The sequence below is a fragment of the Marinitoga piezophila KA3 genome (genome assembly GCF_000255135.1).
Lineage (GTDB): Bacteria > Thermotogota > Thermotogae > Petrotogales > Petrotogaceae > Marinitoga > Marinitoga piezophila.
The window spans coordinates 1,499,458-1,557,128 of the sequence record NC_016751.1 but is presented as its reverse complement, the minus strand read 5'-3'; the positions used below and the strand labels follow the sequence as shown (position 1 = coordinate 1,557,128).

At 30.4% G+C, this 57,671-nt stretch carries 51 protein-coding genes (1 of these 51 running past the window's edge); 17 read left to right on the top strand and 34 right to left on the bottom strand.

Annotation, left to right across the window (positions count from 1 at the left end; translation table 11 throughout):
• On the top strand, positions 1–1,249 hold the end of the coding sequence (locus MARPI_RS07330; protein ID WP_014296956.1) for a glucodextranase DOMON-like domain-containing protein. The gene continues 2,522 nt to the left of window position 1, outside the view; the window shows 1,249 of its 3,771 coding nt (coding positions 2,523–3,771); its start codon lies beyond the left edge, outside the window; the stop codon is at positions 1,247–1,249.
• A 65-nt stretch (positions 1,250–1,314) separates the two neighbouring features.
• Here MARPI_RS07330 and MARPI_RS07325 read toward each other — a convergent pair whose 3' ends face one another.
• The 5 genes from MARPI_RS07325 to MARPI_RS07305 all read right to left on the bottom strand — a co-directional run bounded on the left by MARPI_RS07325 (position 1,315) and on the right by MARPI_RS07305 (position 8,051).
• On the bottom strand, positions 1,315–2,991 hold the full coding sequence (locus MARPI_RS07325; RefSeq protein ID WP_014296955.1) for an ABC transporter permease: 1,677 nt from the start codon (positions 2,989–2,991) through the stop codon (positions 1,315–1,317).
• A gap of 13 nt (positions 2,992–3,004) precedes the next feature.
• Entirely contained in the window at positions 3,005–3,982 is a 978-nt protein-coding gene (locus tag MARPI_RS07320) for an ABC transporter permease (RefSeq protein WP_014296954.1), read from the bottom strand.
• 117 nt (positions 3,983–4,099) lie between these two features.
• Positions 4,100–5,842, bottom strand: coding sequence for an ABC transporter substrate-binding protein (locus tag MARPI_RS07315; protein ID WP_014296953.1), 1,743 nt, complete (start codon positions 5,840–5,842; stop codon positions 4,100–4,102).
• A 20-nt stretch (positions 5,843–5,862) separates the two neighbouring features.
• Positions 5,863–7,026, bottom strand: a complete 1,164-nt coding sequence (locus MARPI_RS07310; protein WP_014296952.1) for an ABC transporter ATP-binding protein — start codon at positions 7,024–7,026, stop codon at positions 5,863–5,865.
• Positions 7,026–8,051 carry an ABC transporter ATP-binding protein gene (locus tag MARPI_RS07305; RefSeq protein ID WP_014296951.1) on the bottom strand — a complete coding sequence of 342 codons (1,026 nt, stop codon included), beginning with the start codon at positions 8,049–8,051 and terminating at the stop codon, positions 7,026–7,028. The genes MARPI_RS07310 and MARPI_RS07305 overlap by 1 nt, the downstream gene beginning before the upstream one ends.
• 126 nt (positions 8,052–8,177) lie before the next feature.
• On the opposite strand from MARPI_RS07305, the gene MARPI_RS07300 reads away from it, so the two are divergent.
• Positions 8,178–8,414, top strand: a complete 237-nt coding sequence (locus MARPI_RS07300) for a S4 domain-containing protein (protein WP_014296950.1) — start codon at positions 8,178–8,180, stop codon at positions 8,412–8,414.
• On the opposite strand, the gene MARPI_RS07295 is transcribed toward MARPI_RS07300, so the two are convergent.
• Positions 8,411–9,637, bottom strand: a complete 1,227-nt coding sequence (locus MARPI_RS07295) for a replication-associated recombination protein A (RefSeq protein WP_014296949.1) — start codon at positions 9,635–9,637, stop codon at positions 8,411–8,413. The genes MARPI_RS07300 and MARPI_RS07295 overlap by 4 nt on opposite strands.
• Before the next feature lie 17 nt (positions 9,638–9,654).
• The gene (locus tag MARPI_RS07290) at positions 9,655–10,533 is read right to left on the bottom strand and encodes a DegV family protein (RefSeq protein WP_014296948.1); all 879 of its coding nucleotides are present in this window, start codon (positions 10,531–10,533) and stop codon (positions 9,655–9,657) included.
• A 113-nt stretch (positions 10,534–10,646) separates the two neighbouring features.
• Between MARPI_RS07290 and MARPI_RS07285 the strand changes: the two genes are divergently transcribed.
• From MARPI_RS07285 to MARPI_RS07260, 6 genes are all read left to right on the top strand, one after another.
• Positions 10,647–11,255 (top strand): CBS domain-containing protein, encoded by a 609-nt coding sequence (locus MARPI_RS07285; protein WP_014296947.1) that lies wholly within the window; start codon positions 10,647–10,649, stop codon positions 11,253–11,255.
• A 19-nt stretch (positions 11,256–11,274) separates the two neighbouring features.
• The gene (locus MARPI_RS07280) at positions 11,275–11,889 is read left to right on the top strand and encodes an MBL fold metallo-hydrolase (RefSeq protein ID WP_014296946.1); all 615 of its coding nucleotides are present in this window, start codon (positions 11,275–11,277) and stop codon (positions 11,887–11,889) included.
• A gap of 31 nt (positions 11,890–11,920) precedes the next feature.
• Positions 11,921–13,378 (top strand): glycogen synthase, encoded by a 1,458-nt coding sequence (locus MARPI_RS07275; RefSeq protein ID WP_014296945.1) that lies wholly within the window; start codon positions 11,921–11,923, stop codon positions 13,376–13,378.
• Positions 13,379–13,392: 14 nt separating this feature from the next.
• On the top strand, positions 13,393–14,397 hold the full coding sequence (gene galT, locus MARPI_RS07270; RefSeq protein ID WP_014296944.1) for a galactose-1-phosphate uridylyltransferase: 1,005 nt from the start codon (positions 13,393–13,395) through the stop codon (positions 14,395–14,397).
• Positions 14,398–14,402: 5 nt separating this feature from the next.
• The gene (locus tag MARPI_RS07265; protein ID WP_014296943.1) at positions 14,403–15,602 is read left to right on the top strand and encodes a hypothetical protein; all 1,200 of its coding nucleotides are present in this window, start codon (positions 14,403–14,405) and stop codon (positions 15,600–15,602) included.
• A gap of 68 nt (positions 15,603–15,670) precedes the next feature.
• Positions 15,671–16,837 (top strand): MalY/PatB family protein, encoded by a 1,167-nt coding sequence (locus MARPI_RS07260; protein ID WP_014296942.1) that lies wholly within the window; start codon positions 15,671–15,673, stop codon positions 16,835–16,837.
• Between the two features lie 20 nt (positions 16,838–16,857).
• Here MARPI_RS07260 and MARPI_RS07255 read toward each other — a convergent pair whose 3' ends face one another.
• The 9 genes from MARPI_RS07255 to MARPI_RS07215 form a co-directional block, all read right to left on the bottom strand.
• Entirely contained in the window at positions 16,858–18,132 is a 1,275-nt protein-coding gene (locus MARPI_RS07255; RefSeq protein WP_014296941.1) for an ArsB/NhaD family transporter, read from the bottom strand.
• A gap of 153 nt (positions 18,133–18,285) precedes the next feature.
• On the bottom strand, positions 18,286–18,786 hold the full coding sequence (locus tag MARPI_RS07250; protein WP_014296940.1) for a biotin transporter BioY: 501 nt from the start codon (positions 18,784–18,786) through the stop codon (positions 18,286–18,288).
• A gap of 30 nt (positions 18,787–18,816) precedes the next feature.
• A complete protein-coding gene (locus MARPI_RS07245; RefSeq protein ID WP_014296939.1) occupies positions 18,817–19,740 on the bottom strand; it encodes an ABC transporter permease in 924 nt (307 codons plus the stop codon).
• A complete protein-coding gene (locus tag MARPI_RS07240) occupies positions 19,737–20,882 on the bottom strand; it encodes an ABC transporter permease (protein ID WP_198029609.1) in 1,146 nt (381 codons plus the stop codon). The genes MARPI_RS07245 and MARPI_RS07240 overlap by 4 nt, the downstream gene beginning before the upstream one ends.
• Before the next feature lie 5 nt (positions 20,883–20,887).
• On the bottom strand, positions 20,888–22,438 hold the full coding sequence (locus MARPI_RS07235) for an ABC transporter ATP-binding protein (protein ID WP_014296937.1): 1,551 nt from the start codon (positions 22,436–22,438) through the stop codon (positions 20,888–20,890).
• 93 nt (positions 22,439–22,531) lie between these two features.
• Positions 22,532–23,611, bottom strand: coding sequence for a BMP family ABC transporter substrate-binding protein (locus MARPI_RS07230; protein WP_014296936.1), 1,080 nt, complete (start codon positions 23,609–23,611; stop codon positions 22,532–22,534).
• 72 nt (positions 23,612–23,683) lie between these two features.
• A complete protein-coding gene (ade, locus tag MARPI_RS07225) occupies positions 23,684–25,405 on the bottom strand; it encodes an adenine deaminase (protein WP_014296935.1) in 1,722 nt (573 codons plus the stop codon).
• 23 nt (positions 25,406–25,428) lie between these two features.
• Positions 25,429–27,372 carry an ABC transporter permease subunit gene (locus tag MARPI_RS07220; RefSeq protein WP_014296934.1) on the bottom strand — a complete coding sequence of 648 codons (1,944 nt, stop codon included), beginning with the start codon at positions 27,370–27,372 and terminating at the stop codon, positions 25,429–25,431.
• Positions 27,362–28,579, bottom strand: coding sequence for a sugar ABC transporter substrate-binding protein (locus MARPI_RS07215; protein ID WP_014296933.1), 1,218 nt, complete (start codon positions 28,577–28,579; stop codon positions 27,362–27,364). Before MARPI_RS07215 ends, MARPI_RS07220 begins: the two co-directional genes overlap by 11 nt.
• 66 nt (positions 28,580–28,645) lie before the next feature.
• Between MARPI_RS07215 and MARPI_RS07210 the strand changes: the two genes are divergently transcribed.
• Positions 28,646–29,203, top strand: a complete 558-nt coding sequence (locus MARPI_RS07210) for a nucleotidyltransferase family protein (protein WP_014296932.1) — start codon at positions 28,646–28,648, stop codon at positions 29,201–29,203.
• A 106-nt stretch (positions 29,204–29,309) separates the two neighbouring features.
• Complete coding sequence (gene hpf, locus MARPI_RS07205) at positions 29,310–29,855, top strand: ribosome hibernation-promoting factor, HPF/YfiA family (RefSeq protein ID WP_014296931.1); 546 nt, start codon at positions 29,310–29,312, stop codon at positions 29,853–29,855.
• A gap of 51 nt (positions 29,856–29,906) precedes the next feature.
• Here the strand turns inward: hpf and MARPI_RS07200 are convergent, their stop codons facing one another.
• The 5 genes from MARPI_RS07200 to MARPI_RS07185 all read right to left on the bottom strand — a co-directional run bounded on the left by MARPI_RS07200 (position 29,907) and on the right by MARPI_RS07185 (position 34,458).
• The gene (locus MARPI_RS07200; protein ID WP_014296930.1) at positions 29,907–30,980 is read right to left on the bottom strand and encodes a Gfo/Idh/MocA family protein; all 1,074 of its coding nucleotides are present in this window, start codon (positions 30,978–30,980) and stop codon (positions 29,907–29,909) included.
• Positions 30,977–32,281: a nucleotide sugar dehydrogenase gene (locus MARPI_RS07195; RefSeq protein ID WP_014296929.1), complete on the bottom strand. Its 1,305-nt coding sequence runs from the start codon at positions 32,279–32,281 to the stop codon at positions 30,977–30,979. The genes MARPI_RS07200 and MARPI_RS07195 overlap by 4 nt, the downstream gene beginning before the upstream one ends.
• Positions 32,282–32,411: 130 nt before the next feature.
• A complete protein-coding gene (locus MARPI_RS11130; RefSeq protein WP_014296928.1) occupies positions 32,412–32,588 on the bottom strand; it encodes a hypothetical protein in 177 nt (58 codons plus the stop codon).
• Positions 32,589–32,667: 79 nt separating this feature from the next.
• Positions 32,668–33,804, bottom strand: a complete 1,137-nt coding sequence (locus MARPI_RS07190; protein WP_014296927.1) for a DegT/DnrJ/EryC1/StrS family aminotransferase — start codon at positions 33,802–33,804, stop codon at positions 32,668–32,670.
• A gap of 3 nt (positions 33,805–33,807) precedes the next feature.
• Positions 33,808–34,458 carry a MarR family winged helix-turn-helix transcriptional regulator gene (locus MARPI_RS07185; protein ID WP_014296926.1) on the bottom strand — a complete coding sequence of 217 codons (651 nt, stop codon included), beginning with the start codon at positions 34,456–34,458 and terminating at the stop codon, positions 33,808–33,810.
• 131 nt (positions 34,459–34,589) lie between these two features.
• On the opposite strand from MARPI_RS07185, the gene MARPI_RS07180 reads away from it, so the two are divergent.
• Complete coding sequence (locus MARPI_RS07180; RefSeq protein ID WP_014296925.1) at positions 34,590–35,336, top strand: hypothetical protein; 747 nt, start codon at positions 34,590–34,592, stop codon at positions 35,334–35,336.
• Between the two features lie 19 nt (positions 35,337–35,355).
• Positions 35,356–36,414: a hypothetical protein gene (locus MARPI_RS07175; protein ID WP_014296924.1), complete on the top strand. Its 1,059-nt coding sequence runs from the start codon at positions 35,356–35,358 to the stop codon at positions 36,412–36,414.
• On the opposite strand, the gene MARPI_RS07170 is transcribed toward MARPI_RS07175, so the two are convergent.
• The 6 genes from MARPI_RS07170 to MARPI_RS10780 all read right to left on the bottom strand — a co-directional run bounded on the left by MARPI_RS07170 (position 36,411) and on the right by MARPI_RS10780 (position 45,352).
• Positions 36,411–37,499 (bottom strand): HD-GYP domain-containing protein, encoded by a 1,089-nt coding sequence (locus tag MARPI_RS07170; RefSeq protein WP_014296923.1) that lies wholly within the window; start codon positions 37,497–37,499, stop codon positions 36,411–36,413. The genes MARPI_RS07175 and MARPI_RS07170 overlap by 4 nt on opposite strands.
• An 11-nt stretch (positions 37,500–37,510) precedes the next feature.
• The gene (locus tag MARPI_RS07165) at positions 37,511–38,584 is read right to left on the bottom strand and encodes an HD-GYP domain-containing protein (protein WP_014296922.1); all 1,074 of its coding nucleotides are present in this window, start codon (positions 38,582–38,584) and stop codon (positions 37,511–37,513) included.
• Positions 38,581–39,600, bottom strand: a complete 1,020-nt coding sequence (locus tag MARPI_RS07160; RefSeq protein WP_041638557.1) for an HD-GYP domain-containing protein — start codon at positions 39,598–39,600, stop codon at positions 38,581–38,583. Before MARPI_RS07160 ends, MARPI_RS07165 begins: the two co-directional genes overlap by 4 nt.
• A 32-nt stretch (positions 39,601–39,632) precedes the next feature.
• Positions 39,633–40,856 carry a M16 family metallopeptidase gene (locus MARPI_RS07155; RefSeq protein ID WP_014296920.1) on the bottom strand — a complete coding sequence of 408 codons (1,224 nt, stop codon included), beginning with the start codon at positions 40,854–40,856 and terminating at the stop codon, positions 39,633–39,635.
• The gene (gene pnp, locus MARPI_RS07150; RefSeq protein ID WP_014296919.1) at positions 40,849–43,011 is read right to left on the bottom strand and encodes a polyribonucleotide nucleotidyltransferase; all 2,163 of its coding nucleotides are present in this window, start codon (positions 43,009–43,011) and stop codon (positions 40,849–40,851) included. Before pnp ends, MARPI_RS07155 begins: the two co-directional genes overlap by 8 nt.
• A gap of 154 nt (positions 43,012–43,165) precedes the next feature.
• On the bottom strand, positions 43,166–45,352 hold the full coding sequence (locus MARPI_RS10780) for a methyl-accepting chemotaxis protein (protein WP_014296918.1): 2,187 nt from the start codon (positions 45,350–45,352) through the stop codon (positions 43,166–43,168).
• A 174-nt stretch (positions 45,353–45,526) separates the two neighbouring features.
• Here MARPI_RS10780 and MARPI_RS07140 point away from each other — a divergent pair, with 174 nt between their 5' ends.
• Together MARPI_RS07140 and MARPI_RS07135 are read left to right on the top strand one after the other, a co-directional pair.
• The gene (locus MARPI_RS07140; protein ID WP_014296917.1) at positions 45,527–46,684 is read left to right on the top strand and encodes a potassium channel family protein; all 1,158 of its coding nucleotides are present in this window, start codon (positions 45,527–45,529) and stop codon (positions 46,682–46,684) included.
• Between the two features lie 8 nt (positions 46,685–46,692).
• Complete coding sequence (locus MARPI_RS07135) at positions 46,693–47,205, top strand: cyclic nucleotide-binding domain-containing protein (RefSeq protein WP_014296916.1); 513 nt, start codon at positions 46,693–46,695, stop codon at positions 47,203–47,205.
• A gap of 28 nt (positions 47,206–47,233) precedes the next feature.
• Here MARPI_RS07135 and udk read toward each other — a convergent pair whose 3' ends face one another.
• Both udk and MARPI_RS07125 read right to left on the bottom strand, forming a co-directional pair.
• On the bottom strand, positions 47,234–47,839 hold the full coding sequence (udk, locus tag MARPI_RS07130; protein ID WP_014296915.1) for a uridine kinase: 606 nt from the start codon (positions 47,837–47,839) through the stop codon (positions 47,234–47,236).
• Positions 47,840–47,844: 5 nt separating this feature from the next.
• Positions 47,845–48,564: a hypothetical protein gene (locus MARPI_RS07125; protein ID WP_014296914.1), complete on the bottom strand. Its 720-nt coding sequence runs from the start codon at positions 48,562–48,564 to the stop codon at positions 47,845–47,847.
• Between the two features lie 850 nt (positions 48,565–49,414).
• Between MARPI_RS07125 and MARPI_RS10775 the strand changes: the two genes are divergently transcribed.
• Together MARPI_RS10775 and MARPI_RS07115 are read left to right on the top strand one after the other, a co-directional pair.
• The gene (locus tag MARPI_RS10775) at positions 49,415–50,716 is read left to right on the top strand and encodes an IS110 family RNA-guided transposase (protein ID WP_014296913.1); all 1,302 of its coding nucleotides are present in this window, start codon (positions 49,415–49,417) and stop codon (positions 50,714–50,716) included.
• Positions 50,717–51,221: 505 nt separating this feature from the next.
• Positions 51,222–51,677: an Hsp20/alpha crystallin family protein gene (locus tag MARPI_RS07115; RefSeq protein WP_014296912.1), complete on the top strand. Its 456-nt coding sequence runs from the start codon at positions 51,222–51,224 to the stop codon at positions 51,675–51,677.
• A gap of 62 nt (positions 51,678–51,739) precedes the next feature.
• Here the strand turns inward: MARPI_RS07115 and yfcE are convergent, their stop codons facing one another.
• On the bottom strand, positions 51,740–52,288 hold the full coding sequence (gene yfcE, locus MARPI_RS07110; protein WP_014296911.1) for a phosphodiesterase: 549 nt from the start codon (positions 52,286–52,288) through the stop codon (positions 51,740–51,742).
• 116 nt (positions 52,289–52,404) lie between these two features.
• Here yfcE and MARPI_RS07105 point away from each other — a divergent pair, with 116 nt between their 5' ends.
• A complete protein-coding gene (locus tag MARPI_RS07105; RefSeq protein WP_014296910.1) occupies positions 52,405–53,229 on the top strand; it encodes an MBL fold metallo-hydrolase in 825 nt (274 codons plus the stop codon).
• 40 nt (positions 53,230–53,269) lie between these two features.
• On the opposite strand, the gene malE is transcribed toward MARPI_RS07105, so the two are convergent.
• From malE to MARPI_RS07085, 4 genes are all read right to left on the bottom strand, one after another.
• On the bottom strand, positions 53,270–54,475 hold the full coding sequence (gene malE, locus MARPI_RS07100) for a maltose/maltodextrin ABC transporter substrate-binding protein MalE (RefSeq protein WP_014296909.1): 1,206 nt from the start codon (positions 54,473–54,475) through the stop codon (positions 53,270–53,272).
• Between the two features lie 154 nt (positions 54,476–54,629).
• The gene (locus tag MARPI_RS07095; protein ID WP_014296908.1) at positions 54,630–55,712 is read right to left on the bottom strand and encodes a hypothetical protein; all 1,083 of its coding nucleotides are present in this window, start codon (positions 55,710–55,712) and stop codon (positions 54,630–54,632) included.
• 5 nt (positions 55,713–55,717) lie between these two features.
• Positions 55,718–56,698, bottom strand: coding sequence for a DNA-processing protein DprA (gene dprA / locus MARPI_RS07090; RefSeq protein WP_014296907.1), 981 nt, complete (start codon positions 56,696–56,698; stop codon positions 55,718–55,720).
• Entirely contained in the window at positions 56,685–57,044 is a 360-nt protein-coding gene (locus MARPI_RS07085; RefSeq protein ID WP_014296906.1) for a DUF1622 domain-containing protein, read from the bottom strand. The genes dprA and MARPI_RS07085 overlap by 14 nt, the downstream gene beginning before the upstream one ends.
• Between the last annotated feature and the right edge of the window lie 627 nt (positions 57,045–57,671).

Sequence of the window (57,671 nt, the reverse complement as noted above, 5' to 3'; positions counted from 1 at the left end):
ATCCGCATATTACCTTGATGATGATTCTGGCGTAATGTATAAAGAAGGAGATTTAATTTCAGGAATTTATGTGGGAAGAGATAATGCTAATTTATATGTAGCTGTAGAATTGAAAAAATCCATTGAAGATTTAAAAGGTAAACCTTATAAATTAGAAATCTACACAGATAAACCAGGAGCACAAAAATTAAATACAAGGACTGCATATTCCGGAGTAGGAGAAAAAGTAACCGATCTCGGTTTCGCACTGGCAAAGAGATTTTCTTTCAATTTACAAAAATATCCTAAATTATCAGATTTATATTATTATAATGCAAGCGGAACAGAAAGATGGATGATTGGTGGAAAGAAAAAGGATCTAATCGCAGTAAAAGGAAACATTGTTGAATTTAAAATTCCTTACGATTTAATTGGTGTAAAAAGCGGTGATGAATTTAATCTTGCAGTTGTTATGGCATATACTGAAAAAGGCAATTCAAAAGATGTTGATTTCGCACCAAATAGTGGTCCTGTACATGTAATGATTCCAAAAGAAATTGGTGGAAAATTAGTAAAAGAATTTAAAGATCCTATAGGAGACGAAGATGGTCCTGGAGGATATACATATCCAAAAGACGGTGCTTTTGAACCATTTAAAGGATTATGGGATATTGAATGGGTAAAGGTTTATGATGCAGATGATTCAATTGTATTTAAATTCAAATTTGGTGAAATTACAAATCCATGGGGAGCTCCAAAAGGTTTTTCACATCAGCTTATAAATATTTATCTCGATACCAAAGATGGTGGAAAAGTTTCTACTTATAAAGAAGGTGCAAGGGTTCAATTTGATACTGCACATCCATGGGATTATTTCATAAAAATTGCCGGTTGGCCTTCATATGGACAATTGCTTGCTGATTCAAATGATCAGGAATTTCCAGAAGGTGTTCAGGTAGAATGTGATCCTGGAGAAAAAATTATTTCAGTTATAGTAATGAAAAAATATTTAAAAATGGATTCAAATAAAATATTTGCATACTTTATGGTTGGTTCTCAGGATGGATATGGTGCAGATCACTTCAGAGCAGTAACTCCTGAATCAGGACAATGGACACTTGGAGGATATCCATCAGATGCTGGTGATTTTGGACCATTTGTTCTTGATATTATCGTTCCAGAAGGTTATGATCAGCATAAAGTATTATCTTCATATGATGCTTCAAAAGAAAAATATGCAACATTAATACCTGTAGAAATAGATTTTTAATATTAAAATATTAAACAAATCAGCCCTCTCAAAAATGAGAGGGCTGATATTTATATAACTAAATATTAATGTCCTAATGCTCTTGGATCAAGTGCGTCTCTTATAGCATCACCAAAGAGGTTAAATGCAAGAACTGTTATAAAGATAAATAAACCTGGCAATAACAACCATGGATAATTAGTTAATGCTGTAATATTTTGTGCCTGAGCTAACATTAATCCCCAACTTGCAGAGGGTTCCCTGATACCCAAACCAAGGAAACTAAGACCTGCTTCACCAAGAATATAACCTGGTATGGATAATGTAGCTGAAACTATAACATATGTAGCAGTATTTGGCAATAAATGTTTCCAGATAATTCTACCTGATGGATATCCCAATGCTACAGCTGCCTGAATAAATTCTGTTTCTTTTAAACCAAGAGTCATACCTCTGATAACCCTTGTCATTCCTGGCCAACCTATAAATGAAAGTATTACTATAATAAGAATATACTTTATAGCTGGTGAAAGTTCTGATGGCAATATTGCACTCAATGAAACAAGCAAATAGAAACTTGGAATTGACATAAGTATTTCTGTAAATCTCATTAACACTTCATCAATCCATCCACCAAAGTAACCTGCAACACCACCAAGGAATAACCCTATAGTAAATGTAATAGCAATACCTAAAAGACCTATTGTTAATGAAACCCTACTTCCAAATACCAATCTACTAATCATATCTCTTCCAAATTTATCTGCACCCCAGAGATAAATAATTCCATCTTTTGTTGCATAATCTTCTGCAAAATATGGTAATTTACTTTTTTCAACTCCAAATAAATGAAGATCCATTGGAATTAAACCAAGCCATTTATATTCCCAACCATGTGTAAAGAATTTAATGTTAAATGTTTTTAATTTTACTTTTTCTAAGTTTTCTGGATAATATTCATAAAAATCTTCTTCTGTTTCAACTGAGATTGTATCAAGTAAAACATATTTTTTAAATTCTGTAATATCTTCTTTCTTTAAATTATATCTATCAAGATTTCTTTTTGTTTTTGGGTTTTCTTCAAAATAAAATACCTTACTGAGATTACTGTTTTCTTCACTTAAAAGAACCTTATCTCCTTTTAATAACGGAATTTGATCTGTAGAAATATATCCATTTTCATCTGCTTCAACAGTTTTTCCTGCAATTCCTAATTCTTCAAAGGTTACTAAAGGTTCTTCTTTTATTTGAGAATCAATTTTGTATTCTTTTCCATTTTTATCAACAGCATATGTTTCATATTTTAAAACGAAAAGATAATTTGTTACTGTTGATTCGAAATCTGGATTATATTCCTGAAGGCTTAATTCTGTTTCCTTTTCTGTATCAAAATTTAAATCATCATATGCAACAAATCTATCAAAATATGTTGCTGGATTATATGTACTCTGAAATGTAACTGGATCCTTTACCCTTTTATATAAATATACATGAGGTCCTGTAGATTTTCCTGTTACATCCTTCCAGAATACCTTCATTGGAGGAGCAAACTTATATTGTATATGCTGTACCCTATAATCCATTGGAGATAAGAAATCTGCAAACAATGCAAAAATATAGAATATAATCAAAATCCACATTGAAACCATACCAAATTTATGTCTTTTTAAAGCTCTCCATATTAACTGAGGGGTGGACAAAAATTGTTTCTCAAAAACGTCCTGATTTTCCTGATTGTTTTTTATTTCTTTATTTTCAGCCATTATCTTCCCTCCGTTATCCTAATCTTAATCTTACTCTTGGGTCAACAGCAGCGAGTAAGATATCAGCAATTAAGTTACCTATAACCAACAATACAGAAGCTAACATAATATCAGCCATAATAACAAACATATCCTGTTGCATGAGAGCTTCAATAATTAATTGCCCCATACCTGGCCATCCAAATACGTTTTCTGTTAAAACAGCTCCACCTAAAAGACCGGAAATTGCAAAACCCAATGATGTAACTATTGGATTTATAGCATTTCTCAAAGCATGTTTATAAATAACAACCTTTTCTGGCATACCTTTTGCTCTTGCAAATTCAACATAATCCTGTTTTAATTCATCAAGCAACTGACCTCTCATAACCCTCATTGTACCAGCTAAACCTGAAGTACCAAGAGTAATCATAGGTCCTAATACGTGCCATACATGGTCTAAAAATTTCTTCCATGCTGGGAATGTATCGTAATCTAATGAGATATATCCACCAACAGGGAATATCTTTCCACCTGTCTTTGCTGCAAAATAGAGGAACAATAATGCAAAGAAGAAGTTAGGTATAGATAATCCTATGAAACCTATAACCCCTATAATCTGGTCACCAATACTATACTGGTGTAACGCCGCATATATACCCAGCGGGATACCTATCCCCCAGGTAAAAATGAATGTAGTGATACTGAGTAATAATGTTGCTCCTGCTCTTCTCCAGATTAAATCCCAAACAGGAACCTGATAGGTAAATGAATCTCCCCATTCACCTTGAAGAATATTCTTCAACCATAATAGGTATTGTACAACAGGGGATTTATCAAGACCAAATTTTCTTTCAAGGTTCTTTACCTGTTCAGGGTTAACTGCCGGATTCATTCTATAAGAATCCAAAAAGTCACCTGGAGCAAGTGAAATAATCATAAAAGAAAAAATGGAAACTCCAAGAAGTACAGGAATGGCTAATATAAGCCTCCTTAAAATATACTTTAACATTAAAACTGACCTCCTTATGGAATGAATTTAAAAGGGAGTGGAGAAATCTCCACATTCCCCCACTCCCAATTGAAATTAAAAAGATAATAATAAATTAATTAAACATAAAATTATGTATTATTGATCTTTCCAGATGTTCCATGCTGACCATAATACACCAGCTGCTGGATTTGGTTCTGGATTGTAGATATGAACTGTGTTCTTGTATGCTACTAAGTAGTTCTGTGCAACTGTGTATACTAAAATCTGATGTTCTGCTACTAACATCTGGAATTCGTTGAATAAGTCTCTAAGTTCTTTTTCATCAACTGCTCCAACCTGAGCTCTCATAATTTCGTCAATTCTCTTTTCGTAATCTGGTACCCAGTAATCTGCTTTTAATTCTTCGTCAAACATATCTGGTTTTACTTCTGGTGAGTAGTTCCAGAAATGTAATCCACCATCTAATTTCCATACGTTCCATCCTGATGCTGGATCTACAGAACCTGTTAAACCAATAATAATTGCTTCCCAATCTCCTGTTGATACCAATTTACCAACAAGTGCATTGAATTGCATTGGTGCAAAGTTAACTTCAATTCCTAATTTCTTTAAGTTTTCTGCTAAGATGTTTCCAATTTCTTCACGAACGTTGTTACCTGCGTTTGTTGTTAATTCAAATTTAACTGGATTTCCATCTGCATCGTATAATTTTCCGCCTTTTAATACAAATCCGCCTTTTTTAAGTTCTCTCTTAGCTCTTGCTAATGAGTATCTGTATCCTAATTCTTCAACTTCTGGATTATAGTATCCTGATGATGGTGATACAGGACCGTATAATGCAGCACCTAATCCATTGTAAAGAACATCGATTAATGTTTGTTTATCAATTGCGTATGCAATAGCTTTTCTGAAGTGGTCATTTCTGAACCATTTTCTCTTAACTGGATCTTTTGCATTGAAGTTGAATGTTACAAAGTTTGAACCTAAGTTTGGTCCACCCTGTCTTACTATCCAACCTTTTTCGTCAGCCATTGCCCTGATTTCTGGGAATTCTTCTGCTGTTGGTGAATAGATATCTGTTTCTCCAGCTTCGAACTTAAGTCTTGCTGTGTTTAAGTCTTTAACAACAATATAAATGATTTTATCTAAATATGGTAATTGTACACCATTTTTATCTTTTCTATAGTAATATGGGTTCTTTTCTAATACAACTCTAACGCCTTCTTTGTATTCTTTTAATACAAATGGACCAGAACCTACAACTTTATCTATTTCTTTTAATGACCATGCTTCTGAGAATTTACCTGCTTTGTAATATGGTTCTAATACGTGTTTTGGTAAGATTTCTGCCCATCCTATTGATTGATGACCTCTTCTGAATTTTGAGTTGTAAATGAATTTTACTGTGTAGTCATCAACTTTTTTAATAGTTGGTAATTCATCATTAGCATCAAGGTATCCACCATTTCCGTTTGCTGTCATGTTTGGATCGAACCAAATTTTTTCAAATGACCAGATAACATCGTCAATTGTTAATGGTTCGCCATCTGACCATTTTAAACCTTTTCTCAATACGTAAGTATATACTGTTTTTCCGTCTGCTGTAACTTCAGCTGAAAATTCCTTTGCTAAACCTGGTAATTCTGGCAAACCTTTGTTTGAAGAATGTACCAATGTGTCTAATACCCATCCAATAATTTCTGTTGAAGATGTTTCCTGTGCCCATGCTGGGTTCATAGTTTTTGGACCTGATGTTGTACTTAAGAAAAGTGTTCCCCCTGGTTTTCCAGCAACATCTTCAATAGCCCAATCTACTTCATCTGCAAACACAGCTAATGCTGTAACAAGAACAAACAACAATACTAATAACTTCTTCATGCTACTCCCTCCCTTGATTTTCATGATTTTGCTTCATACTTATAACAACTTACAAAATGATTATTACCTACTTTATAATAAGGTGGATATTTCTTTGAACATGGTTCAAATGCATATTTACATCTTGGTGAGAAGAAACATCCGCTTGGTCTATTAATTGGAGATGGAACCTGTCCCTGTATAATAAATTGTTTTCTGTCTCTTCTCTTTTTAGGATCCGGTACAGGAGCTGCATTTAATAAAGCTTCTGTATATGGATGTTTATAATGGTCAAATATTTCATCAGAATCGCCATATTCAACCATTCTTCCAAGATACATAATACCAACATAATTTGAAATGAATCTTACAACACCTAAGTCGTGTGAAATGAAGAGATATCCAGCTTCTAATTCCTTCTGTAAATCTTTTAATAATTTGATTATCTGTGCCTGAACAGAAACGTCAAGAGCTGAAGTTGGCTCGTCAAGAATGATTAAATCTGGTTTTAAAATAGCTGCCCTTGCAACAGCAATTCTCTGTCTTTGTCCTCCAGAGAACTGATGTGGATATCTATCAACATGGTATTTTTTTAATCCAACGTTTACAAGTATTTCTCTAACTATATCATACGCTTCATTTTTGTTTTTTGCAATACCATGGAATAAAAGCGGTTCAGCAAGTATCTGTCCAACAGCCATTCTTGGGTTCAATGAGGATGTTGGATCCTGGAAAACAATCTGTACCTTTCTTCTAAAATGCATTCTTTTTTGCTTTAAATCTGAAAGCATGTAATTTATAAATCTTGCTTCACCATTTTTTATAATGTATTCAAAATACTTTCTTTTATAATCTGGAATTGATTTTAAGAATTCTGATTCTGATTTTTCCTTTATTCCTTCATGTAATACATCTATATAATGTTTTTGAAGATACTTTCTTGCTTCTGATCTTTTCATGAAGAAATAACTTGTATCTTCGTCATCAATAAAGATTTCACCATCTGTTTGATTATATAATCTTAAAATTGTTTTACCGATAGTTGTCTTACCACAACCAGATTCTCCAACAAGACCATATGTTTCATTTTTATCAAGAGTAAATGAAACATCATCAACTGCTTTTACATATCCTACAGTTTTTTCAACAATAAATCCGTGTTTTATAGGGAAATATTTTTTTAAATTATTAACTCTTAAAAGCATTATTTATCTCCTCCCATTTTTGCGTCCAATACAGGATTCCAACATCTTACAAAATGTCCTGGTTCAAGTTCGTTTAAATCTGGTTTTGCTTTTCTACATTTTTCCGTTGCCATTGGACATCTTGGCAAGAATGGACACAAATCTGGAGGATCGAGCATTATTGGCGGTTGCCCAGGAATTGGTTCCAATTCATCTTTTTTTGCGTCGTGTCTTGGAATACAATTAAGCAACATATTTGTATATGGATGTGTTGGCTTTTCAAAGATTGTATTTACATCGGCAACCTCCATCTGGTTACCACCATACATAACCATAACCTTATCTGCTATTTCAGCTACAACAGATAAGTCATGTGTAATATATATCATTGCTGTGTTAAATTCATTTTGAAGATCTTTCATTAACTCAAGTATTTGAGCCTGAATTGTAACATCAAGTGCTGTTGTAGGTTCATCTGCAATCAATAATTCGGGATTACATGATAAACCTATAGCAATAACGATTCTCTGTCTTTGCCCTCCAGAGAATTGAAATGGATAATCATCTATTCTTTTGTCTGCATTTGGAATTCCAACTTTTCTTAATAATTCTACAGCTCTTTTTCTTGCCTCTAATTCAGAAACATTCTGATGATACATAATAGTTTCGATCATTTGATCAGCAACAGTATACATCGGATTTAAGGATGTCATTGGATCCTGGAAGATCATAGCAATATGTCTTCCTCTAATGCGTGTAAATTGCTGTGGGGTAAGTTTGGTTAAATCAACATACTCTTTTTTACCGTCTTTACTGAATTCATCAGTTAAGAATAAAATTCTACCTTCTGGAATATAGCCTGGTTTTTTTATAAGTCCCATAATGGTCTTCATTGTAACACTTTTTCCTGAACCTGTTTCCCCAACAACTCCTAATGATTCGTTGGGATTTAAAGTAAAGGATACGCCGTTTACTGCTTTAACTGTTCCTTCAGCTATGTCGAAATATGTTTTTAAGTTTTCGACTATAAGAACTGGCTCTGACAACTCTATCACCTCATAATATATATTTTAAAATATTTTAATTATTTTTACACGCTAAATATATTATAATTATTTTAGTCTTTTATGTCAAGGAATTTTTTCAATTAATATATTTTTGGGGGTGTTTTTATGAGATTGGATAAATTTTTAAAGGTAAATAGAATTATCAAAAGAAGAACTGTAGCCAATGAATTGGCAAAGGCTGGTAAAATATTAAAAAATGAAAAAACATTAAAACCTTCGTACGAAGTAAAACCTGGTGACATAATCAGCATAATATTATACAACAAAAAAATAATTTTTAAAGTAACAGATAACTATAAAATCGAAATTATAAATGAAATTTTTAACGATAATAAAGATTAATAGTCTTTAATACCTTTCCATAACTTTTTTAATCTTTGAGCTATTTTCCCTTCAAAACCAATTTCTCTGGGATTAAAGAATTGTTTATTTTCCAATTTATCAGGAAGATACGTATCTTTTATAAAACCGCCAAAATCATGAGGATATTTATATTCTTTGCCATACCCTTTATTTTTCATAAATTTAGTTACTGGATTTCTCAATTTCAAAGGAATTTCAAATTTTTCATTTATTGCATTTTTAGCATTAAAATATGTCTTCATTACAGTATTGGATTTTGGCGCTGATGATAAATATAACGTTGCTTCTGTTAAAGGATATAAACATTCAGGATAGCCAATTTCTTTTGTAGCAATAAATGCTGAAACTGCTATATTTAATGCCATCGGATCCGCAAGTCCTATATCCTCACCTGCAAGAATCATTAATCTTCTTGCTATATATACAGGGTCCTCTCCATTTTCGAGCATATATGCAAGATAAAAAACCGCCGCATCAGGATCACTTCCACGAATGCTCTTTATAAAAGCTGAAATAGCATCATATTTATTTTCTTTTGAAAATCCCCTGTACGAAGAGTTTATTTTACTTAACGTTTCAGGGGTTATATTTTTTTCTCCTATGTCAATTAAAGCTTCTAATATATTTATCATTTGTCTTATATCATGACCAAATATCTCTTTAAGAATTTCTGGCAATTGTTCCGAATAGGTCATATTATATTTCTTCTTTATTTTTTCCAAAATATTTTTTATTTCTCCTGTATCTAACGGTTTTATTTCAAATAACAATACCCTCGAACGCAAAGCAGGATTTAAGGAAAAAGAAGGATTTTCTGTTGTAGAGCCTATTAAAACCACGTCTCCATTTTCCACATGCAATAATAATACATCCTGTTCTGCCTTATTTAAGCGATGAATTTCATCAACAAATAATACAATTTGTTTCTGGAAAAGGGGATTTTTTGTATTAATTATATTTTTTAATGTTTTTGCTCCTTCTAATGCTCCAGAAATTTTATGGATTTCGTATTTATTTTTATCCAGTTCATTTAAAAACGCAGAAACCACCGTGGTTTTCCCGCACCCCGGTGGTCCATATATAACAAACGACTTTAATTTATTTGTTTTTATCCATCTTTTTAAAATCTTTTTTAATTCATCATTTCCCTCTATCTCTTCCAGATTTTTTGGTCTTAATTCTTCGTATAAAGGCCTATTCACATTAAACCCCTTTCAAATTATTCAAGAACTAATGCAGCTATTCCAAACATATCCGGTCCAGAATGAACACCAATAGTGCTTGAAACTTTACCAACAAGAACTTCTATATTATTTTCCAAAGATTCAATCTTTTTTACAAAATCTTTTTGTAATTTTTCCAATTCTTTTGATGTTCCACTTATATAAACTGCCGCCATATGTTTTCTTCCATCTACAAATTTTAAAAATTCCTGATAAACTTTATCATATGAACGTTTTAATCCGCGAACCTTTGTAACAGTATAATATATTCCTTCATCACTATTGGAAATAATGGGTTTTATGTTTAACATTTCACCTATTTTGGCTGAAACCTTACCTATTCTTCCGCCTTTGGCAAGATATTTCAATGTTGGAATAACGAAGAATATCTTTGACTTAAATCTATACTCATCAGCCCACTTTGCAACTTCTTCAAATGATTTTCCTTCCTCAAATATCATTTGCGCCGCTCTATATGCAACCAAACCTCCACCAATAGAAATGTTTAATGTATCAATATTTACTATCTCCACATCTTCGTATTTTTGCATAATTTCATTTGAAACTAATCTAAATATATTAAACGTTCCACTCATACTCCCTGATAGATTAAATGTAATTATTCTTTTTTTACCGTTTCTTATTAATTCTTCAAATGTATTCCTTATAATATCAGGATTCGGAAGAGATGTTTTCACATCCCCATTATCCATTCTTTCGTATAAAAATTCCTGAGAAAATTCACCTTCATTATATTCCTTACCATCGATGATAGTTCTTAAAGGAATGATTTTTACATCGTATTTCTCAACAATGTCTTTTGGAATACCGCAACCAGAATCAGCAACAATAGCTATTTTTTCTTTTTCACTCATTTTTAATTTCCTCCTTAAAATTACTGTATAAAAGTCGGCAATATCATTATAACATAAAAAACATATATTTTGGTGTATAATTATAATAAAAGAGTATTAAGGAGGATATAAGAATGTATGTCAAATTATGGATGAGGAATGATTTTAAAACATTAAATATTGATGATACCATTGATGATGCAATAAAACTTTTTTTCGAAAAAGATATTGATATAATACTTATTTTAAGAAAAAACGGGACTCTTTTTTCTTCAATTAGAAAGGAAGATATTGCTATTTTAAGAGAATATGATAGCGATGAATTTCTAATTAATGTTTTTGATCCTATTGAAGATTTTTTATATGAAGATGACTTAGTTGAAGACGTACTTCTTACAATGATGGAAACTAAATTCAAAGTTTTACCCGTTGTAGATTATGATATGAATCCTGTGGGATTATTTGGATTTGATGAGATAATCAGTGCAATGGTGAATATTACAGCATTAAATGAAGCTGGAACAAAAGTTATACTTACTCTCGACGATAAACCTGGACAATTAAAAAAAATAGTTGAAACTTTCAGCAATAATAATTTAAATATACTTTCCATGACTACATGTAAAATAAATAAAACCAGACGTATGATTTCTGTAAAACTATCTCTAAAGGATGTTAATGCTGTTTCTAATATACTTGATGATAATGATATAGAATATGATGGAATTTACGAAGAGGCTTAATATTTAAAGGAGGGAAAATATGAAATTCAGGATTATACTCGATGGTGGCTTGTTAACTATTACTGGAAGGGTACATGGAACATTTTCTTCTGTATTTTTACTCGAAGATGAAAATAGAAAGGTTTTAATAGACCCCGGCCATATCCATACAATCCAGGATATAGAAGAAAATTTAGATATTCCTCCAGAAGAAATTACTGATATAGTACTTACACATGTTCATCTTGATCATGCATACAATTCAATATTTTTCCCTAATGCAACAATAAGAATTCATGAAAATTATAAAGGAAAAAATTATCGAAACTTCGGTCCTTTAATTGGTCAGGCTTATCAACAAATGGTTGATTCCTGGGAAGGTCGCGTGGAAACTTTTAAAGGTGGCGAAAAACTTTTTAATGCCATTACCGTAATTTATACTCCTTACCACTCAAAAGAACATGTATCTTTATTTATAGAAAGTGAAAATTTCGGAAATCTCTTTTTGCCTGGAGATATATGTATGACAAAAATAGATTTTTATGATATTATGAGAAATTTGAGAACAGATAAAGTTGCAGAAATAGTAAAAGAATGGACGGAAAAGTCTGATTACGTAATATTCACTCATGATACACCATATAAGGTTAAATAATCTTTTTATTATTATATAAGGGGTGGGATATATGAATATTTCTTTTGTTTCATATGAGGTTGATCCTTTCGCGAAGGTTGGCGGACTTGCTGATGTTGCGGGAACATTGCCAAAATATATTAAGAAATATACAGACCAACTTAATATTATTATGCCATTTCATAAAGTTGCAGAAAAAAATATAAAAAGCAAAGGGTACCTTTTAGAAAAGGTTGCGGAAAATCTTTATCCTTTCAGTCATTCCTTTAAATATTCATTTTCTGTATTTAAATCCTTTCTTCCAGATACAGATATTCCTGTATATCTGATAAAAAATGAAGAATTATTTTCAACAGATGACGTATATGAATATCCTCATAAAGAACATCAAACAACGTATTTTTCTGACGCAGTAATTTCATTTATAAAAAATTATTTGCCAGAAACAAATCTACTTCATTTGAATGATTGGCAAACAGCGTTAATTCCTGTTTATTTAAAAACCAATTACCGCGATGATGATGTATTATCAAAAATAGCCACTGTTTTTACTATTCATAATTTAGGCTATCAGGGAATCTTTCCACCTGATATATTAAGTATTGCAGGTTTACCGGGCTATTTATACAATATCGATGCACTTGAATTTTTTGGTCAAATTAATTTTCTAAAGGGTGGAATACTTTTCAGCGATATAATTAATACAGTAAGTAAAACATATGCAGAAGAAATACAAACAGAAGAATACGGGTATAAATTAGATGGTGTATTAAAGGTTAGAAATAATGATTTGTACGGAATAATAAATGGTGTTGATTATGAAAAAATAAACCCTGAAACAGATAAAAATATTCCATATAATTTCAGTAAAGAAAATCTTGAAAATAAATACAAAAATAAATTATCACTTCAAAAGGAATTGGGATTACCAGAAAATAAAAATATTCCTGTAATAAGTTTTATAGGCCGTATAGTAGAACAAAAAGGCATAGATTTAATCGCCGACATACTCGATTATTTAACTCTTTTAGATGTTCAGGTAATAATTCTTGGAACAGGAGAAGAACGTTTTGAAAAACAATTAAAGGAATTTCAGAACAAATATAATAATAGATTGTCAATAAATATACGATTTGATATTAAATTAGCTCAATTAATATACGCTGGAAGCGATATGTTTTTAATGCCTTCAAGATATGAACCATGTGGCCTTGGACAGATGTACTCCATGAGATATGGTACAATACCCATTGTAAGATATACAGGTGGTCTGGCTGATACAGTAAAAGAATTTAATTGTGAAAAAAATATAGGCAACGGTTTTGGATTTTATAATTACCATTCTTCAGATTTATTGGTTGCAATTTTAAAAGCACTTAATATATATTATAGAAAACCTGAATGTTGGAAAAATGTTGTTTTAAACGCTATGAATAGTAACTTTTCATGGGATAAATCTGCTGAAGAATACATACATTTGTATAAAAGAGCTTTGGCTAAAAAAGTCTAGGGCAGGGAGGTTTTATGCCAGAATATAGAAAAGATCCTATAACAAACAGATGGGTGATAATATCTTCAGAACGTTCAAATCGCCCTATTCAAAAAATTGAAAGAAAAGAAATATCCGAAGAAATATTTTGCCCTTTTGATAAGGGAAATGAACATTTAACTCCACCAGAAATACTGGCATTTAAACCTGAAAATTCAAAACCCAATGATGAAAACTGGTGGATAAGAGTAGTTCCAAATAAATTCCCTGCTGTAATACCTGATATATCACCAAAATTCAAAAAAAATGGCATATATTATTCATTAGATGGATATGGTTATCATGAAGTAATAATTGAATCACAAAAACACCATCATAAAATATATAATATGTCCGAAAAAGAAGTTGAAGAAATTATATGGGCATATTTAATACGGTTCAACGAAATAAAAAAAGATAAAAAAATAAAATACATACAGATATTTAAAAATTATGGAAGCGATGCCGGAGCATCTTTAGAACATCCACATTCCCAATTAATTGCAACTCCTATAATTCCTATATACATAGAAGAAGAATTAAAAGGTGCAAAAAATTTTTACTCTTTAAAGAAAAAATGTATTTTTTGTTCTATAATTGAACAGGAAAAAATAGATAATATCAGAATAATCGAAGAAAACGAACACTTTATTGCATTTGAACCTTTTGCCCCACGATTTCCATATGAAACATGGATAATTCCCAAAGAACATTCATCTGATTTTGGAATTTTAAGAAAGTTCCCTGAAAAAGTTAAAAGCTTTGCTGAAATCTTGCAGCATACTGTTTATAATCTTTATTCTTTATTGGGAGACATTCCATATAATTATATGATACACACCTCTCCCTTTGATAATTTAAATAATAACTTTTATCACTGGCATCTTGAATTAATTCCACGCCTAACACATGCTGCAGGATTTGAATGGGGATCAGGTTTCTTTATAAACTCAATATCTCCTGAAGTTGCAGCAAAAAATCTAAAAAAACAGAGGAGGTAGATATCATGAAAAAACTTATATCTATTATATTGATCGGCATTTTAGCAACTTTATCCTTTGGGGAATTTTATGTTCAACCATATTTCAACACAGTATCTGAAAACGGACAGGATTATCTTTTATATTCTATTAATGGTGTTTTCGAAAATGATTCTTTTGGGCTTGGGTTGGGTCTTAATGCATATCAAAAAGAAATTGGTGGTTCATTATATTATGGAACTCCAAATATGGAAGAAACAGATAATATTTTATCAGGATTAACAATAAATTTATTAAAATTAAGAATTGGACCTTTATATTTCAGATATGGAATTTCATATCCTAAAACTGCAGGATTGGGTATATTAATGTATAATTATACTAATAACTTCAAAAATGCTTTAGACTTAGGTTTTATAAATGAAGATATAAAAGCAGAAGTTCATATGCCTTATTCATTGGATTCAATTATTCCTGTAAATTATAGTCAGAGCGGTTATTTATACTATGGAATATTAAAAACACATGTTGGCTTTATAAACCTTGAATTTTTTGGCGGTAAAACCATGGAAAAAGAAGATATAAAACCTTTAAGAGATGATGTCCTCGGTAGTGTAAGTGCATATCTCGGAGAAGGTATTTTAAAAATTGGTGGGGAAGCTGGTTATATCTCTTCTACAATTGACTCAACAACAGTTAATGGTTATGGCGCTGGTGCAGGAGGAATTTTAAATTTAGGTATAATAACATTAAAATCACTTCCTGTAGTTATACAGATGCCTTATTATAAATTGGGATTTGTAAATGTTGAATATGAAAATAACCTTGAAAATCCTGATACAGCTTACGACATTTTAAATTATGATACCATTAGATTTGGTGGAATTAATGAAATTGATATTCATCTTGGAAATATTATAAATGCAAATGGAAGATTACATTATGATTTAACAAAAACTTTTGAGGTTCAAAATCCTGAAATTACCGGCTCATTATATGCACAAATACCTTCTGAAGAATTTCCTCTAATTATTATTGGAAAATACTATAGACCTATGGAATCATTAGAAGATATTAATAATTGGTTAGATAAAAATACATCAGCCGAAATTTCTGTAGGTTATCCTGTATCAAACAATTTATTTATGTTATATACAAAATATTATGATTCATTTAATGACGAATTTAAAGATAAAATAGAATTTAGTGTAATAAATGAATTTTAATACTTTTATTTTACCGGGCAGAAAGCCCGGTAAAATCTTTTAATTTATAAAAAAATGGGGGGAAGAAAATGGAATTTGTTGAAAGAAAAAACACAAACTCTATTAAATGGGATTGGAAAGATTGGAAAACAGATTTATTCTTTGATAATGAAGTAATACCCATGTGGGTAGCGGACATGGATTTTAAAGCACCTGAAGAAGTAATAAAAGCTTTACAAAAAAGAATAGACCATGGCGTTTTTGGTTATACTTATGAACCAAAAAGTTTAAAAGAAAATATTATAAACTGGCTTGAATATAAACATTCCTGGAAAGTAAAAAAAGATTGGATTTTATCAGAACATGGCGTAATACCCTCTTTAAACTTTTCAATAATGTTATTCACCAAACCAAAAGATAATATATTAATTCAAACACCTGTATATCCACCTTTTATGAGTTCTGTAAAAAATAATAACAGAAATCTTTTAATAAATGAATTAGTATTGAAAAATAATAAATATGAAATAGACTTTGAAGATTTAGAAGAAAAACTTAAAAATTCAAAAATGTTTATTTTATGCAGTCCTCATAACCCCGTTGGTAGAGTATGGACAAAAGAAGAATTGGAAAAAATTGGAGAATTATGTATAAAACATGACGTATTAATAGTTTCCGATGAAATTCATGCTGATCTTGTATTTAAAAATTCAAAACATATACCAATTGCTTCACTTTCTGATGAAATTGCAGAAAGAACTATAACTTTAATGGCTCCAAGCAAAACATTTAATATTGCTGGTTTTCATTATTCTTTTGCAATTATAAAAAATGAAAAATTAAGAAACACATTTGAAGCATGGATTCAAAAAGCTGGTTTATATTTACAAAATATCTCAAGTCTCGTCGCAGCAGAAGCTGCATATAAACACGGAAAAGATTGGTTAAATGAAGTTATGGAATATATAGAAGAAAATTATAAATTTGTAAAGTCATACTTTGAAAAAAATATTCCACAGGTAAAAGTGATTGATTCTGATGGCACCTTCCTGGTTTGGCTGGATTTCAGAGAATTAAATATGAAACAGGATGATTTAAAAAGATTCCTGGAAAGAAAAGCGAAGGTAGGTTTTAATTCTGGCGATACCTTTGGTCCTGGTGGAGAAGGTTTTATGAGAATGAATATCGCAACATCCAGAGAAATTGTAGAAAGAGCCTGTAAGCAAATTGAATACGCCATTAATAAATTGAACTGAGGCCTCTAATGGCCTCAGTTTTACATATATAATAAATATCCTACATATATTAATCCAATTACCAGAGATATTAAAACTGGTATTATCTTCCATCGCATATATTCAATAAATCCAAACTTTCTTCCTAAATTCTTTTCAAGATAATTAACTGCAACCAGGTTTTGAACAGCTCCCAATGGGGTTAAACTGGTAGCAAAATTTGCTCCTATTGCAAAAGCCCACCATAACACAGGTGTAATACCCTGATTTACAAGTATTCTTATAACAGGTGCCAGAATTAATGCCGATGGTACATTATTTAAAATTGGAATTGTAATAACAGCTATTAAATAAAAAACACCTATAAGCAGTAATTGATTGGATTCAAGTGGAATAAACATATTCGCAATCTTTTCCGTAAATCCTATTTCTTCCAATGCATATGAAGTCATATACAAACCTGCAAAAAAGAATAGCATATCCCAATCTATATCCTTTGCAACATCTTCATATCCATTTGCAAATTTAAATACTAAAATAGAACCACCCAAAAGTGCTATAACAGCTAATTCTAAATGCAAAGTAGAATGCAAAATAAATAATATAATTACTATTATAAAATCTATTAATGAATAAATCATCATTTTTTTGTCAGTAATAGCTTTTCTTTCATCGATTTCATTTAATTTAGCTATATTTTTTAATGTTTTTTCGTCTACTCTCAAATGCTTTTTAAAATAAAACAATACTCCTATGAAAGCCAGAATAGATACAGGACCCATTTTTACAATAAAATCATTAAATGAATATCCACTAATTGAACCTATAACAAGGTTTAAAGGACTACCTATTAATGTTGCAGCTCCTCCAATATTATCCATTAAAATAGTTAGCATTATCAATGGTATAGGACTAATTTCAAGCATATCTGCTATTAAAAAAATCATAGGCGCCATAACAAGAATAGTAACTACATTATCTAAAAATGCTGATGTTAACGCTACTATTATCATCAACATTGTAATTGTTAAAAAGAATCGTTTTCCCCCAAGCTTTATAATCTTAATAGAAAAAAACTCAAAAAAACCAGACTTACTTAAAAAAGCTACTATCATCATCATACCTGTTAATAATCCCAATGTATCAATATCCACAACATGACTGAAGTTTTCTGCATCTAACCCTTCTACCAATCTTAATCCAGAAATCAATAAAGCCAGACTAAAAACTACCACAGGTTTGTTCTTTTTTCCAAAAATAATATACAGATACGCCAATCCAACTATTACCAGAACTAAAATACCGTTTATAGTCATTTTATCCCCCTTTCTTTAATAAAAGGCAAAAAACATTTATATCTTATTCCTCTAATATAATGAAAATCTTTCGAAAAGATTTAAATAAAAAGAAAAAAGTATTACAAATTAAAAATAGCCTCTTCTTTAATAGAAGAGGCTATTATACAAAGATTATTTTACAATTTCTATATTATATTTTTTTGTAAGTACATATGTATAATATCCAAGTACAACCTTGATAACATCAAAAACAATAAATGGTAAAACACCTATTTGAATTGCTTTAATTAAATTTATATCCAACCTCATTATTAATCCTAATACGCCTGATACATAAATTATTATCAAGGCTAAAATTCCTCTTAATATCCCTTCAAAAGGCAAAAATGCAACAACAGTAGCCAATAAGAATCCTATTATATATCCACCAGTTGGACCTAAGATTGTTGCTATCCCAGCATTAAATCCTGCAAATACAGGAAGCCCAAGCATACCAAGCATTACATAAATCAAAACAACCTTCCATGCATCTTTTTTTAAGAAATAAATAGAAAGTATAATTCCAAATACCTGCAGGGTAAACGGCACACCAAATGGCGTTGGAATTTTTATCCACGCAGTAACAATTAAAAATGCGGTAAATAATCCTAACAAAGAAAGTTTTTTACTCACCCCGAAAACCTCCTTTAATCTTTAATTAAATTAAAAGATTTTTTCCTTACTTTCTCTAACCTTATTCCATGCATAAAACGCCAATGCGCCAACAGTAATTAAAAATGGCATTGATTGCGTTACTTCATATGGAATATTTAAGAATTGCAAAGAGAATGAAAGAGCTTCTGAAAAACCAAACAATAATGAACCTAACGCTACACCATATGCAGAAGTTCCACCTAACGCCTGAGCAGCAAGGGCTATAAACCCTCTACCTGCTGTCATATCCCTTGCAAACCATGAAACATAACCCATGGATAAAAACACACCTGCTAAACTTGCTAATAAACCACTAATTACAAGGGCTGTATATTGTGTTTTAAATACAGAAATCCCAACAGAACGTGCAGCATCAGGTGATTCACCAACTGATCTAATCCTCAAACCAAGAGGTGTTTTATATAACATATACTGAACAAGGAATATCATTAATACCGCAACATACGTAAGTACATGATGCCCACTTAAAATATTTCCCAAAATAGGTATATCCTTTATTATAGGTATATCTATATTTGGTAAAACAAGCGATTTAACAGAAGCTGATGAACCCTTATCGCCTGTTAATAAATACAGTGCATACACAGTTCCACCACTTGCAAAAATATTTAAAGCAATTGCTGCCATTATTATATCTGTTTTTAATTTTAAAGAAAAATACGCAAGTATTGATGACATTACCCAACCTGTTATTAATGCACCTATTATAGATAACCATATATTCTGTGTAAATCCGCTGATTATTACTCCAACAAAAGCAGAAAATAGCATTGTACCTTCAAGAGCTATATTAGGCGTTCCTGCAAGCTCAGCTACTAATGCACCAAGAGCTGCCAATAATATCGGCGTTGTTACCCTGATTCCAGCTGATAAAAAATCCCACGATAATATAGAACTTAAAACTCCATTCATGCTGTTTCACCACCATTCGCAATGGCATTTTCTGATTTTTTTGCTTCTTTTTCTATAGCTTTTTGTCTCATTCCTGAAAGGAATGCCTCAGCAGTTACAAGTAAGATTATAGTTGCCTGTAAAATCGATACCATTTCCGGTGGTATATTTGTATATCTTCCCATTGTTTTTGCTCCTACCCTGATATAAGAAAGGAATAAAGCGGCTAGTGGTACATATAACGGGTTATTTCTTGCCAATGTGGCAATAATTATACCGTCCCATCCATATCCTGGAGAAAACAACCATAAAAATCTACCGTGATATCCAATTAACTCAATAATACCTGCTGTTCCTGCAATTGCACCACTTACAACATGAGCCTGGAACAATGTCTTTTGTGTGTCTATTCCTGAATAATATGCAAAGTTCTTATTGTTACCGATTAATCTTACCTTATAACCCCATGTTGTTTTTTTCATAATAAACCAGAAAAGTAAACTCATTGCAAGAGCTATTAATATACCTATATGCCATCTATATCTTGAATTTAAAAGGTATAACATAGCTGTTTCTTTAAATTTATAAGATACCAATTGACCTGCATTGGGATCTCTTAAAAATACTTTGATTATAAATAATCCCATATATAATGCAACATAATTAAGCATTAATGAAGTTACTATTTCAGATGCATTCCACTTTGCCTTTAAATAACCAGGTATTGCTGACCATCCAGCTCCTACCAATGAAGCAACAAGAATAACAACAATAGGATGTAGAATTGGTATCGCCGGAAAGTATATTGCTGCAAAACTTGCTATGGCAGCACCAAGGAATAATTGTCCCTCAGCACCTATATTAAATTGTTTCGCTGTAAATATCAACGAAACAGCAAGACCTGTAATCATTATAGGAACACTTTCATTAATCCATTGAATGAAACCTCTAAGATTAAATTGCCAGTGTCCTCTTCTCTGCCTTGCAACAGGAAGTGTCAAAAACTTTACAAATGCATCATTTGCATCTGTAATAGCAACCTTTAATTTCTCTGAAAATGCCATGTCTCCTTTTGGTATAGCAGAAAGAAGTATTAATACATACCCTAAAGCAAGAGCTATGAGTATTGCTATAATAGTTCTATAAACTTCATATCTTTTCATACCCTTCATGATTTATCACCCATTTCTTCTGCTGACATCTTTTTTATACCAAGCATATACTCACCAAGTATTGTTTCTGTAAGTTGTGATACATCATCAAATTTTGCCACTATTTCACCATGATACATAACCACTATTCTATCCGAAGTTTCAAGTAATTCTGTTAAATCTGCGGAAACAAGAAGAACACCCACACCGTTATCTCTTTCTTTTACAAGTCGTCTTCTTATAAAGTCTGCAGCTGCTATATCAATACCCCTTGTAGGTTGATCAGCTATAATAATCTTTGAATTTGCAGTAAATTCCCTTGCTACAACAACTTTCTGGATATTTCCTCCTGAAAGCATTTTTACAGCAGTTTTAGGGCCGTCTGTTCTAATATCAAACTCCTTTATCATTTTTTTTGCATTTTCTGTTATTGCTTTATACGATAATACTCCTCGTTTGGAAAATGGTTCTTTATAGAATCTGTCGCTTATAAGATTTTCCTCTATTGTATCCTCTTTTGAAGCTCCCCAAATCATTCTGTCTGCAGGTATAAAACTCATACCAGCTTTTCTAAATTCATGTGGATTATCGCTATCTTTCATATTTTTTCCGAAGACGAAGATTTCTCCATCTTCAGGTTTTTCCATACCGGTGATTATATCAACTAATTCTGTTTGACCGTTTCCTTCTACACCGGCTATACCAAGAATTTCACCTTCACGCAAAGCGAGAGATACACCTTTTAACATCTTTACTCCGTCATTTCTTGTAAAGTGAAGATTTTTCACTTCTAAAACAACATTTCCTGGTTGTGCAGGTTTCTTTTCTATATTCAAATCCACATCTCTACCAACCATCATTCTTGACATATCTTTTTCGGTTATATTCTTTACTTCTGCCTCTCCTACTGTTTTACCTCTTCTTAAAACAGTAATTCTATCAGCAATTTCCTTAACTTCATTTAATTTATGAGTAATGAAAATTACAGTTTTCCCGGCAGCAGTAAGATTCTTCAACGCTTTAAATAATTCCACAGTTTCCTGTGGAGTTAATACAGCTGTTGGCTCGTCAAGAATAATTAAATCTGCTCCACGAACGAGAGTTTTTATAATTTCAACCCTTTGTTTCATACCTACACTGATATCCTTTACCTTTTCATGCAAAGGTACAGGTAATCCATATTTGTTCATTTCCTTTTCAACAAATTCTGTAGCTTTTTTTAAATCTATTGAAAAACCTTTTGTGGGTTCCATTCCAAGAACTACATTTTCCACAACTGTCAAAGAAGGAACAAGCATAAAATGCTGATGAACCATACCAATTCCCAATTCAATGGCTTTATCTGCGGTATGATTCTCCAATTTTTCACCATTATAATATATTTCGCCTTCTGTAGCTCTTTCAAAACCAAATAATATCTTCATTAATGTACTTTTTCCTGCTCCATTTTCACCAAGCAATGCGTGAATTTCGCCTTTTTTAACCTTTAAATCTACTCCTTTATTTGCAGTAACTCCATTGGGATATACCTTCCATATATTTCTCATTTCAAGGACATATTCACTCATACCTCTCACCTTTCCTAAATGAAATTAAAAATTTAATAAAAGTGGGGCTACGCGTAGCCCCAGATTATAATTTATTATATGTCTTTTATGTTATTATGGTCTTACAGAATTTCTAATTTTGTTTAACTCTTCATTGCTCATTCCATATGCAGTTGGAACCTTTATATCTCCTCTGATAATTCCAAGTTCAATGTCCTTTAATTTTATTAATATCCATGGATCTACAGACATAACCTGCTGGAAATACTTGTTATCGGCAAGTCCTACACCTTTTTCCTTTAATCCCCATGCTTCAGCCTTTCCGAAAGGTAATTTCCCTTCTATGAACATTTCTATTGATTTATATAAAGAATAATCTACGTTTTTAAGCATTGATGTTATTGTATGTTTTACTATATCCATATCTTTTTCTTCATATAATAATTGCATATCTGAGTCAACTCCAATTGCCCATCTGTCCATATCCTTTGCTGCTGCCAAAACGCCATTTCCTGTTTCACCTGCTACTGCAAATACAACATCTGCCCCCTGCCTGTACATGGACAATGTAAATTCTTTACCTTTTGCCGGATCATTCCATACACCTACATATGAAATTAATACTTTCATATCTGGATCAATATATTTTGCACCTTCAATATAACCTACTAAAAAGTCATTAATAACAGGTATATCCATACCGCCAAGAAAACCTATTATCTTTTTATCTGGTAATGAATATTTAAATTTATCTGATTTTGAAACCATTGCAGCCATTGCACCAGCTAAAAATGAACCTTCGTTCTGTTTATATGTGATGGAATATACATTATCAAGATTTCCCTGTGAATAATCTACTGCATCATCATAAATTATATATTTTTGATCAGGATACATTGGAGCTATTCTCTGTAATAATTCAACCATTTGCCATGTTCCAACAATAATTAAATCATATTCTCCAAGATCAGAAATATCTTCCAATGTAGGTTCCCATTCTGTTGGATTATAACTCATTTCAATAATCTTTGCTTCTACACCTAATTTTTCTTCTGCCCATTTTACTCCTCTTGCTGCTGAGTCAAAGAATGATTTGTCTCCAAGAGTACCATTAATTAACAACGCAACCTTTACCTTACCAAATAAGGTAATACCAAGCAATACAACCATTAAAATAACCAATAACTTTTTCATATATATCCCTCCCTTTCGGATTCTAAATTTAATTAAATTATATCATAAAGACTATTCACGGTAAAATTCAATTTAAACAAATAATTCCACGAACTTCTGTTTATTCACATCTACAAGACCTCTATCAGTAATTTTTAATTCTGGAATAACTGCTAATTGTATAAAGGATAATGTCATAAACACCTCTTTTATTCCTCCAAGTTTCTTTAATTGCTCTTCCTGATATTCCAATTCCTCAACAACTTCAAACAATTCTTTATCTGCCATAAGACCTGCTATTGGCAACGGAACACGAGATAATACCTTTCCATCTTTTACAACAACCATACCACCATTCATTCTTTCTATCTCTTTAGCTGCAATATACATATCCTCATCGTTCGTACCAATTATTCCAATATTATGAGAATCATGACCTACACTGGTTCCAACTGCACCGCTTTTTAATTTGAATCCTTTAACAAACCCTTTTGAAAATCCTGAACCTGTATGTCTTTCAAAAATAGCTATCTTAATTATATCTCTTTCAATATCAGAAACTACTACACCATTTTCTACCTTTGGTTCTACTATTAACTCTTTGGTTAAAAGCGAACCTTCAAACACTTCTATTACTCTCATTTTATTGCTTTCAGGTTTTACTTTCAAATCTTCCACTGAAAATTCTGGCAATATAACCTTTCCAAAACGTTTTGGAAGGTCATCATATAGCCCTTTCATTTCATCTACTAATTCTCCATCTTTCACAACCACTTTAGAATCCTTTATAACCATTCTAATATTGAGGTTTTCTAAATCATCAACAACTATCATATCAGCCTTATATCCCGGTGCTATTGCACCCATGCTTCTAAGATTAAAATATCTTGCTGTATTTATTGTTGCCATTCTTATTGCTATTATAGGATCTACACCCTTTTGAATACTTCTTCTTACAAGATAATCTATATCGCCTTCATGTAAAATATCCAACGGTTCCCTATCGTCTGTACAGAAGGAAAAATTGTGGTGATTCATAATATTTACAGCACCAATCAAATCATCGAGATTCTTTGCTGCTGTTCCTTCTCTTATAAACACATGCATGCCTTTACTTATCTTTTCCAAAGCTTCTGGCTCTGTAGAACACTCATGATCAGATCTAATAAATGCATCTATATACGCATTTAATGCTTTTCCTGTTACTCCTGGTGCATGCCCATCTATCTTTTTATATTTATGTCTTAAGATTTCTATCTTTGTCAATAATTCAGGATCTCTATTTAGCACACCAGGAAAGTTCATAACCTCACCAAGGGCAATTATTCTATTGGGATATGTATCCACAAATCCCACCATATCTTCTGGTCCTAATCTGGCTCCTGTTGTTTCCATATTGGTCGCCGGAACAGCAGAAGGTATTGCTATATAAACATTTAAAGGAATTCCTTCTGTGGATTTTATCATATATTCAAGACCATCTAATCCTAATACATTTGATATTTCATGCGGATCTGCTATTACCGTTGTTGTTCCTCTTAACAATACTGCTTTAGCAAATTGTCTTGGGGCTAACATTGAACTTTCAATGTGCAAATGAGCATTAATAAACCCTGGAAGTATATATTTTCCTTTAAGATCTATTATTTCCTTACCCTCATTATAATCCCCTATACCTGCTATTCTTTTTCTAAATAATGCAATGTTAGTTTCCTCTATTTCCCCCGTAAATACATTTACCAATTTCGCATTTTTTATCAATACATCTGGCATTTCCTCTCCCAATGCCACAGGAATAATATCCTTTATTTTCATCTATTTTCCCCCCTATATTTCAATTAATATCTTTCTTTCAACACCCCATTCATTAATGGTTTTCTAATGGCTATAAATATCATTGCAAGGAATATCATATTAAGCACCGATGATGCAGCAAATAAATCCCAACGCGGATATGAAGTTCCCGGTTCTCCTATAAAGGAATATAGTTTAACAGATATTGGATATAAATTGTCTTTTGTTAATAACATCAATGATGGTATAAACCCATTCCAGCTTTTCATAAACCCTATCAATGAAGACACCAGTATTGATGGAATAGACAATGGAAATAATATATAAAAATATGATTTTATTCTTGATGTATCCATTATGGCTGTTTCTTCTATTTCCTTTGGAATCTTATCGAGATATCCTTTTATGAGGAATGTGGCCATTGGCAATGTATGTGTTGTATACACCAATGAAAGCCCAAATAATGAATTCAATAATTTTAATTTCTTAAAGACCATAAATAAAGCTATAATAGAATGCACTCCTCCAAGAAAATCCATAAATATAAGTATAGGCAATATCCATCCCATTCTATTTTTTGATATAAACAATGCTAAAGGATACGCAGTTAATGGTACTAATATTGCTGTTAGTGTGGATAAAATAAATGTATTTTTTAAGTTTAAATCTATATTTGCTTCTGTGAATATCCTTTTGTAATTTTCAAATGTTGCATTTTTCGGTAAAAGGTTCATTGTTATATCGTTATTTCCGGAAAGAGATATATTTATTATGCTCCATAATGGTAATAATATACTTAAAATTAATATTCCCAATACAATATATCTCATATAATTTGTCATGTTAAATCTAATTTGTGGCAATACAGGCGTTTTTTCTTTAAAAATCAGCCACATTAATCCTATTATAGGAACAAAATCAAATCCTTTCCAGAATCCATAATGATTTATGCTTAGCATCATTATTGCAAAATCTACAAATACTATTATTCCAAATAATTTTCTGTTTTTTAGCAACAAAAGATACATTGCCGCAGATAGCAATAATACTATATTATGATTAAACATATAGGTAAGAACCTTTATGGCTATAACAAAGGTTATAAATTTATTTAAAGATATAGTTCTTCTGGTAAGAAAGATAAAAGCTATAAGCATTACAAAAAACGCTGAAATAACGCTATAAGCTGATATTATTCCAAAATCATAATACGTATTTGAAACAAAATAATTGAATATTCCCATAGTTGTTGTAATACCAACAATACTATGACTACCTATTCCGTCCAATAATGGTGGTCCTCCTGCTGTTAAAAGAAATGGAACAGTAAAGTCCTTAAAATGCGCAGCAAATATTATCAGAAACCATGCAATAATCGTTGGCTTTATATATGGAATAGTAATATTAATAAGAGTATTCAATGAGTTGGCACCATCTATCTCTGCTGCAAAATATAATTCCTTTGGAACTTCCTGATATGCAGAAATTAAAACCATTATTACTATCGGTAATTCAAGCCAGATACTTACAAAAACCCCCCATCCAAATCCAGATAATACATCTGTAAATATATTTGTATTAATATGAAAAATATTTTTTATAATAGAATCTGTTCCATATCCATATATTAAAGCTCTCCATATCAATACACCTATATAAGACGGTACTATCCATGGAAGCATCGTTAAAAAGAAAACCAATTTTTTATTTCTAAATTTTTCCTCTATCAAATATGCTATTAAAATACCTATTATCATCACTATTGAAGAAATAATAGCAGACCATATGAAACTAATCTTTACAGCTATAGACATTCCAGAGTCTTTTAAAACCTCTATATAATTCTTAATACCAACAAAACCCCCATTCTCACCAAACGGTGAGGTATATAATGATGTTTTCAAGATCGAAAACATTGGTATTATTAAAATAAAGGTTATTAAAAATACCGCTGGTAATAAAAGAATATACTTACTTTTATTTTTCATCCATAAACCTCTGTGTTTTTTCTATAATAGAATCATCCATTTCATCTTTTTGCTTAAGAATTAATGTCATCATCGTTCGTATTCCCTGCCAGTATTTTGATTTAAAATATGCGGAATTTGGCAAAACCTTTCCTCTTTCCGCAGACATATAGGCAACCTTAAAATATTCATCCTTTTCTTTCAATTCATCAAAAGCACTTTTGGAAGAAGGAAATTTGTATAAGTCCTTACAAAATGTAATCTGAGATTCTTTCTTTGAAATATACTCAAGAAATTTCTCAACATCATTATTTAATTTCCCTTTTATAACGCTAAAACCTTTGTAATCCAGAACAGGTGTCATATAATTTCCTGCTTCTTTTATATATGGTAATGGTAATATTTTAAACTCTATACCGGATTTAATAAAATCAGGAATCATAAAGGTCCCAAAAAACATGGCTGCTATTTTGCCTTTTTTAAATCCAGAAACAAGCCCCTGCCTTTCTATGAGATGAGCACTACCTCCTGCAACTGTTGTAAATATAAAAGAAATTGCATTATAGGTATTATCATCATCTATTATTATTCTTCCATTTTCCATTAAATTTTCTTTTCCAAATGCCCATTGGAAAGGTGGGAACCAATAAGGCGAATTGGCGCCCCATGCAAGCCCAAGTGTTTTTCCCTTTGTTTTTTCTTCCACTGCATAACTTGCAAACAATAAATCTTCAAATGTATGTCCATATTCCAAAGGAAATCCAGCATCATAAAAGGTTTTATAATGATAAAATAATACCTGTGTATCAAAATAAAATGGTATGCCATAATAATGTACTTCCTTAGAAATAGATTTTCCATCTTTAACAATATGTTTTTCTATTTTAAATGCATCAAATGAGCCTTTTATAAATGATTTTCCATATTTATCTTTTAATGCATCTATATTTTCTAATAATCCTGCATCTGTTAACTTCCCTATCTCATCATTTTTTACTAAAACAATATCAGGAATATCTCCATCTCCTCTAAAAACTGTAAATAATTTCGAGGATATTTTTTGCTGTCTTATCACCTTCACAGTGATTCCAGGATTCTCTTTTTCAAATGATTTTACAATATCTTCAAATTGATCAAAACCTTCATATTCAAACCATACAGTAATTTCACCGGCAAATAAAAATGTAATCATTAAGACAAAAAGTATTAAAACTGAAAACCTTTTCATAAACAACCCCCTTAATCTGTGATATAATGTTAACATAATTATACATCAAATTGGAGGTTTTTTAAAATGAAAATATTGGGAGTTATACTTGCTGCAGGTTTATCAAAGAGATTTAAAGGCAATAAACTTATATATAATTACAATGGCAAACCACTTTTGCAATGGACCATAGATTTGTTAAATCAATATGCTTTCGATAAATTGCTTGTTGTAAATGAAAATTGGAATGAAATAGAAAATCATTTCAAAGACTATTCTAATTTCAAAATCATTTATAATCACGAATATAAAAAAGGAATTTCCTCTTCAGTAAAAACAGCAATACAATATGCTTTAAACAATAATTATGACAAAACTCTAATATTTCTTGGAGATATGCCTCTAATCACAAAAGAAACAGTTGAAAAAATTTTATATCAAAATACTAAAAAACCTATTGTTGCTCCGTATTATCAGGGACAAAAAGGATTTCCAACATTAATTGATAAACAATTATATAAAAATGTTTTAGATTTATCAGGCGATGCCGGTATAAAACAGATAATATATAAACAACCAGAATTAGTAGAAAAAATAGAAATTAATATACCTATGCCCGTTTTTGACATAGACACTCCCCTTTAGTTACTTTAAAGAAAACTATTTATTAAGAGAATTTGACTTTTTTTAAAAAAAGTGCTATTATTATAGTAGGAGATGTGGTTAGGGATCTTCCAAAGGAGGTGTTCTTATGGATTACAAATTATTCACAAAAAACATTGAGCTCACTAAAGCTCTTGAAGATTATTTAGAAAAGAGAATGGAAAAAATCGACAGAATGTTCAAAAAACACGATGATTTGTTAATGGGAACAGAAATTAGGGTAGAAAAAGACAGAGAAACTTATAAGGTTGAGGTCACTTCACATCTTAAATTTAAAGGCAGTATTTTCAAAGTAGAAGAAAGGGGGACAGACCTTTACGAGGTTATAGATAAAGTTTCTGACGCTTTTGAAAGAAAATTAAAGAAAGTAAAAGGAAAATTACAAAATCACGATGCTCCAAACCCATTAAAAGATGTTAAACCTGTAGAATTAGATGATGAAGATGAACTTTTCAGCAAAATTGAAAAAAGAAAAAGATTTGATATGAGTATGTTCTCATTAGAAGAAGCGATATTACAGTTAGAATTATTGGGACACGAATTTTTTGTATTTAGAAATTCAGAGTCAGAAGAAGTTAATGTTATTTACAAAAGAAAAGACGGAACATTGGGATTAATAGAATTTGAAGAATAATAAATAATAATAAGTCGGGCTGATTTTCAGCCCGACATTTTTATTTTATTATTACTTAAAATATTCCTTCATCTCAAGTGTTGAAAATTCAAATGGAAATTTTACTGGTTTTCCTTCCTTAGAAGATTTATAAATTGCAAGTACAATTTCAACAGCTTTTTTTCCATCTTCTCCAGAAATATATGGTTTTCTATTATTTATTATAGCTTCATAAAAGTCCTTATAAAGCGGCACATGACCTGCACCATAAACAGTATCAGGATCAGGCAAATTTTGAAATGGATGTGATTCTTCACCATCAAATCTCCAGGTTTCTATTTTATTTACTGCCAGACCACCTATTACAACCGTTCCATTTTCACCAAACACAGACAATGTTTCTTCAAGATTCTTTGGATAAACATTTGCTGTTCCTTCTACAATTCCCACAGCACCATTTTTAAACTTTATAATTGCACTTCCAAAATCTTCTGCTTCAATATATGGATGATTAAAGTTTTCAATTCTACCAGAAATCTCTTCTATTTCACCAAATGTCCATTGTAATAGGTCTATTCCGTGAGTACATTGATTCATTAATGTTCCACCATCAAGCTCCCACGTTCCTCTCCATGGTGCCTGTTCATAATATGATTTATTCCTGTTCCATCTTATGGAAATCTGTCCATGCAACAATTTTCCAAAATCACCATTTTCAAGTTTTTTTCTTAACTCCTGAATAGGTGGATTAAATCTGTTCTGAAAACACACACCTAATTTTAAATCCTTTTCTTTTGAAAGTTCTATCATATGGTCCATTTCTTTTGTGGATAATGCCATAGGTTTTTCAACAAGCACATGTTTTCCATTGCACATTGCATCTATAGAAATCTGATAATGATATCCACTTTCTGTAGCTATGGATACCATATCTATATCTTCTCTTTTTAAAACTTCATTATAATCAGTATATACTTCTGGCCTTTTTAATCCCGCTTCTTCTATTATATTAGCAATATTTTCTGCCTTTTCCTTTACAGGATCAACAACAGCTACAAGCTCAAATAATTCGCTATTCTTTATTATAGCTTCTGTATGTTTTTTAGTAGCAATTCTACCACAACCAATTAATGCCAGTCGAATCATAATAATATCACCTTATCCTTATTCTTTTCTATATTCTTTGTTTTATTCTTTGTATCAAATAAGAATGGAGCATGTTCAAGCACAAATTCATAATCTACATTAGAATGTGCAGTAGTTAATACCACAGCATCTACACTTTCAAGAAGCTCTCTTGTTAATTCCACACTCTTATATGTTTTTCCTTCATGTGTAAATTCTGGAATATACGGATCATGAATAATAATATCTGCATGTTTCTTTTCAAGGTGTTCTATAACCTTTAATGCAGGTGATTCCCTTAAATCATCTATATCGTTTTTATAAGCAACACCAAGCAATAATACCTTTGCTCCATTTAAACATCTCTTTCTATCGTTTAAAATATCCTGAAGTCTTGAAACAACATATTCAGGCATTGCATCATTTATTTCTCCAGCCATTTCTATTAATCTTGTATGATAATCAACAGCTCTTGCTTTATATGTTAAATAAAATGGATCTATTGGAATACAATGACCACCTACACCTGGCCCAGGATAAAAAGGCATAAAACCAAATGGTTTTGTAGCTGCTGCATCAATAACTTCCCAGATATTAATTCCAAGTTTTTTTGCAACTACAGCCATTTCATTAATAAGCGCAATATTTACAATTCTAAATGTATTTTCTAAAATCTTTGCCATTTCTGCTTCTTTTGGTGTTGAAACAGCAAATACCTCTGCTTCAAGAACATTTTCATATAACGCTTTAGCATGTTTTGTACATTCTGGTGTTACGCCACCAACTACCTTTGGTGTATTCTTTGTTTTAAACCTTAAATTTCCTGGGTCTACCCTTTCTGGTGAAAAAGCAAGATAGAAATCCTTACCAACCTTTAATCCTGTTTCTTCTAATATAGGAAGCATTACTTCCTCTGTGGTTCCAGGATATGTTGTACTTTCAAGGGTTACCAGCATATCTTTATGCAATCTTTTTGCAACCTCTTTTGTAGAAGCAACAACATATTGCAAATCGGGCTGCTTAAATTTATTTAAAGGAGTAGGTACACAGATCATTACTGCATCACATTCAGCTAATTTTTCGAAATCTGTTGTAGCTGTAATCTTTCCTTTTTTTACAAGATCTTCAAGTTCTTCATTTACAACATCACCAATATAATTAATACCTTTATTAACCATTTCAACTTTTTTTTCCTGAACATCAAAGCCAATAACGTTATAACCTGCCTTTGCCTTTTCTACTGCTAAAGGTAATCCAACATAACCAAGTCCAATAACCCCTATTTTTGCTGTTTTGTTTTGAATCTTTTCCATTAAACTCATATTCATCCCTCCGAATATATAAAATTTTGAATTTATTTTCATTCACTGAGTGAATTATATCATAAAAAAAAGAATGTGTCAATATAATTTAATTAAAAAGGCTCTTCAAATTGAAGAGCCTAATTATATACTATATATCCATCATCCACATAATAAAATTCGCCGCTAATACAAATAAAAAGGTTCTTAAAAGTCTAAATAAAAATTCACCAAAATATCCATCCTGATATGATTTCCATCCTCTATATATCAATAAAAAAAAGGCAACTATTAATAGCACTGTAAGTCCTGGAGAAAAACCAAACATTCCCATCCCTCCATCTTTGTGATTTTATTATCAATAATATTATATCATAAAATCCCGCTGTTTTTCAAGCGGGATTAGTTTAATTATTAAAATATTCTTTTATAGATTCTACTATATATTCAACCTCATTTTCTGTGAGTTCAGGGAATATAGGCAATGCCAATGTAGTTTCTGTTGCTTTTTCTGTTATTGGAAAATCTCCTTTTTTATAACCAAGATATTCAAAACATTTCTGTTCATGTAATCCCTTCGGATAATAAATAGATGTTCCTATGCCTTTTTCTGTTAAATATTCTCTTAACTCGTCTCTATTACCTTTTTTAAGCGTTATTACATATTGATGATAGACATGAGATTTATCTTCAAATACTCCTGGATACTCTACATATTTTTCTAATTTATATGCTTTAAATAACTCATCATATTTTTTAGCTATTTTTATTCTATTTTCTATGTACTCATCAAGATGTTTTAATTTTATTCTCAATATTGCTGCCTGCACTTCATCAAGCCTTGAATTAAATCCTACTTCATCATGATAGTATTTTTTTGCTGCACCGTGTACTCTTAATTTTCTTACTCTTGTTGCTAACTCTTCATTATTGGTAAATACCATTCCTCCATCACCATAACCTCCAAGGTTTTTGGTAGGGAAGAATGATGTAATGCTTAAATCTCCAACAGAAAATCCTTTTTTGCCCTTCCACATGGAACCTATGGACTGTGCACCGTCTTCGATTATATAAACTCCATATTTTTCTTTGAAATATTGAAGTCTTTCAAGATCTATTGTTTTACCAAAAAGATGAACGGGTATTATTGCCTTTATTTTTTCCCTTTCTGGATGATTTTTCAAAATTTCTTCTACCTTATTTAAATCCATGTTGTAATACTTTTCTTCAACATCAACAAATATAGGCTTTGCTCCATTTCTTGTTATACAGCTTGCTGTTGCAAAAAATGTATATGGTGTAGTAATTACATAATCACCTTCTCCAATATTTAAAGCCCTCACAGATAAAAATAATGCATCAGAGCCATTTGCAACACCTATTGCATATTTTGTCCCTGCATATTCTGCCAATTCTTCTTCAAGAGCTTTTACATGTGGTCCTAAAATTACCTTTCCTGTTTTAAAAATATTATCAAGAGTCTCCAAAACTTCTTCCCTTATTTTTTCATATTGCCTTGTCATATCAAATAATGGAATTTTCATTTTTTACTCCCCTTTCTCCAATGAAACATTACCTGTTTCATCAATATTAAAAATATATATATTTGATAATTCATTTTCTCTCGCATTTTTTAAAATATCCTCAGAATGTCTAAATGAAGCTATTATAATCATGTCATAATCCATATTTTTCACTTCTTCTGGAGAATATATGTTTATTCCATGTATTTTATCCCCCTGTTTTGAAATAGAATCATCTATAAACCCTATTACGTTTATATTTTCTCCGGTTAATACCTTTAATACTATTCCTCCAACAACTCCTGCACCGTATAATAATATATTCTTATACCCCATATCTTCAATTTTGTTAAGAACTTTATTAAATGATTTCTTCGTCTCAGAATATATTTTTGAAACTTCGTTTATAAAGGAAACGGTCAAAAATTGCAGCCTCTTTTTCCCATCGTGCGTAATTTCATAATTCATATTTCTTCTGTTTCCGCCAGTTTTTATTATATATTTCTTATCTTCAAAATCTTTTAAATATCGGTTTACCATTGAAGGAACTATCCCTACGCTTCTGGCTATCATTTCCTGAGATACCTTTTCATTTTGCGAAATTATCTGTAAAATCATTAACTCCCTGAAATTAGGAGATGGATTAAAAAATGTATAGTCTTCAAAATCAAACATGCTTTCACCTCTTTTTATTCACTGAGTGAATTATAACAAATTAAAATCTATGTGTCAAGAATTATGTTCTAACTTTATGATATAATATTTTATATAACAATATAGTTTTTAATTTTGAAGGGGGGATTTTTATGAAAAAAACTTTAATCTTATTCACCGTATTGATTATTTCAGCAATTGGGCTTTCTTTTAATCTTGATAAGGATGTGGCTAATTATTATTATAAAATTTCACAGACTATAAAATCCGATATTAAAGATTATGTTGAAAATGATGCATATATTAAAATTAATACATTTGTGGACAATCGCTCTTATGATAATTTTAAGAATAATACTTCTGGATATAATGTATTACAGGTAAATCAATTTACACTCCCTATTGCAAAATATTCTGCTCCTGCTTTTACCGCAGCATTATATACTTTTTTTAATTTAATGAAGTCAAATAATGATGTTTTGTTTTATTCTTTTTTTATTCCTATTGGAGTTGATTTTTATTTATTGTTTAACCCATCATCTTCTTCTCTTAAAAATACAAATATAGATAATATACTTTTTAAAAATATATTATCAGAAAGTTTTAATGGAAATACACCTGAATCAAAAAAGAAAAAATTTTATTCTCTGGATATATACGTTCATAATATAACTATAAATTACAATTTTTATGATTATAGTTTATTTAATTATACTGTTGTAAAAGGGCACTATATAGTCTCTGCAATTTTAAGAGATAATGAAAATAACATTTTATTTCAAAAAACTTATAATAATTCCGATGAATTAGATAAATTGAAAAATTCATCTTTTTTGAGTTTTATAATGGATGTTTTTATGGCTTTAGCAGGAACAATTTTCATTTTCGAAAGTAATTAACAAAAATGGAGGATTTTTAATGGAAGGCTGGATACCCACAAAGAGACTTAAAAAAATTACTGAATTTGCTGATAAATTTTGCGGTACTGTTGAGCCAATTCATAGAAATATTTATCTTTATTTCGATAACGTTTTACGTGTGGCTATGACTGATGGTTGTGCCAATGCCGATATCTTTTTTTCAAAGGAATTTTTTCCTTTTAAAAATACATATGAAATCCCAATCCAACATTTAAAAGGACTCTTAAAAGGATTAAAAAGCAATTCTTCACCTTTTGTTAGAATGCTTGCTTTAGATGAAGGGTTGAAAATAGAATTAGATGAAATGATATTAAATATACATAGTAATAAAAATTCTACTATTCCTAAGATTAATGAAGATAAAATTACTTTTTTATTTGAAATGCGTTTAAAGAAATTTCTTGAATTGCTCGATTTCGCCAGCGTTCATTCTTATGAAGGGGAATTTATTCATTTTTTTTCAACAAAAAATAATGAAATATATGCTTTATCCGAAAATTTTAATATATCAGCTATATCTTTTTTTATAAAAAATAATATACATTTTAATAGACTTATTCCCTTTACAACTGTGCGACATATAATCAAATCACTCTCACTTATTTCTTCAAATGAAGTAATAAAAATATTTTTAGGAAAAGATCATATTATTTTAAAGGGACAGGGATTTATAATAAGTACATGCAGTGAAGTAAAAGAAGAGGTTATTGATTTTAAATTGCCTGATAATTTTATTGAAAATAAAAAAATAAAGATTTCTTCGTTGAAGAAATCTTTAAATCGTATTTATACTTCTATTCCACAAGGTTTACCTGTTTATATGGTATTTTCGAAAAAATCACATATTGTAAGCAAAGACAAAAATTCCACGCTTACATGGAATCTGGATCTTAATTTTAACCATAATTATTTAGTAGAAATAAAGCCAAGAAAATTAAGATCTTTACTTGCAAGGTTTTCAAATGATGAAATTAATATTGGTTTAAGTAAGAAGTTTATTGCTTTGTTTGATAATAATAAATATATTTTATTAAAGGTTTCTGAATATTCTGATTAATCTTCATCTATATATTTATATCCTAAAATTTTTACTATTCTCAACGTTTTGTCTTCTGCAGTATCAACAAGTTCATCATCTATTTTTACTATTGGTTTCATTTTATTGGCTTTATTAGATGCTACTACAATTCCTATTTTATTATTGCTTAACTGAACAACCATTCCAGCTGGAAATAATCCAAATGCATTTATTAAATGTTGAGTATATTCAGGGTCAAAACTTTTGGTTACATGTGATAATATAAAAGATAATGTCTTGTATGGCGTCCATGGATCCTTATATACCCTTTTACTTGTTAATGCATCATATACATCTGCAAGGGCTAATATTCTTCCAAATTCCGAGATATCCTTTCCTTTTTTCTTGAAAAAATATCCTGTTCCATCATATCTTTCATGATGCTCAATTGCACCTCGTAATATCTTATCGCTAACAAATCTATTATTTTCTAAAATTTCTTTTGTGTACATAACATGTTTTTTCATAACTTCAAACTCTTCTGCAGATAATTTTCTTGGTGCGTTTAATATTTCAAGATCCACCTTTGTTTTTCCAATATCATGCAATAATCCCGATAAAGCTAATTCTGTTAATTCATCACCTCTAATACCGGCCTCAAATCCTATTAAAGATCCCAGAATCATAACATTTAATGAATGAGAATACAGATATTCATCATATGTTTTTAATTTTTTCAAGGGTATATATATTTTGTCTGAAAAATTTTTTTGCATTTCATCGGTTACTGTTGAAGCAACCTCTGTTGCCTTGTCTATGTCAACATCTCCGCCTTTTTCCAGTTCAGCAAAAAGATCTTTTACCTGTGAAAAACTTCTTTCCAATACCTCTTTACTTAAAAAACTATGGGTATATGCCATTTCTTTTATATTCTGCACTGACTGTGCAGATTTTCTTTTTAATTCGTTTATTGGAACTTTTAATATATTATTTTTTTGAAGTGTGTTCAAAACATTGGAATCTATAACCTTACCTTTTTTAAATATGATATTGCCATCAATGTCTTTTACATCCATTGCCAATATCATACCGCTTTTTATTTTATTTAACGGTAAAAATTTCATTAAAATCCCCCTTATTCTATATAGATATAGTCTAAAACTTCAACTATTCTTATAGTTTTTTCTTCGGAAAGATCTATTGTATCGCCTCTATCGATTTTTATTAAAGGTCTGATTTTATTGGAACGATTTGAAGCTACTATAGTACCAAATTGTCCGTTACTTAATTTTACTCTCGTTCCAACAGGATAAACTCCAAAAGCATTTATTAATCCCTGAGCAAATCTTCCATCAAATTGTTTTTCAACATTACTTAATATAAAGGATATTGTTTTATATGGTGTCCATGGCCCCTTATAACTTCTTGTGCTGGTAAGCGCATCATATACATCTGCTATGGAAATAAGCTTTCCAAAATCACTTATCATTTCATTTGTTTTTCCTTCTAAATATCCTTTACCATCAAAACGCTCATGGTGTTCATATACCCCGGCAACAATCCCTATATCTTTAATATTATTCTGAATACATAATTCTTTACCAAACTTTACATGATTTCTCATTATTTGCATTTCTTCCTGAGTTAATTTTCTCGGAGCATTCATAATTTCAATAGGCACCTTTGTTTTTCCTATATCATGAAGTAATGCTGAAATTGATAAGCTTAACAATTCATCGCCTATAATACCCGCTTCTACACCCAGCAATGTACTTATAATCATAACATTCAAGGAGTGCGAATATAAATATTCGTCAAATGTTTGCAACTTTTTTAATGGAACAAATAGTTTATCTGAAAAGTTTTTTTCTATATCTTCTTTTATTGTTGAGGCAATATCCACTACGGTATCAATATCTATATTTCCAGAATCTTCCAGAACTTTAAATACACTTTTTATCTTTTTAAATCCTAAATCAAGATGCTCTTTGCTTACCACTCCATATTTTTGGGTTTCTTTTTGAAGACCTGTTATCGTATTTTTTTGATTTTTCACAGGAATGGTAAATATACCGCTTTTCTTTAAAACAGCAATAACCTTTTCGTCAAGCGGTGTATTTTTCTTAAATATTACTTTTCCCGTTGTATCTCTAACATCCATAGCTAATACCATTCCAAATTGTGCTTTATTCAAAGAAATTACTTTCATTTTATAACCTCCTGGATGTAGAGATTTGTATCGGGACCTGTTTGTATTTTTTCATTATCCACAAGAACCAATGGAAAAATTTCTATTTCATTTCGTTTTAGCACAATCCCTACCTGTCCATTATTCAATTTTACACGTGTTCCTGTTGGATAATATCCCGTAACTTCGTATAATTGTCCAACATAATACGGATCGAATAAAAAACCTGATCTTTTTAAAATCCATGATAAAGCTTCATATGGCGTATATCCTATTTCTGTTAATGAGGTATATGCGTCTGCAACCTGGGTAATTCTAACAAGCGGTGGAATTTTTTCACCTTTCATCTGAAATTTTCCTTTACCATCAAAGCGTTCATGATGATATAAAATACTATCCAATATTTCATGATTTAATACGTTTTTTAAACCCTGTAATTTTTTAAATGCAACAATTGTATGTAATGTGGCATTGGTTTCTTCACTTTCAAAATCGTTAATTACCCTATCGCCGAGCATTGCATAACCAATATCATGAATTAGTGCAAATTTCACCGTTTGTTTATACATAATATATGGTAATTCCACTTTTTTGGCAATTAATGATACTAAAATTGCTGTATTCATTGAATGATATAGTAAACTTTCATTTCCTATTGAATTTAGAAAATTCAATACTATATTTTCTTTTTTTATATCAAATTTTTTATATATCTCTTCTGTTAAATTGTTTAAGGATATATACAACTCTTCTTTAGAAAAATGACTAAAAACATGCCCAACGGATTCAATCCATCTATTATAAACCTCTTCATCTATTATAGGTGGTAACTCTTCAAATTCCTTTTCTACAAATCCCGTCCCAAGCGATTCAGAGGATAAAATCTCTATTTCTGTGATATCTGAGGAAATGAGCATCTTTATGGTCTTTTCATCTAATTCCTGACCCTTTTTTAAACTTAATCTATTTTTTAAGTTATATATATCTTCTCCTACAATCATGCCGGGTTTTAAATCCGTAATTTTTACTTTGCTCAAGTTTTCAACCCCAATAATTTAGGTTTTAGATCTTAACCTTTAGGTTTAACAACCGATATATACGGTTCATTTTCAAAAATTTTTATTGCGTTGTCCAGTATATCTTTTTTGCTTTGGGCATTAATTATATTAACAATATTATCAATATCTATTATCTTATCAAATGCAAGATAATAATCCAGAGCCAAAAATCCAAAATTAAGGCTATTTTCTGTTTCAAGCATATATCTTCCTGATAATCTTTTTTTACCATATTCAATCCATTTTTCTATATCTTCCATATTTTTTAAATTATTGATAGTATCAAAGATTATACCGTTTAAACGTTCAAAGTTTTCCGGTACTGTGGCTGCAAATATATTAAATACACCTGTTTCATTATAACCAGAATAATCTGCAGATATTTCGTATGCAAGACCTGCTTCTTCGCGTATTCTGGTAAATAACAACGAGCTCATTCCGCTTCCTAAAAATGTTTTTAATACCATAGAAGGATAAAAGTCCTTTGACATTTTTGATGGAGCTTTAAATGCATATGAAACATATATTTGAGATAATTCTTCTTTTTCCTTTTCTTTTCTTTGCACAGATTCCTTAAAAACCGGACTGTTAAATTTGTTTTTCTTTCCTTTTCTTTCAGGTAATAATGAACCTATTTTTAAAACAAGCTTTTCAAGTTCTTTCCCAGGTCCAACAAGCATTAAAACTGTATTTTCAGGTGTATATTCACGACTATAATAATCTTTTAAAATTTCAGCATTTAATTTTGAAACGCTTTCTTTGGTTCCCAATATCGGATTGGCAAATGTATTTGAAAACATTATTTTATTTAATTGTTCAAAAACATTATCAACTGGTTCGTCTTCATACATTGCAATTTCATCTAAAACTATTCTTTTCTCTTTTTCTATCTCATTTTCATCAAATTTTGCATTAAAGATAATATCCATTATTATTTCCAGTCCTATTTCAGAAGCTGTTAATGGAACTTTTGCATAATATGCTGTAAGATTCTTTCCGGTAAATGCATTTATTGAACCACCAAATTCTTCTATAGGCCTTTTTATTTCAACCATATTTCGGTTTTCTGTACCTCTAAAAACGGAGTGTTCAATTAAATGAGAGATTCCCATTACTTCTTCTGTTTCATGTGATGAACCATTTCTTACTGCAGCAATAACAGAGACACTCCTGATGGTGTCTCTGGGAAGTAACAAAACTTCTAATCTATTATCTATAACAACTTTTTCAATCATTCTTTTCCTCCGGCTTTTTTTCATAATGTCTTCGATTATTATTATTTCTTCTTGGAGCTGTTGGTTCTCCAAATTTTTTTAACTGAATCTTTCCACTGTCATCTATACTGATTACTTCAACCTTTATTACATCACCTATTTTAAACCCTTTTATAGCTTCTTTGGCGTCTTTTCCAAGGTTTGAGATATGCAATAATCCCTGTTTTCCCGGCAATATCTCAACAAATAATCCGTAATTTTCAATTCTTACAACTTTCCCATCAAAAGCTTCACCGGCTTTTACTTCTTTTATGATATTCTGGATATAATTAATTGCTTCTTCTATTTTCTTTAAATCAGTACCACTAACCTTTGTAAGACCTGTTTCATCATCTATTGAAACCTCTACATCATAATCTTTTCCAATACCTTTAATTACTCTTCCACCTGGTCCTATTACTTCTGAGATTTTATCAAGTGGAATTGTCGTTGTTTTAATAAGCGGTGCATATGGTGATAACTCTTTTCTTGGTTCAGGAATTGTATTATACATAATGTCAAGAATATGCAATCTTGCTTTCTTAGCTCTATCTAAAGCTTCTGTTAATACTTCTTCATTAACCCCAGCAACCTTAACATCCATCTGGAACGCAGTTATTCCATCTCTTGTACCTGTAACTTTAAAGTCCATATCTCCAAGATGGTCTTCCATTCCGAGAATATCTGTTAAAACAACAAATTTATCGTCTTCAAAGATAAGCCCCATTGCAACACCGGCAATATGTTTTGGCATTGGAACACCTGCATCCATTAATGCCAATGAACCTGAACATACTGTAGCCATTGATGAAGAACCGTTTGATTCTAAAATTTCAGAAACCACACGTATAATATATGGGAATTCTTCTTCTGAAGGCAATAAATTCTTTAAAGCTCTTTCAGCAAGATGTCCATGTCCAATTTCCCTTCTGCTTAACCTTAAACCCTTTACTTCACCTGTGGAATAAGGTGGGAAATTATAGTGAAGCATAAATCTTTTTTCGCCTTCTTCGAAAACTGTATCTATTATTTGAACGTCAAATGGCTGACCAAGAGTTACAACACCTAAACTCTGTGTTTCTCCTCTTGTAAATAATGCTGAACCATGTGTTTTTTCAAATAATCCAACTTCACAGGTTATAGGTCTGATTTCATCTATTTTCCTTCCATCGGCTCTGGTATTTTCTTCTATAATCATCTTTCTCATTAACTTTTTAATAGCATCATCAAATGCTTCTTTTAAGAATTTTTTATTTGCTTCATATGTTTCATTGTCCCATTTTTCAACATATTCACTCTGGAATCTTTCAAGCAATTCTTTTTCATAACTTCCAAGAGCTTCATCTCTATCCTTTTTACCTTTTACAAGAATTCTTTTCTTTAATTCTTCATTATCTATTAATTTTTCAAAATCTTCAACAAAACCTTCTGGAATTTCCGGTGGAACAACTTCCCATTTTTCTATATTAAATTCAGAAATTACTTTTTCCTGAAATTCCACAATTTGCTTTATTGCATCATGAGCAAACATTAAAGCCTTTACCATTTCTTCTTCTGATACTTCTAAGGCTTCACCTTCAACCATTGTTATTGCTTCTTTAGTTCCTGCAACAACAATATCCATCCTGCTTCTTTTTAACTCCTCCTGAGTTGGGAATACAATAAATTCACCATCTACATATCCAAGTCTAACACCTGCAACCATACCTTCAAATGGAATTGGTGAAACATTTAATGCAAATGATGCGCCTGTTATACCCCATGTTTCTATACTATCATCATTATCCATTGATAATGCAGTTACAATTACCTGAATATCATTATGAAAATCCTTTGGGAATAATGGTCTTATAGGCCTATCTATAAGCCTTGAAGACAATATAGCCTCTTCACTTGGCCTTCCTTCTCTTTTTACAAATCCGCCAGGAATTCTACCTATTGCATAAAATTTTTCCTGGAACTCTACTGTTAATGGCAAGAAATCAACGCCTTCTTTTGCTTCTTTTGAGGCAGTTGCTGTAATAAGTATCGCTGATTTCCCATATCTTAACAAAACAGATCCATGAGCCTGTTTCGCCATCTTTCCATGTTCGATTACAAGCTTCCTTCCAAATAATTCTGTTTCCCATACCTTCATTTATATCACCCCTTTTATTAAATTATAACATAAATAGTAGATTTATCCAATATTTAACATATTATAAATCAAAAAAGTTTGCTAAAATATTCAAATATTTTTATTTTTCTTTACAATAAAAACAATCCCGGACCGTGAAAGCCCGGGATTGTTTTTATATCTTAAATTGATTTAATTTTTCATTTAATTCATCCACTAATTTCGATAATTCCACCGATTTTTCACTTACACTTTCCATATCTTCGCTTTCTAATTCTATTTCTCTTGTAATTTCAGTAATTTCATTTGAAATTTCAAGAATCATCTGAGCAGTTTTATCGCTTGCTGCTGCCATTTCTTCTGTTGAAGCGCTTTGTTCTTCTGCACTGGCAGTTAATCCTTCAACTCTCATATTTATGCTTTCAACTCTTTCGAGAATCTCTTCAAACTTCTCTTTGACCTCTTCTGCACTCTTTTCAACATTTAAAATTACATTTACTGTTTCGTCTGTTGCCTTATTTGCCTCAGCTGCACCGTTTCTTATTTCATTTAATATCACCGCTATTTGTTCTGTAGCTTTTTTACTTTCTTCTGCAAGTTTTCTAATTTCATCGGCAACTACAGCAAAACCTTTTCCTGCTTCTCCTGCTCTTGCTGCCTCTATTGCTGCATTTAATGCCAATAAATTAGTTTGTTCTGTTATATTGGTTATGGTATCTACAATCTCTCCAATATTCTTCGCTTTTTGAGCTAATACTGCAACAGTTTTTTCCGTCTGTTTAGATTTATCAACTGCTTCACTGATAATTTCTGTAATTTCAATTATCGATTTTTCACCATTTTGGGTTAGTTCAGTTGTTATATTTACCTCTTGAGAAATTTCAACCGCTATTTCAGAAACATTCTGTGCTGCTGTTGATACTTCATTAACCCCAGAGGTTAATTCTTCTGTGGTAGCAGCAGCATTTTCAGCATTATTTTCTATTGTTCTTGCTTTATCTAAAATATCTTCATTTGCTGCACTGGTTTTTTCTGAAATATCTGCAAGATGATTTGATGATTTTTCAATTCTATCTCCTGCTTCTCTTAACCAGATAAATGTATTTCTAAGATTTTCCGTCATGTTCTTCAAAGAATTGGTAATCATTGCAACCTCATCTTTACCTTTAGCTTCAAACTTAACTGTAAAATCACCCTCTGCAAATTTATCAACTTTTTTACTTAATTCCATCAATGGATTTGATATTCTCCTTGCAAATATTACAGACAAAACAATAGATAAAATCAAAATAACAAAAGATGTGATTATAAGAATATTTTTTACGTTATTAGCAGATCTTAATGCTTCCAATACAGAAACTTCAGATACAAAAGCCCAATGAATATTTTTAAATTTAAAAGGTGCATATGCACTTAATACTGTTTTACCTTCAAAATTTTTGGTTATTAAAACTCCAGATTCACCATTTAATGCTTTTTTTACAGGTTCTGTTTCAACTTTTTGACTGAGAATTGTATTTAACCCTGCAATATTATTTCTCATTAAATAATCGTTTCCTACAATATAAGTTACACCTGTTTCCCCCATACCGCTATTATCCTGTAAAATTTTATCTATTTTTTCAATATTAATTCTTAATACTAAATAACCATATAATCCAAAATCTTCATCTTCAACCTTTATACCTGCAAAAAATCCCGGTTTACCAAAATAATTTCCTATTTTTGAAAAATGCACTTCATTGTCATTCTTTTCTTTTAAAGTCCTGTATAATTCAGATAAAATCGTATTTGCCTTATTTAAATCTGTTGCAAAATCTTCATTTTTACTTACCGAATACAAAACTAACCCTTTTGGAGAAATTAATAATAAATCGCTATACCCTTTTATATTAATAAAATCTCTAAAATCCTTCTGTAAATCTGAATGCATTACACTATAATCATAAAAAGTGCTCATAACTTCATCAGAAAAACCTGTTTTATCAAATTTTTCGTCATAATAATAGTCATATAATTGCGATTTGTCTTTGTATGGATTTTTTTCTATATAAATTTCTCTTAATGTCTTCATTATTGTATCCAATGTCATTACGTTCATAAAATCTTCAAAAAGATTTGAAGCATTAAAGAAACCATCCTTTATTTTTTCAAAATTTCTTACATATTCAAGATCAGAAGTTGTTTCTTCAAGTAAATTTCCTATAAATTCCATTTTTAAATTTCTCGCCATAATTAATTTATCTGTAAAACTCGCTTTTAAAGATTTTTGTGAATTTAAAATACTAATCCCCGAAAATGCCAATAATACCACCAAAAGCGATATTACAAAAAATGCCATAATCTTTCCCTGTATTTTCATGTTTTACCCCCTCGTTTAAATAATTTACAATTTATTATTATATCATCTGATACATTAATTTTCAAATAGCATCTTTGTTCTTTTTTTGGAAAATATAAATTCTTTCTTCAAATAATTGTGTGATATAATATCTATAGGCAAAATATAATAATATAATAATTGAAGGTGGCTTTAATGTTAAAAAAAGTAAAATTCTTTTTTAGAAATCTCTGGAAAGACCCTGGAAATAGATTATTAAGTATAATATTTGTTTTTATAATCCTTATAGGTTTTGTTTTATATTTTGCAGAAGTTGGTAAAAACCCGGAAATTAATAGCCTTTTTGATGCTTTCTGGTGGTTAATTGTTACTATCGCCACTGTTGGATATGGTGATATTGTGCCTTCTACTACTTTAGGAAAAACAATAGGAATGATTACAATAATTACCGGTGTAACTTTATTCTCTCTTATTTCAGGTAGTATTGCTTCAATTCTTGTTGAACTACGTATTCGAGAAAGGAAGGGGTTGGGTTACGTGAAATTTAAGAATCACATAGCAATATTGGGATGGAATAATCATCTTGAAAAAACAGTAGAAGCCATGAAAAAATTTATAAATGCCTCTGATTATAATCTTGTATTGGTAAACCAGGCGGAAGAAGAGGATTATGAAGATTTTCGTTCAAAATTTCCAGATTTAAATATAAAGTTTATTCATGGAGATTTTACAAAAGAAAACGTTTTAAACAGAGCAAATATTGCCCATGCAAAATATATTATAATACTTTCTGACACATATGGCGGACGAAGCCTGGAAGAATGTGATGAAAGGACATTAATAAGCATCCTTCTTATACGAACTATAAATAGTGAGGCTAAAATATTCGCTGAAGTTATAAAAGAAGAAAAAGCAAAATACATACTAAGAGCAGGAGCAGATGATATAATTTTAAGTAATGAATTTAATTCGGTACTATTATCTTCTGCACTAATATCTCCAGCATATCATATGCTAATGAGGGAAATTGTTTCTTTGGAAAATATGAGAGTAAAATTAATGCCAATTCCACGCTCTTTTATAGGAAAAACTTTCAAAGAGCTTTTTGAACACTTCAAACAGAAAGAAAACGCGCTTGTAATTGGTACATTAACAACCAAAAAAGAATTTACCATTAATGATCTTTTAAATTCCGATAGTTCTATTGACAATTTCATAAGACAGAAATTCGAAGAAGCAGAAGAAGACTTCTTTGAAGAAGAAGAAAAGAAAGAAAATTATGAATTAAATCTCAATCCAAATGACGATTATATTATTTCTGAAAATGATTCACATGTATTTGTGATAAAGTAGGTGATATTATGGCTGATATAGAATTTTTAAGCAAAATACAATTGTTTAAAAATTTAAACCACTCCCAAATAAAAAAAGTAGCAAAAATTCTAAAACCTATAAAATTTAAAGCCGATGAAATTATAATCGCCGAAGGAGAAAAAGGAGATACAATGTATATTTTCAAAAAAGGAAAAGTTCAAATAACCCATCAATTAACCCTTCGAACCGGTTCCAATCATTGGGAAGAGGGAGAAAAATCAATGGCCATTTTAGATGCCGAAAAAATTAATTTCTTTGGCGAAATGTCTCTTGTAACTGGTTCTCCACGTTCTGCAACAATAAAGGCATTAACAGAATGCGAGTTATATGAGATGTCAAAAGAAGATTTTGAAAAATTAGCAGAAGAGAATCCAGATATTGGATACAAAATCATGAAAGAAATTGCAGCTGTTTTATCACATAGAATTGAAGGATTAAACGAAAATATCTTAAAGCTAACAACAGCTCTAAGTATTGCACTTACCAAAAAGAAAAAATAGTCCGAAAAAATTCGGGCTATTTTTACAGTTATAACATTTTTCTAAATATATAATTTACAACAACCTGAATTGCTTTTTCATTAAATCCACCTTCGGGAATTATAATATCTGCATACTTTTTAGTGGGTTCTACATATGCATCATGCATTGGTTTAACTGTATTTGTATATTGCTTAATTACAGAATCCAAATCTCTTCCTCTTTCTTTTATATCCCTTTCAAGCCTTCTAATAAACCTTATATCGTTTTCTGTATCAACATATATAGCAAGATCATACATTTTTCTTAATTCTTCGTAATACAGGGCAAAAATACCTTCAACTATTATTATTGGTTTTGGTTCAAACTTCACAGATCCCACACGGGTAAATTGAGAAAAATCATATTCAGGTAAATCGATAACTTTATTTTCTTTCAGCATATTTAAATGTTCAAACATTAATTCATTTTCTATCATACTTGGATGATCATAATTATGCTTTTTTCTTTCCTCCAAAGTCTCATGGCTTAAATCCCTATAATAATTATCCATAGGCAATATCTCGCAATTTTCGGTTCCAAGAATTTCCCTCATTTTATATGCTACTGTTGTCTTTCCTGAACCGGTCCCTCCTGCTATACCAATAATATACATTTAATTCACTCCTTCATCTTTTTTGAATTGAACTTAATTCCAATTAAAATATATACCACAAATAATCCTATAATCCAATAACTTTCCTGAAGGCTTAAATTAGAATTTCTTTTTAATATTTCATTGGTTCCTATTTTCAAAGTTAGAATTTCTTCAAAAAAATAAACACTAAAAAACGATGCTATACCTGAAAAAATAATCAAGGTTAAATAAGAAATTATTTTATCAAAACTCTTAAATAATAAAATGGAAACAATTAATCCAAAAATGATTGAAAATCCCCAAGGAATATATTCAGGTTTTACAGATTTTAAAAAATCCAATTTATCCATTAGTCCGGGAAAAGAAGTACTGATAAAATCATATAATCCATAACCTATCATTCCACCCAAAACAAAACCGGCAATTTGAACAGAAGACTTAAAAAAACCATATGTTAATAATCCAATAATTATAGAAAAAATTAAATAAGCTATTCCTTCATTTCCCTTAATATATTCGAGAAATTGTTTTGAATATTCCCAATCAATAATAAATGGTATTATAAATAAATAACTGCTCAAAAATCCAATAATAAAGAAAATCAACTTTGAAACCTTTTTATAAAATAAAATAGAAAGCAGAGAAACTCCCAGAATTATATACCATGAATCGGCATATGTATATAATGAATTCAATGCTTCTGGAGCCATGTTTGTTATTGTAGCAATAATACTTTCCTCCATTTACTCACCCCCTGAATAATAAAAGATAACTTTTCTTTTATTATACCATACTGCTACCAGAAAAACATTGAAAAAAACAAAAATTCTTTAAAACTATCTATTTAGAAAACTTCATAAAAAGATTCTCTCATGCGACTCGATTGCTAATCCTCAAAAACTACTCATATACGCGGGGTCGCTCAGATTCCCCTTCCCTGGGGAAGCTTCGCTCAAAAAAACATCCTGTTTTTTTGTCCCTCTTCATTCGCAGTTTTTTTCAGGCAATCTTCGAGCATTCGTTCATCTTTTTATTCAGTTTTCTTTTTATTCTACTTATATAATAAAATATAATAAGAAAATAGATATAATAATATGAGCGAAGGTAAAAGGTTTTAGAAGCAGGTATTAAACAGTTGGAAAAAATAAAAGCGAGTGAAGGCTCGCAGAGTGCCTGATTATGTAAAAGAAAGTAGAAAAATAATATGAACGAAGACTAAGAATTTCCCGAAGCGTAATGCAGAAAATTCGGGTTGGAAAAACAGGACGTTTTGGAAAGCGAAGCACTTCATGGACGAAGTGTCTGAGCGTGCCGTATATAATAAAAATAGAAAATAATATTAATAAAAATTAATTATAAAAAATGTCAAAGAACATAATAATATTTTTGATTTTAAAGTTGTAAAATATAAATAGAAAAATAGTACAAATAGCTCTTTGAAAACAAATAACAATCATACGGAGAAAGATAGTCTGAGCGGCTAAGCTAAAAAGCTTGAGGCTGGGTAATTATCCACTCCTTTTAGCATGGTTTAGAGAATTAAGCGTTAAGCTTGTATCAATCACGGCCGTATGGCAAAAGGAGGTATTCTGTATGATTACTGTTGGAATTGACATTTCATCAACTAAATTTGATGTTGCCATATTTGATGGTGAAAAGTTTAAACACTATGTTTTCAAACAATCATATGATGGTTTTAATGAATTCTTTGATTTGATTAAAGGTATTGATGACGAGTATATGATTGCAATGGAATCAACAGGAACTTATCATGTTGCACTAAAACAATTCTTAAACAAAAAAGGTATTCAAGTTTTGGTTTTACATCCATATTCACTTAAAAACTTCATGAAATCTTTTAGTCATTCAAAGACTGATAAGATTGATTCAAAAAATATTGCTAAAGCTGTATATATACTAAAAGATTATGTAATAAAATCATCTGAACCTGAGGATTTGGTTTTAGAATTGAGAAATTTACTTAGAGCAAGAGAAAGTATTGCTAAAAATCTTGGTTCATTAAAAACACAATTAAAGAATGACTTAAAAAAGTATATGCCTGAATTGTTAAATCATTTTTCTAAGATGGATTCACCAGTCTTACTAAAATTATTATCAAGATATCCAACTTTAAATTCAATAATGAAACATAGAAGAAAAGCAACTAATTTACTTGCTTCATTTAAAAATTGGAATAAAGAAAAAGCATTAAAAGTAATAAACGATTTAAAAATTTCAATAGGAATTAGACATGACTCATCAGCAATATTGATTAAATCAAAAATAATTTTAATAAAAGATTATAAAGAACAACTTGAATTACTGGAAGAAGAAATACAAAGAATTGCAAATGAATTAATTGGAAACTTCAAAGATAATGATTCCAACGAGAAAAATAATAAACATAAAAATGAACGCGATTATGATAATCATGAAAGCAATAATAATCAAAATAGAAAAGATAAAAATATTACTGAAAACGAATATTATCAAGCGTATAGAGCGATAATGTCAATCCCAGATTCAGGTGAGTTAGTAACTCCATATACAATAATATCAGAAATAGGAGATATATCAAGATTTAAAACCAAAAGACATCTTGTTTCATATATAGGATTTGATCCAACAATATCGCAATCTGGAAAATATAGAAAAAACAAAAGAATATCTAAAAAAGGAAACAGTCATTTAAGACGCATATTCTCACTGTGGGCAGAAAGAATAATAAAATCTATTCCACAATACAAGGCGAAATATGAATCGCTAATAGAAAGAGGAAAACCAAGAAAAGTAGCACTAACAGCAATAACAAGAAAACTAATTGAACTGGTATATACATTGTGGAAAAATAAAACGACATTTAACTACGAATACTTAAATCTAAAAACTGCATAATAAAATTTCTAGAGAATAATATCAAATCATATATATTAAATTAAATCAAAGAAAAAATGTAAAATACCAATAAACTCATTACAGCATCAAAAGCTGTAAAAGGGGGTAATTTTCTAAGATTATCAAAGAAAAATTTTAACATACTTTTAAAATTTATATCTTGACTTTTTAGAGAATACCCGAATTTTCAAATGGAGCAAGGATCAGAAATTCTTGCCGTCTGAGTGAATATTATTTTTCTACTTTCAAAGAGAATTTTCGAAGATCAGCACTCAAGTCACCTGAACAAGCTTTTATTTTTTCCATCCCCCTCTTTTTATCAATTAATAGTAACGATTGCTATAAAATTTAGTAATGATTATATTTAATAAAATAAAAATAGCTATATATAAATTATTATAAAAATTCTGAAATTAATTTTGAACCTTTGAACCTACAAAAAAATTTATCGTCATATATAGTGGAAGTCGATGAAAAAGAAAAAAATGAAAAAGGAGGGGATAATATGAGCGAAATCAGAAGATATGAAAACAGAAACTTCTTTGAACCATTTGAAACATTAAGAAGAGAAATTGAAAGATTATTCGATGATTTTGGAACATTAGATACATTAGAAAGACCTGTAATGCCTGTAGCAATGCCAAAATTAGACATTTACGAAACAGAAAAAGAAATAGTAATTGAAGCAGATGTTCCAGGATATGACAAGAAAGAAATCAACATAAAATTAGATGATGACATATTAACAATTTCAGCAGAAAAGAAAGACACAAAAGAAGAAAAAGGCAAAAATTACTTAAGAAGAGAAAGATTCTTTGGAAAATTTGAAAGAGCTATAAAACTTCCAGATTACATAGACTATGAAAAAATAAAGGCTCACTTTAAAGATGGTGTTTTAAAGATTGAAATTCCTAAACTTCCAGAAAAGGTTAAAAAGTTCAAAGAAATTAGTATTGATTAATAGATAAAATTACATTACCCCCTTTATTAAAACAACACCCCTGATTTTCAGGGGTGTTGTTTTTATTTTAATTCATATTTTTCATCTTTAATTATATCTATAAATTCGAATTTTATTGAGTCATTTATTTCAACTATTAAAATACTATGTGGAGTATTATTCTTTGGCAAAGAAACACTTCCCGGATTAATAATTGTTATATCTTCTTTTTCTTCAAATTTAGGAATATGCGTATGTCCATGTATTAAAAATTGGCATTTATATTTTTTAGCAAGATTTTCTGCATCCTCAATTGTAGGATTCCAGCCATGTGTGAAGAAAAAATTAAATGAGCCATAACTTTCCACAGCATATGGAACCGGTTCAGGTATATTTAATAATTTCATATCTATTTGAGAATCACAATTACCTGTAATAAACGTTTTTCTTTTAAATTCATTTAATTTTTTAGATAATTCCATAGGATTATAACCTTCAGGCAAAGGATTTCTTGGTCCATGATATAAATAATCACCAAGATGGATAACTCTATCTGCTTCTTTTAAATACTTATACGCCTTTTCAAAATAAAACAAAGAACCATGTGTATCGCTTATTATAGCAAGTTTCATTTTTGCACCTCCAAAAAATACTTTTATTTAGCACATTTATATTTTATCATAATTTTACAATAAAAATAAAAATATGATATAATTAAGAAAAATCAACTATTTGAGGGGGAAAAGGTATGGAAATTTTATTTCTTGGAACAGCCGCTTCAGAAGGATATCCAAATCCATTTTGTTCCTGTGAAAACTGCCAGAAAGCACGTGAAGAAGGTAAAAAAAGCATTAGACTACGTTCAAGTGTTTTAATCGATGATAATCTATTAATTGATTTTGGACCTGATATAGTAGCTTCTGCAAATAGATTTGGAAAGGATTTAACAAAGGTAAAACATATACTTATAACTCATGGTCATTCAGATCATTTATTCATAAAAAACCTCGATTACAGAAATCCTGTTTTTTCCGGAACGTTCGATCAATTAGATCATGTTGATTTAATTGTTCCAAACAAATTGGGTTCAATAATAAAAGAAAGAACCGAATTACATAAAATCAGTCTTATGTCAGTAGAACCTTTTATTACACTACATATAAATGGATATATAGTATATACATTAAAAGCAAATCACACTTCAGAATACGGTGAAACACCTTTAAACTTCCTTATTGAAAAAGATAATGACTGGCTATTATACGGAGTGGATACAGGCATTTTTCTCCCGGAAACAATAGAATTTATAAAAGAAAAATTAAATGGAAAGATTATAAATAAAGTTATTCTTGATGCCACAATGGGAATTAACAAAAAATATCAATTCCATATGGATTTTGAAGAAGTTATTTCAACAAAAGATTTTTTTGAAAAAATGGGAATTATCGATAATAACAGTAAAGTTATCGCTACACATTTTTCTCATCTTCACAATCCAATTCACTCAGAATTAGAAAAATTATACTCAACTAAAGGTATTATAACTGCTTTTGATGGACTTAAAATAAAATAATCGGACGGTTTTAACCGCCCGATTATTTTTTATATATTTATTACTTATTTAATGCTGTTTTTATCTTTTCAACTGCTTCTTTTAATGCCTGTGCAGGTTCTGCCTGACCATTGATAATCTGGCTTAAAGCATCACCCATTGGTCCCCATACTGCACCCATTTCCGGAACATTTGGCATTGGTTCTCCGCCAGCTGCACTCTTTACAAATCCATCTACTATTTCTTTTGGAACTGGTCCACCTTTTTCTTCGATTATTGCTGCTACATCTGTTCTTGCTGGTAATCTTGGATCTGCAAGATAGAACTGATATACTCCTTCTTTTGTTGCAAGATAATTAATTACAAATTCTTTTGCCAATGCTTTGTTTTCGCTTCTTGCATTTATCATTAATCCCTGTACTCCAACAAATGGTTTTCCATAATGTCCATCTGATAATTCTAATTCTGTTAATGGTAATACTCCAAAATCAATACCAGCATTTATATAATCTTTTACTGCCCATGGTCCATTGATTATCATTGCTGCTAAACCATCTTTAAACATTGAATCCATTGTTCCATAATTTGCACCCTGTGGAATTAATCCTTCATCAAAGAATGATTTTATTAATTCTGCCCCTTTAACTGCACCTTCATTTGCAAGCCCTATATCTGTTGTGTCATATCCATTTTCTTTTGTCCATTTAAATACATATCCACCATTTCCTGCTATAAATCCATATGAGAAATAGAAGTTACCTGCATCATATACTAATCCTAATGTTTCATCTGTTGTATATTCTGCTGCTAATTCTTTTAATTCTTCTATTGTTTTTGGTGGTTCTTCAACATAATCTTTATTGTATAATAATGCAACTGCTTCAATTGCATATGGAACACCATATAATTTTCCATTTACTGTGAACGCATCTAGTCCTGATTTTGCAAATTTATCTGTTTCTATTGCTGAAAATGGAATTGAATCAATAAGTCCATTTGCTGCTAATTCTCCAACCCAGTCATGAGCCCCTATAATAATGTCTGGACCTTCTCCTGCCTGTGCTGCTGTTAAGAATTTTGATTTTATATCTCCAAAGTTTACCTGTTGTACTTCAACTAATATTCCTGTATCTCTTGTAAACTTTTCTCCATATGTTTTTATGAAATCTGCCTGTTTTTCTGAACACCATATAACAATTTTGTTAGATGCTGCAAATGATGTAATTGCAAAAATTACCAATAATAAAATAATACCAAACTTTTTCATCTAAAACCCTCCTTTGATGTTTATATATCTTTTTTGTAACAAGTTACAAAATTAATTATAACACAAAAAATACTTTTTTCATTTACTTTTTCCGGTATTGTAAAGCCAAAAATGTCGATAATATTCAAATATTCTTAATAAAATTTCAAATTCTTTATTTTATAACTAAAAATAGCATATTTTGGTATTCAATTTTATATCCAATAAAAAACCGATTATATATCTCATCTGTAAATAAAGTCGATTCTATATCAAAAGTTGCTGCATTATCTATATATGAAAAAGAATTAATATCAAAGTTTGTTTTAAGCATATTTTCTATTGTTTTATATTCTTCTGTTGAAATATCCTCAACTTTTATTCTTATTGGCAATCCATTTGCAAGATAATCCATCCATTTTTTTATTATTTCCATAGAAATATCATCGCTTATTAAAGAAGAAACCTTATTAATAGCTCTATTTATTGCACCATCAACAGTTATATCAGCACCACTGGAATTTTTCGCCATACCTGTTATAAGCTTTCCATTGCCAACCCAATATACTTTTAAATCCAGATTAGCTCTGGCTGTTTTTAAACCTTGATATTCTCCTAAATATTTACTATGTATATCTCCAACAATCAAAACATCAAAATCAAATAACTCCTTACTTAAGTCAATAGAATTGTAACTTTTCAATTTATATTTCATAAGTTCATTACTATGAACAACGTTAAATCCATATTTTTCAGTTAGTTCACTGGCAATTATATTTTCTGGAGAAAAATTATACTTAAGACTATTCTCTTCAAAAACATGTATTAATATTCCTATTCTTGGTTTTCTCATCTGTTGTAAAATATAGAAATAATCTTCATCTGGAATTTCTGGAGAAACATAATATTTTACTTTTACCGTGAATATTCCATCTTTTTCACTTTTTTCCAGAATTTCTGATTTCTTTATAAATCCATATGTTTTTGATAATATTTTTTTATCCACTAATTTATAATTTCTCACAGTTGTTTGACTATAAACCTTCATACCTACAATATTTTGCAACGCCTGAACCCTTGCATTGGCCTCAGCATCTTTATAACTTATTCCTTCTCCAATTACCACTATTTCTTTATATAATACTTCTGAAATATTGCTAAAACTTTTAAATATATCTTCCTTTTTATTTTGCTGACTCGAACATCCTGAAAAAATTATTAATAAAAATAATAAAATTAAAAAAACTGTTTTTCTCATTTACATTAACCTCCCAGATGATACCTACCATTTTCTTCAAATATAATCTTATTCATTACCAGAATTGTTAAACGTTGCAACACAAGAGGTGTTGAAAGCCTGGTATAACTAACAATACCTTCAAATGTGTTATATCCATTATCAATTGCCATAATTATTTTTAAATCATCTTCATTTTCTATTCTTTTTGTTTTTTTATTTTCTTCTATATTAAATATCTCTTTTAAAACCTTTTCAGAAATCAAAGGAATTGCTCCATTATAAATTAATTCATTTGTACCCTCTGAACTTTTTCTTGTTATATCTCCAGGAATAGCATATACATCTATCCCGCTTTCAACAGCCAATCTTGCGGTAATTAAAGAACCGCTTTTTTTAGCCGCTTCAACTACTATAATGCCTTCGCTTAAACCAACAATTATTCTATTTCTTTCTGGAAATCGAAATGGCGTGGCAGGCGTCCCCGGCCTATACTCTGACACAATACATCCACCATTATTCAGGATATCTTCATATAACTTCACATTACTTCTCGGATAAGCAACATCAACTCCACTACCAAGCACAGCAATAGTTTTTCCAGACTTTAAAGCTCCTTTGTGCGCTGCCGCGTCTATCCCAAAAGCCATTCCACTAACTACTACATACTTTTCAGCAAGTATCTTTGCAAAATTTGTTGATATATTTCTTCCATATGCAGTACATTTTCTAGAGCCAACAATTCCAATGGACTTCTCATATAATAAATCAATATTTCCTTTTACATATAATACCAATGGAGGATTGTATATTCTCTTTAATTTTTCAGGATATTCATTATCAAAATATGTTATTATTTTTATCCCTTTTGCTTCAACATCTTTATAAAATTCTTCCAATTTACCATAGTCTATTAACGGAATCCTATTTTCTTTCAAATGTTTTAGAATTTTTAAATTATCTTCTTTTAAAAATTCCTTCATCCATATAAGACTATTTCGATTCATTGGCAACATCCTTTTTATGTTCTTTAATTTCTCTTGTTAAAAAATAATTTAAAGTAGTTCTAATTGCTATAATAGATGCTAATTTACCAATATCATCCCATGTAGGCGCAACTGTTGTTTTTAATATACTCGCACCAATCAAAAAACTCAAACTCAAAGAAAATGAATGCCCTAATTCAAGCCTACTTTCCCAAATAGCATCTTCTGATCTATCCCCAAATAAAACATCCCTTATAAAAATTCTAAATGCCACTATCATTCCAAAAACAATTACAACAATAGCCAATATATATGAAAAATCGGCAATATAATCAACAAGAATTTCAACATAATGATGCAAATTCATAAAAATTCCCCCTCTTCTTACAGGCATTTATTATAATTATAACATAGGATGTTTAATAATAAAAAAAGTGAAAACTGAATACTCGCAGAACACCCATCTGTATATATAAAGAAAAATAATATGAACGAAGACTAAGAATTTCCCAAAGCAAAGATTACAGGATAGTTGGAAAAAATAAAAGTTCTTTAAAAATATCATTCTAGAAAACTTCATAAAAAGATTCACTCATGCGACTCGATTGCTAATCCTCAAAAACTGCTCATATACGTGGGGGCGCTCAGATTCCCCATCCCTGGGGAAGCTTCGCTCAAAAAAACATCCTGTTTTTTTGTCCCTCTTCATTCGCAGTTTTTTTCGAGCAATCTTCGAGCATTCGTTCATCTTTTTATTCAGTTTTCTTTTATGTTTTACTTATATAATAAAATATAATAAGAAATAAGAAAATAGAAATAATAATATGAGCGAAAACTTGAAAATTCCGAAGAGAAACAACTATGATTGAGAAAAATAAAAACGAACGAAAACTCGCAGGTTGCCAGGTTGTATAAAAGAAAGTAGAAAAATAATATGAACGAAGACTAAGAATTTCCCGAAGCGGGGATTACAGGATAGTTGGAAAAAATAAAA

Bases quoted from the DNA above. Each gene is read 5' to 3' on its own strand.
- MARPI_RS07265 (WP_014296943.1), top strand. From the start codon at position 14,403: ATGAAAAAACTTATATCTATTATATTGATCGGCATTTTAGCAACTTTA.
- MARPI_RS07155 (WP_014296920.1), bottom strand. From the start codon at position 40,856: ATGATTGAAAAAGTTGTTATAGATAATAGATTAGAAGTTTTGTTACTT.
- MARPI_RS07185 (WP_014296926.1), bottom strand. From the start codon at position 34,458: ATGTTTGATTTTGAAGACTATACATTTTTTAATCCATCTCCTAATTTC.
- MARPI_RS07300 (WP_014296950.1), top strand. From the start codon at position 8,178: ATGAGATTGGATAAATTTTTAAAGGTAAATAGAATTATCAAAAGAAGA.
- MARPI_RS10780 (WP_014296918.1), bottom strand. From the start codon at position 45,352: ATGAAAATACAGGGAAAGATTATGGCATTTTTTGTAATATCGCTTTTG.
- MARPI_RS07320 (WP_014296954.1), bottom strand. From the start codon at position 3,982: ATGTTAAAGTATATTTTAAGGAGGCTTATATTAGCCATTCCTGTACTT.
- dprA (WP_014296907.1), bottom strand. From the start codon at position 56,698: ATGAATCGAAATAGTCTTATATGGATGAAGGAATTTTTAAAAGAAGAT.
- MARPI_RS07310 (WP_014296952.1), bottom strand. From the start codon at position 7,026: ATGCTTTTAAGAGTTAATAATTTAAAAAAATATTTCCCTATAAAACAC.
- MARPI_RS07200 (WP_014296930.1), bottom strand. From the start codon at position 30,980: ATGATTCGACTGGCATTAATTGGTTGTGGTAGAATTGCTACTAAAAAA.
- udk (WP_014296915.1), bottom strand. From the start codon at position 47,839: ATGTATATTATTGGTATAGCAGGAGGGACCGGTTCAGGAAAGACAACA.
- MARPI_RS07290 (WP_014296948.1), bottom strand. From the start codon at position 10,533: ATGAGTGAAAAAGAAAAAATAGCTATTGTTGCTGATTCTGGTTGCGGT.
- MARPI_RS07285 (WP_014296947.1), top strand. From the start codon at position 10,647: ATGTATGTCAAATTATGGATGAGGAATGATTTTAAAACATTAAATATT.
- MARPI_RS07095 (WP_014296908.1), bottom strand. From the start codon at position 55,712: ATGAGAAAAACAGTTTTTTTAATTTTATTATTTTTATTAATAATTTTT.
- MARPI_RS07280 (WP_014296946.1), top strand. From the start codon at position 11,275: ATGAAATTCAGGATTATACTCGATGGTGGCTTGTTAACTATTACTGGA.
- MARPI_RS07240 (WP_198029609.1), bottom strand. From the start codon at position 20,882: ATGAAAAGATATGAAGTTTATAGAACTATTATAGCAATACTCATAGCT.
- MARPI_RS07275 (WP_014296945.1), top strand. From the start codon at position 11,921: ATGAATATTTCTTTTGTTTCATATGAGGTTGATCCTTTCGCGAAGGTT.
- pnp (WP_014296919.1), bottom strand. From the start codon at position 43,011: ATGAAGGTATGGGAAACAGAATTATTTGGAAGGAAGCTTGTAATCGAA.
- MARPI_RS07245 (WP_014296939.1), bottom strand. From the start codon at position 19,740: ATGAATGGAGTTTTAAGTTCTATATTATCGTGGGATTTTTTATCAGCT.
- MARPI_RS07115 (WP_014296912.1), top strand. From the start codon at position 51,222: ATGAGCGAAATCAGAAGATATGAAAACAGAAACTTCTTTGAACCATTT.
- MARPI_RS07325 (WP_014296955.1), bottom strand. From the start codon at position 2,991: ATGGCTGAAAATAAAGAAATAAAAAACAATCAGGAAAATCAGGACGTT.
- MARPI_RS07315 (WP_014296953.1), bottom strand. From the start codon at position 5,842: ATGAAGAAGTTATTAGTATTGTTGTTTGTTCTTGTTACAGCATTAGCT.
- MARPI_RS07140 (WP_014296917.1), top strand. From the start codon at position 45,527: ATGTTAAAAAAAGTAAAATTCTTTTTTAGAAATCTCTGGAAAGACCCT.
- MARPI_RS07085 (WP_014296906.1), bottom strand. From the start codon at position 57,044: ATGAATTTGCATCATTATGTTGAAATTCTTGTTGATTATATTGCCGAT.
- hpf (WP_014296931.1), top strand. From the start codon at position 29,310: ATGGATTACAAATTATTCACAAAAAACATTGAGCTCACTAAAGCTCTT.
- MARPI_RS07165 (WP_014296922.1), bottom strand. From the start codon at position 38,584: ATGAAAGTAATTTCTTTGAATAAAGCACAATTTGGAATGGTATTAGCT.
- MARPI_RS07190 (WP_014296927.1), bottom strand. From the start codon at position 33,804: ATGAAAATTCCATTATTTGATATGACAAGGCAATATGAAAAAATAAGG.
- MARPI_RS07260 (WP_014296942.1), top strand. From the start codon at position 15,671: ATGGAATTTGTTGAAAGAAAAAACACAAACTCTATTAAATGGGATTGG.
- MARPI_RS07195 (WP_014296929.1), bottom strand. From the start codon at position 32,281: ATGAGTTTAATGGAAAAGATTCAAAACAAAACAGCAAAAATAGGGGTT.
- MARPI_RS07220 (WP_014296934.1), bottom strand. From the start codon at position 27,372: ATGAAAAATAAAAGTAAGTATATTCTTTTATTACCAGCGGTATTTTTA.
- MARPI_RS07180 (WP_014296925.1), top strand. From the start codon at position 34,590: ATGAAAAAAACTTTAATCTTATTCACCGTATTGATTATTTCAGCAATT.
- MARPI_RS07230 (WP_014296936.1), bottom strand. From the start codon at position 23,611: ATGAAAAAGTTATTGGTTATTTTAATGGTTGTATTGCTTGGTATTACC.
- MARPI_RS10775 (WP_014296913.1), top strand. From the start codon at position 49,415: ATGATTACTGTTGGAATTGACATTTCATCAACTAAATTTGATGTTGCC.
- MARPI_RS07135 (WP_014296916.1), top strand. From the start codon at position 46,693: ATGGCTGATATAGAATTTTTAAGCAAAATACAATTGTTTAAAAATTTA.
- MARPI_RS07255 (WP_014296941.1), bottom strand. From the start codon at position 18,132: ATGACTATAAACGGTATTTTAGTTCTGGTAATAGTTGGATTGGCGTAT.
- malE (WP_014296909.1), bottom strand. From the start codon at position 54,475: ATGAAAAAGTTTGGTATTATTTTATTATTGGTAATTTTTGCAATTACA.
- MARPI_RS07105 (WP_014296910.1), top strand. From the start codon at position 52,405: ATGGAAATTTTATTTCTTGGAACAGCCGCTTCAGAAGGATATCCAAAT.
- MARPI_RS07125 (WP_014296914.1), bottom strand. From the start codon at position 48,564: ATGGAGGAAAGTATTATTGCTACAATAACAAACATGGCTCCAGAAGCA.
- galT (WP_014296944.1), top strand. From the start codon at position 13,393: ATGCCAGAATATAGAAAAGATCCTATAACAAACAGATGGGTGATAATA.
- MARPI_RS07215 (WP_014296933.1), bottom strand. From the start codon at position 28,579: ATGAAAAGGTTTTCAGTTTTAATACTTTTTGTCTTAATGATTACATTT.
- MARPI_RS07170 (WP_014296923.1), bottom strand. From the start codon at position 37,499: ATGAAATTTTTACCGTTAAATAAAATAAAAAGCGGTATGATATTGGCA.
- MARPI_RS07210 (WP_014296932.1), top strand. From the start codon at position 28,646: ATGAAAATATTGGGAGTTATACTTGCTGCAGGTTTATCAAAGAGATTT.
- MARPI_RS11130 (WP_014296928.1), bottom strand. From the start codon at position 32,588: ATGTTTGGTTTTTCTCCAGGACTTACAGTGCTATTAATAGTTGCCTTT.
- yfcE (WP_014296911.1), bottom strand. From the start codon at position 52,288: ATGAAACTTGCTATAATAAGCGATACACATGGTTCTTTGTTTTATTTT.
- MARPI_RS07235 (WP_014296937.1), bottom strand. From the start codon at position 22,438: ATGAGTGAATATGTCCTTGAAATGAGAAATATATGGAAGGTATATCCC.
- ade (WP_014296935.1), bottom strand. From the start codon at position 25,405: ATGAAAATAAAGGATATTATTCCTGTGGCATTGGGAGAGGAAATGCCA.
- MARPI_RS07175 (WP_014296924.1), top strand. From the start codon at position 35,356: ATGGAAGGCTGGATACCCACAAAGAGACTTAAAAAAATTACTGAATTT.